The organism is Chrysosporum bergii ANA360D (assembly GCF_029891735.1).
GTDB lineage: Bacteria > Cyanobacteriota > Cyanobacteriia > Cyanobacteriales > Nostocaceae > Umezakia > Umezakia bergii.
Map to the genome: position 1 here is coordinate 1 of NZ_JANQDH010000048.1, position 44,074 is coordinate 44,074.

Sequence of the window (44,074 nt, forward strand, 5' to 3'; positions counted from 1 at the left end):
CAGAACAATTATTAGACGCGTTTCTAGATTTTTGGCGACAACATGGAGAACCGTTATTAAAAAGTACACCATACCCAGAAATAGCACCCCATTTAGTGTTAATGGCATTTTTACACCGGGTAGTCAATGGTGGTGGGACTCTAGACCGGGAATATGCGATCGGTTCGGGGAGAATGGATATATGTTTACGTTATGGTCAAGTAGTATTAGGAATGGAATTAAAGGTATGGAAGCAGGGGAAACCAGATCCTTTAAATGTGGGATTAAAACAATTAGATAAATATTTATCTGGTTTAAATTTAAATACAGGTTGGCTAGTGGTTTTTGACCGTCGTGCTGATATACCCCCCATGAGTGAGAGAACTACTACAGAAATTGCTGTTAGTCCGATGGGGAGAAATATTACTGTGATTCGGGGTTAGATTATTCATCAAGAGTAGCAACCAGGACATGATATCAATCCCTCTTACGACCATGACAGAAAAAACAGACACAGATAAAAACCTTCATCCGTGTCTATACATACCTAAAATTAGCAAAGTTAGACATCACTCCCATTCTATCGTTCCAGGGGGCTTAGAAGTAATATCGTAAACCACACGATTCACACCCTTTACTTCATTAACAATGCGGTTAGAAATTTCCTCTAGAACATTGTAAGGTATCCGCGCCCAATCAGCAGTCATGCCATCTTCACTAGTAACAATTCGTAGTACAATCGGGTAAGCATAGGTACGTTTATCACCCATTACCCCCACACTCCGAATTGGAAGCAACACGGCGAAGGCTTGCCAAACCTCGTGGTACAAACCATTTTTATTAATTTCTTGACGGACAATTAAATCAGCATCACGCAGAATATTTAACCGTTCAGGTGTTACTTCGCCTAAAATGCGAATTGCTAAACCAGGTCCGGGGAAGGGTTGGCGTTGGACAATTTCTTCTGGTAAACCAATGGAACGCCCTACTTTACGTACTTCATCTTTAAATAATTTCCGCAGGGGTTCTACTAATTTAAAGCGCAGGTCTTTCGGTAAACCACCAACATTGTGATGACTCTTAATTTTTACCGCTACCCGTTCCCCTGTTTGCGGGTCAACATTGGTATCAGCAGACTCGATTACATCCGGGTATAAAGTTCCTTGGGCTAAATAATCAAAATGTCCCAGGCGTTTAGATGTTTCCTCAAATACGCGGATAAATTCATGTCCAATGCGACGGCGCTTTTCTTCAGGATCTGTGACTCCGGCAATTGTACTTAAAAAGCGATCGCGGGCGTTAACGTATTCAACCGGAATGTGAAACTGTTCTTTAAATAGTTTGAGTAACCGTTCTGGTTCTAACTTCCGCATAAAGCCTTGATCAATAAACACACAGGTTAACTGTTCGCCAATAGCTTTATACAGCAAAAAAGCCAGAGTAGAAGAGTCTACGCCGCCAGATAAGGCCAGCAGTACCCGTTTTTCACCAACTTTGGCGCGAATTTCCCGAATTGCTTCTTCTACAAAAGCTTCTGTGGTCCAGGTGGGTTCGCAATGGCAGATATGATAAACAAAATTACGGATTAATGCTAAACCACCTAGAGAATGTACAACTTCTGGATGGAACTGTACACCATAAAGTTTTCTGCCGTGATGAGCAATGGCAGCACAGGGTGTATTATTGGTATGGGCTAATACTTCAAACCCCGATGGCATTTTAATTACTGAGTCACCGTGACTCATCCACATAGTGGTACCATCTTCCACATTGGTTAATAAGTCTGTTGGATCATCTATATATAATGATGCCTTGCCATACTCACCACGATCAGCCTGGGCTACTTCCCCATCCAGTTGATTAACCATCAACTGCATACCATAGCAAACACCCAAGATGGGAATGCCTAAATTCCAGATTTCCGGATCACAGTGGGGAGCATGATCAGCATAAACTGAATTTGGACCACCAGAAAGAATAATGCCCTTGGGATTTAGTTTTCGTAACCGTTCAGATGTGGTACGATGTGATAGGACTTCCGAGTATACTTGAGTTTCCCGGATACGACGGGCAATTAGTTCCGAATATTGGGAACCGAAGTCCAAAATTATGATGATTTGACGGTTGAGTTTTCCCAAATTTTCCATTTGAGAGACCTGTTCGGTTGGTAGAGTCACCACTGTATTCATGATGGGGGTGGGAGTTGTGAATGTAAGGTAGATCAAGAAAAGCCGTCGTAGAACGACGGGGTTTTCAACCCATGTTTAGACAAGCATTATAAGGGAAAGTGGGTGCTAGAAAAAATAGTTATCTGGGTTATTTATGATTATTCATCATAAATTAACATAATTTTTGCTTGAAGACACAACCAATTTTACTCTTGACAATAATTTGTCGATCGCGGTCAAAGAGAATAGAACCGCAAACCGTAGTGTTTGTCCCCCGCGCAGTATGGCTGTGAATATATTGTTGTGAACGGCTATCAATGGCTGCGGCGATCGCACTGTAAACCTGATTAACCCAATCTGTACCGGTGGTGGAGTCTAAAAACTTTAAGTGTTTTAACGCTGCTTCAGCTGTGGGACTATGAAACACAATCTCTATATCTTCTGATTTTAAACCAGCTAAGGCACAATGAGCGGCTAAAATCTCCCGGCGACCATCAGCCAAGTGATGATGGGTGTGAAAAATTCCCCCGGCTAACTTGATCAATTTACCATGATAGCCAAACAATAAAATTTCCTTAACTCCCAACACATCAGCTTCTACTAATAACGGACCTAGCCAATTAGCGGTTTTTACCAGTTGTTCAGGATTAATACCCATTTGACGCGCCAAATCAAGACCATTTTCGCCAATACAAAATACTAAACTTTCAAACCGACCGGCTTTATCTTGTAATTCTCTGCGAAAAGAAGCTAATTGATCCGGTGTACTTAAAGGTTGAGAAATACCGCTAGTCCCCAACAGCGACAGACCCTCCACCACGCCAAAAGCGGAATTAGAGGTGCGAACAGCAAGCGATCGCCCTTCTGGTAATATAATCTTTACTGTAATTTTCTCGTCATCTGCCAACATTTCCTTGAGATTCTGTTGTAGCAGCTGGTGAGCATAAGCATAAATCGCCGGCTGATTACCAGCATTCACTTGTTTACCAACACCTTCCCCTCCTTGAATAACTACACTTTCCCCATCTCCCCTCCTCCATTCCACCACTACCCAAATGGGGGTATTTCTGGTTAAATCCAGATTATCACCTGGTTCGCTGCGGGTAATTGCCAAAGCCATCCCCTCCGATAGTCCCCCCACCTGTTCAATAGGTATTTCTGCTATTTGCGCCGGTGAAATCAAATTCACTGACACTGACTTGATGGGTTGACTATGGCGTAACCAGTGTAAAGCTGCTATAGCAGCAGCACAAGCAAAAACCGGTAGAGTATATCCAGAACGAGACATAATTACGAAAGTATAACCAATGACCAATAACCACTAAACACCAACTTCCGCCAGTAGGTCTTCCAAAGCTTCTCCTGAAATTTCTGGTTCGATATATTGGGGGTTTTCAGGATTATAAGGACTTTTAATGCGATCAACACTCAAAATCCTTGCCCCATTTGGAATAACTTCCACATCCGGGTCAAAAGCCGTGGGGCGCATCAAAGAACTAGAAAAACCCTTAAAAATTGCCACCTTATCTTGCTGATCGCCCAGTTCCACCGTCACCAGCAATACCTCTTGGGGACGTTTGCTGGTGTATTGTTCCAACCGCTTACCAATAGAATTATTCATCTTAACTACTGTTGTGTGGCTGAACGTCCCTGTTTGCCCAATCTAACCAGGACGAATTGAGTCAAATAAATTACATAAACCACTAAACCAACAATACCCAGAAAGCCCAGAAAAGCTGGCTTACTGTTATAGTGGAAATACTGTTTAAACAGTAACGGTGCTTCAAACCAAACCTGACAATAGGGAGTTTTAATCGCTGTTTCCGACACAGCACACCCCACAAAAGGAACAAGAGCAATTGCACCCACAACAGAATAAACAGTCACAGCCCAGCGCCAAGAGATAAAAACAAACTTTAAAGGACTACTAGGCTGATACTCAATTTCATCATTGAGATCCACCCAAAACCACAAAGAAATGGGAATCAAAATTCTGGCTATTAACCCGGAAATAAAGCTAACTGGGTACTGAGCAATCATCAAATAAACGGTGATAGCTAGAAGACTAGAAACTCGCCAATAAATAGTTAACAAGCGTTGCATCCCTTCAGCCTTTTGCACAAATGCCCAAATTAGCAGAACTAAAGGAATAAACACTAAAAATAATGTAGCCAGTCGATAGTCAATCCAGACAAACTGGCGAAACCAAACCTCATTCATAATTTTTACTTAGAGTTATCATAAGTTTAATCATAATAATCATAATTAAAATTATTCATTGTGCCTCAATATCTTGCCCTAGCCGATAGCACCACGGGGAATACCCAAAAAATCCTATTTTTGTAGTTTTTCAAGAGTATCATAGACCCTCAACCACAACCCCCTAGACCGAACCTGATTATTTATACGATGATTAAAAGGGGAATATTTGGATTAGATATGGAGTTAACGACTGGGTGCAAGATATCACTAAGTGAGTTTTTAGTTGCTTGCTTTTGGGGCAGAACAAATTTACCAACTCACTTTTCAGTCGTCGTAAAGCCTACACTCATCGGCTTCTGGGTTATCGTCGCAGTACTGTTCTAGGGAATTTTTGGGCTTTTTGTTACGTTGGTGGGAAGCTTCAGCCTGTAATTCTTCCACTGCATCCCAAGCAGCGGCACACTCAGCAGAGTTGCTACCTGATATATCACAGACAGCACGCGCTTGTTCTATTTCGGTTTCGATTGTTTGTTGGATGTCGCTCATAATTTAGTCTCTTTGTATGGTTGTAGTACCAGTATATAAAAACTTTGAGAATGGTATGTCTTTATTCTATAGTTTACCATTCTAACAACTTACCTGTTACTTTAGGTATTTTAGCTTAATGCTCCATCTTGAATAAAATACTTAGGAATATATTAATAATTATTGGTATTAACCGTATTTTATTAAGATTTATTATACATTTATTTAAATAAATTACATATTGACAAAAAATACAAGTTCTGTAATTGAACATTTGAGCGGATTATTTCTTAGTAGTAATACGCAAAATGTAAACAAAATGTAAATAATCAGGAAAAAATCTGGATTTTTTGATGTTTGCTGTGTATGATACAGTTTATGTTTTAATATTGTTTAAGTTCCTATATATACAGTTTAATTTCCAGTACCAGGTAAATACAGAAATCAAAGTCACATAAGCATCGACTAACTAACCAAAGGCGAAAGATATAGAAATTGAACGCCACAATCACCCAATCAAACCAGACTTATAGCATAGCCAATGAAAACAAACAAAAGACCAAAAGTCTCCTATGAACCGATCACAATCACAGAAATCCAGGAAAAGCGATCATTCGGCTTATTAAGATTTGTCGGTTATGCGCTGCTGGCATTTTCCGTGATTAACTACTTAGCAATTCTTATACCGCCCCAATTAACAAATCCTAGCTGGGAATTTCAAACCATTGGTACAATGGTGGATAATGTCTGGAGCATCTTGCTTGGTTTTACATTTATCTTCTTATTCAACCATAACAGCATTGTTGAAGGCAAAGAAATAGTTACACTAAAATTCTTCTCTTGGTTAGCCTTAACCATTGGGATAATTTTTCTGTTAATGTTACCGTTGGGTATCAACAACACTCTTACACTCTATAGAAACATAAACAACCAATTTACTAATCAACAAGCACAACAGCAAGAGCAGATCGAACAAATCACAGAACGATTGCAACAGGTGACATCTTCTCAACAACTATTGAGGATAGCTGCAAATTTAAATATTGCTATAGAACCAAACTCTAACCAAGCTCCCGATGAGTTGAAAAAACAAATGTCTGAGGCAATTGCAACTGCTGGTCAAAATGTTCTCAATAATGCTGATAGAGCTAAGGAACAACAGACTGCCAACTTAATTAAAACATCTGTCAGATTCAATTTAGGGGCACTGATATCAGGAGTCTGCTTCATTGTCATCTGGAGGTTAACCCTGTGGACACGCAACGCTAAAAAAAATGTTTCATGAGGTTGGAGACTAAAAAAACATCCCTGTTTGTAGTATATGTAGGAGGAGTAAAAATAAAATATAAGTAGAGTAACCAAAAAAATAGCCTAAAATTCATGGCAGACCAAATGCAGTGGGCAAATGCCCTGTCAACCCGTCCCTCTTTAGAAGCAGCGGTTACAGATGTAGTAGAACAAGCTGTATCCTCGTTAACAGCGTCTGCGGATCTAGGGCTGGTATTTATTTCTTCTGCTTTTGCGAGTGAGTATTCCCGACTTTTACCGCTGTTATCTGAAAAACTTTCAGTCCCAGTAATTATTGGCTGCAGTGGTGTGGGAGTAGTTGGTACCAAAGCAACAGGAGAACCTGAAGAATTAGAAGCAGAAGCTGCTATTAGCCTGACTTTAGCTCACCTACCAGGTGTGAATGTACAAGCCTTTCATTTGTTGGGAGACGAATTACCAGACTTGGATAGTTCACCAAACGCCTGGATAAATTTAATTGGTGTGCAGCCCTTTCCATCGCCCCAATTTATATTACTCCCTAGTGCCTTTTCTGGAAAAATTAATGATTTATTACAGGGGCTGGATTTTGCCTACCCTGGTTCTGTGATCGTCGGGGGACAGGCTAGCTCTGGGAGTTCAAATCGTCAGACATCCCTGTTTTGTCATGATCCCGCTAACGGACTTTATCAACAGATGTATCGTCAGGGAACGGTGGGGTTGGCATTGAGTGGCAACATTCTTTTAGACACAATTGTAGCTCAAGGATGCCGCCCCATCGGTCAGCCTATGCAGGTCACAAAAGCTGAGGGTAATATCATTGTGGAAATCAATGAAACAGCGCCCTTGGAGGTGTTACAAAATTTAATTTCTAGCCTGAATGAACAAGACCGAATGCTAGCACAGCACTCTTTGTTTGTAGGCGTAGTCATGGATCAATTTAAACTGACTGTACAACAGGGAGATTTTTTAATTCGCAGTATCTTGGGGGTAGATCCCTTGGGGGGAGCCATCGCCATTGGAGATACTGTCCGCCCTGGTCAACGCCTACAATTTCAATTGCGTGATGCACAAGCCTCTGCTGAAGACCTGGAATTACTGCTGCAACAATATCAAAAACAACAAAATTCCCCAGCCCCCTCTGGGGCTTTGATGTTTTCTTGTTTGGGTCGTGGTCAAGGTCTTTACGGTCGGTCTAACTTTGATTCAGAGTTGTTCCGGCGTTACATTCAGGATATACCCATAGGTGGCTTTTTCTGTAATGGAGAAATAGGTCCGGTGAGTGGTAACACCTTTGTACACGGCTACACCTCTGTTTTTGGGATTTGTCGCCCCCTGACTGTTGAATAATTTAATTCCAATCTCCTAACAGCAAACTACTGTGATTATCAATGAAGGTGGGAACACCATCGGCCATGACACCATAGGTCTGAATATGGCGACGGAGGGAAGGAGGAAATTGGGGATAGTCTAATAAAGCGTCCCCGTCGGCAATATTTGCCCAAAAGTCCCGCAAACCAGGAGCTAATTTTTCTGCCAGTGCTAATGGTAAATTTAACGGGTGCTGAGTCAACAGTTTAACTATAAATGGGAAGGAGCGATCGCCCATCCACTGACGTGATAAATGTTGCAAATTGGGAAAATCAGGCACTGTTTCTATACGATGGGATATAATTTCTAACCACTGTCTACCGTAATTGTCTTGTTTAAATTCAAGCACACGATAAGGGTGAGGATAACTCACTAACGAACCTGTGGTAATGTCATAAACCCCTTGTGAGTAAGCCACGTCCTGAATGTGCAAATGTCCTGTAAATACTAGCTTAACGCCATAACGCCGTAAAACTGCTAATAACTGGGGTGAATTTTCCAAGATATAGCGTTTGCCTATGGGATGGCGCAATTGATCGGGCAGATGTTCAATAACATTGTGATGTATCATCACCATGATCAATTCATCATCTGCTGCTGCTAGTACCTCTTCTAACCATGTAAATTGTTGCTCATCCAAACGCCCGATTTGCTCACCTTCCTCATTAAAAAAGTTAGAATTAAGACCAATCAGCCGCACTCCTGGCAGTAATTCATGTGTATAATAAAGTTGGTGGGGGTTGTCGTAGCCAAACTTACGGTAATATTGGGGAAAGTCGGCAAAACCAATGGATTGTTCATTGGACATCAGCACAGGAACATCATGATTACCAGGAACAACATAAGTAGGAAAAGGTAATTCAGCTAATCGTGCTTGCAACCAAAGATGATTTGCTGGTTCACTATGCTGAGTTAAGTCTCCAGGAAGTAAGAGGAAATCTAAGTTAAGTTGTGTTAAGTGTTCTATGACTATTTCAAAAGCCGGGATACTTACCTCCACTAGATGAAATCGGCTAGGATGATCCCAAATAGTATGGGGAAGGGCTATATGTAGGTCACTAGCTATAGCAAAGCGAAAATTGCAAACCATTGGTTTTGAGGATAATGTTAACAAGAAGTAAGTAAAATTGTTATTTGTTATTGGTCAGGATTTGCGGTTACTTAAGTTCCCTCTGACGGGTTGGAAAAACCTTTCTTTTAGATTTTAAATTCTAGCGGGTTTTTTTACAAAAGGAGAAGTATTAATTTTGGCAGTAGTCCGAGTGCGTCAACACGTAAACCCACTGGCACGAAAGTATCAAACGCCGGCGGATGCCCTAGTATGGGACAAAGTTTATACACAGCCCAACCAACCATTACATCTAGATATTGGCTGCGCTAGGGGTAGGTTTTTATTAAAAATGGCGCAGATAGAAGCCAACTGGAACTTTCTGGGTTTAGAAATTCGCGAACCCCTGGTAGTGGAGGCTAATCAATTAAGCTCTAAATTGGGTTTAACAAATCTTCATTATTTATTTGGCAATGTGAATAATTCCCTGCAATCTCTGTTATCATCTTTGCTTCCAGGAACTTTACAGCGTGTCACTATTCAATTTCCCGACCCTTGGTTTAAAGCCCGTCATGCTAAACGCCGCATAGTACAACCGCAATTAGTCACAGAATTAGCTGATTATCTAGCCCCTGGGGGAATTGTGTTTTTACAATCAGATATTGAGTTTGTGGCTACCGAAATGCGCGATCGCTTTGCCGAAAATCCCTTATATGAAAGGGTTGGTACACAACTGTGGTTAACACAAAACCCCTTACCAGTACCCACAGAAAGGGAAATAGCCACCCACAACAAAGGTGAACCAGTGTATCGGGCTGTATTTGTGAAAAAAACCACAGCACCCTAATTTAACCGGAAGGAATGCTGTGTACAGCAAAATAATGCACTTTGTTATTACTCTCTGGGGTGTAAATCAAATTAGAGTCAACTTAGAGTCAACCTTTGACACATTCCAGGACACTCAGGTTAGCACCAGTAGGAATAATATTAGTAAGTTGTAACCCAGCAGCAGCAAAAAGTTGTTGAAACTCTGTTGCAGTGCGTTCACGCCCCCCAGAAGTCATGATTAACATTTCCAGGTCAAGGAACTTACCCGGAGAAGGTTCGTTAATATTGCCAATCACATTTTCTACAACTAGAACTTTGCCGTTATCTGGCATAACATTACGGCAGTTTTGGAGAATTTTGATACAGCTTTCATCGTCCCAGTCATGAATGATATGTTTCATGATGTAAGCATCACCACCACTCGGTACGTTGGCAAAGAAGTTACCAGCCATTACTTGCCAATGTCCATCTAATTCCCTTGCTTCTAGATATTTTTTGGCTTCCTCAGCTACTTGCTCTTGTTCGTAAACTACACCTTTAACAGTTGGATATTTTTGGAGAATGGCAGCAATCAGAGTACCATTTCCACCACCAACATCAATTAAGGTGTGGATTGATGAAAAGTCGTAACTAGATATGAGACTATTGATATATGAGCTAGTAAAGCTTGTCATGCAGGCATTAAATATAGCTCCTGCTTCTGGTTGTTGAGCCAAATAGGAAAATATGGGCATTCCAAAAACATGATCAAAAGCCTGTTTGCCAGTTTTGACACTGTAGAGAATGTTTCCCCAGGGTTGCCAATGCCAGCTTTCACAACCGTACATGATGGCCATCGCCCGTAGGGAACCAGGAACATCACTGCGGAGATATTCTGCCATGGGTGTTAGCTGAAAACAACGGTTTTCTATTTCCGTAAAAATATCAATACTACACAAAGCCCGCATGACTCTGTATAGTGAATCGGGATCAGCCTCTGTAGATTGCGCTAATTCTTGACAACTTTTAGCGCCATCTTTGAGTAAATCAGCAATCCCTAGTTTAGCGGCTACGTAGATGATTGATTGGGTTATTAACGAGCCAAAAACCATTTGCTGCATCTTTTCCCCGGCCAGCATTTGATTTTCTGTATCGTAACTGTCATGTTGAGATACCATGATGAGTGAATCATAAACTACACATTAATAATATAGGTTTTTGTATCTTTTTATTCATGTTGGAAACTGAAAAGCTGAATATGCTAAGATTTGCTAGGGAAAAATTTTTGAACATCAAACAGGGCAACTCTTCATCACCATGCCAACATCTGCAACTAACGCCCAGGATACAGCAGCTATCGAAGCCGCAACGGACGGGGTGGCGGTGTGCGATCGCTCTCACTGGGGACGCATCCGTGTTTCTGATCATGACCGTCTCCGGTTTTTACACAATCAAAGCACTAACAACCTGCAAATTCTCCAACCAGGACAGGGCTGTGATACTGTGATGGTGTCATCCACAGCCCGCACTATTGATCTAGTCAGTGCCTATGTTTTAGAAGATGCAGTGTTGTTGCTGACCTCCCCTAGCCGTCGTCAGTTATTGATGGAATGGCTGGATCGCTACATCTTTTTTGCTGATCAAGTGCAATTGAAAGATGTCACAGCAGAAACATCAACCATTAGCCTTATGGGTCCCCAAAGTGAAAATATTATAGAAAACCTGGGCGCTAAAGCAATTATTGGTCAACCCCACAATCATCATCAACTGGTGGAAGGGGTAATGGTAGCTGTGGGTAGTGGTTTAGCAACACCAGGATATACTTTGATTTTCCCAGTCTCAGCCAAAGAGCAATTATGGCAGAAAATTTTAGCCCTAGGGGCAGTGGAAATGAGCGATCGCGCCTGGGAAGTCTTAAGAATACTACAAGGAAGACCAGTACCAGAGGCAGAACTAACAGAAGATTATAACCCCTTAGAAGTGGGTTTATGGCAAACTATTTCCCTTAATAAAGGCTGTTATATCGGTCAAGAAACCATCGCCAGGTTAAATACATATAAAGGGGTCAAGCAGTACCTCTGGGGTATTCGCCTTGATGGGCCGGCACAAGTTGGCACTGCCATTACCCTAGGGGATGAAAAAATTGGTAAACTTACTAGTTATACAGAAACTGCCCATGGTTATTTTGGACTCGGTTACATTCGCAGTAAAGTAGGTGGTGTGGGCTTAAAAGTTAAAATAGGAGACACCCCAGGCGAGGTAGTACCAATACCCTTTGTTTCTCACGAATACCCACAATAACCAGGCTTCATCTTCTCACCTGCCAAAGTAAAATTATGAAAACAGTTACCGAATTGTCAGATCGATTGGAACATTACTACCAGCAAATCAAGAAAATTATCTTAGCCCGTCAAAATCCCATTACTGGTTTACTTCCTGCGAGTACGGCAATAACCGCCCACGGTGACTATACAGATGCTTGGGTACGAGACAATGTTTACAGCATTTTGGCAGTTTGGGGTTTAGCACTAGCATACCGCAAAATTGACGAAGACAAGGGACGCACTTATGAACTAGAGCATAGTGTGATTAAACTAATGCGGGGGCTACTCTTTGCCATGTTGCGTCAATCCCATAAGGTGGAGAAATTTAAACACACCCAGTCACTCTTAGATGGGCTACACGCTAAATACAACACTACTACTGCTGACATTGTAGTGGGAGATGACGAGTGGGGACATTTACAAATTGATGCCACATCTATATTTTTACTGATGCTGGCAGAAATGACTGCTTCAGGGTTGCAAATTATTTACACCATTGATGAAGTAAATTTTATCCAAAACTTAGTTTATTACATTGGACGCGCCTACCGCACTGCTGATTACGGCATTTGGGAACGAGGTAATAAAATTAATCATGGTAATGCTGAATTAAATGCTAGTTCTATAGGTATGGCTAAAGCCGCTTTAGAAGCTATTAATGGACTAGATTTATTTGGTGTGCGTGGTAGTCAAGGATCAGTAATTCACGTTCTACCGGATGAAATCGCCCGGTCCCGCATTACCTTAGAATCTCTGTTACCCAGAGAATCAGCGTCTAAAGAAATTGATGCTGCATTGTTAAGTATAATTAGTTATCCCGCCTTTGGGATTGAAGATGAACAGTTACGCGATCGCACGTTTAATCATATTATTGATAAGCTCCAAGGCAAATACGGCTGCAAACGCTTTTTACGGGATGGACATCAAACTGTTTTAGAAGATAGCCAACGGCTCCACTACGAACCTTGGGAACTAAAGCAATTTGAGTATATTGAATGTGAGTGGCCTTTATTCTTTACTTATTTATTTCTAGATGGGTTGTTTCGTGGTGATAGCCAACAAGTTGAAAATTACCAAGAACGTTTGCAGTCATTATTGATTGAAGGTGACGGGGTAGGTTTATTACCAGAACTTTATTATGTCCCGGCGGAAAAAGTAGAAGCGGAAAAACTAACCCCCCAAAGCCAAGCCCGACTACCCAATGAAAATATACCCCTAGTTTGGGCGCAAAGTTTATATTTGCTTGGACAGCTATTACATGAAGGCTTAATAGCCCTGGGGGACATTGACCCCTTGGGTAGACACTTATGTATAGGTAAAAAGCGGGAGGCTTTAGTACAAATTGCCTTATTAGCCGAGGATGAGGACCTGCAGGCCAAACTGGAAGTTTACGGAATTGAAAGTCAAACACCCAAGCAAGTGCAACCAATTCAAGTTAGAAAAGCTGAGGAACTTTCGGCTATTTATACTCAAATTGGACGTAATGACAAACTCGGTTTAACTGGTCGTCCCGTGCGGCGCTTACGCAGTTTGACTACATCTAGATTTTTTCGCATTCACAATCAGACCATTGTATTTTTGCCTTCGTTTTTAGATTCACAACAGTTTTATTTAACCCTTGATTACCATTTTCTGGTAGATCAAATTAGAAGTGAACTGGCTTACATTCGGGATTACTGGATTGATTTAGGTCGTCCTACCCTGACGTTAATGTTGACCCACACCATGTTAGAAATTGGTTCTCAGGCTTTATTAGAACTAATGCAGGAACTAAAAAATGGTGTGTGTAATGGTGTCCAGGTGAAATTAGGCAGACTCAACCAGGTTATGCTGACAGGGAGGATGCAAAGAATTGATTTTCTACCAGAGGAAAATTTTTCCCATTTACCAATCAACAATGCCAAATCTCTTGGCTATTACTTGGCTTATAATCCTCAAGGAAACTGGCGTTTAGGACATACGCAAGAATTCCAGATGGAATGCGAAACTAACTTGGGACTGCTGCTTTCTTCTTTGCGTTCTTCAGATAATCTATATGCACAAATAGAACTGTTACAAACTTTAATTCGCTTGCAAGGACTAGATTTTGATACGGGTTTTGGTAGACCGACCCACCCAGTAACAGTAGCTGATTTAGTGGATGAAGTCTACACCAAAGCAGGAGATTTAGGTATTTGGGCGGTGGTGCGTCGGGCTGCGGGATTAAGACAAATGGTTGATATTGGTTTATCAGATGCGGTAACAAGTATTTTGGTAAGAGGTAAGCAAATTGCTGTGGGTAGAGCTTATAGTCAATCATCCCTGATTTCTGTGCCTATGCCCCACAGTGAAATTATTGAGAGAATTAATAACTTTTGTCGTGAAGATATCCGCGATCGCGTCCTCACCCAAGAAATTATCATCTATCTTGGTGTATTAATGAGGTCGGAACCAGAATTGTTTCAAGGTCTACTCACCCTGAGAGTTGGCTATCTGATCTTGTTAATTACCAGTGAATTAGCACAAGGGTTAGGCGTGACTCAAGATGAAGCCTATGAGCATTTAATGGAACTATCACCCTTTGAGGTGAAAATGCGTCTGCATCAAGTACTAACAAGTTATACGGGTATCAGTAAATTGTTACGCCAACAAGAATTACTGCACGTCAAGCAAAAAGAAACTGATATTGCTTGGGTAGTGCTACCCACCAACGAAAAAGAAGAAAGTACAGTCCCCCCCGGTGGTTGGCGGAGATTTCGCCAAGGAGAAGGAGCGCTCAACCGAGTACCAAAAGATTTCTTTCAACAAGTTTGGCTATTAATGAAGCATTGTAAAGGAATTGTGATTGGCGATAAACTAGAGCGGCGCAATCGTTTAGATAGTGAATTAATTTTGTCGGAAATGACACCAGGGGAAAAGAACTTTGCCCTAATAATTGAGCATTTACTCAATAAAATTGAAGCGCCGGAATACCGCAAAGTGAATATTGAAGCTTTGATGGAGTTAGCGACAATTGTCGCTAACAATCCCAGCTTACAAATAGAAGAGTATATAGTTTTAGATGTACTCATTGGCCATGCTGTGCGGTTGGCTTGGTTGGAACAACACCCGGAAAGAGGCGATCGCTATGATGAGGATAAAGCCTCGGCTTGGGCATCATTCTATAACACATCTCCTCAAGATTGTGTAAATTATATCTTGAAAGCTTTTAGATTCTTGACAGAATTTGCCGAAGATATTTAGTCAATGGAAACAGCATCAACATCTACAGTTTCATTGCTAGGTTGGTCAGAACCCTGACGAGCTTTCCAACCGGCCATGACTAAGCCAGATACCTCAGAGAATACAATCGACAATAGTAAAACATCATCAATTTGTCCGAGAATGGGTAAAAAATCAGGAGCAATATCTATGGGGCTGAGAATATATACGAGTGTTCCTAAAATCACCCACCAACGCCACATAGGATTACGAAGCAAATTACGATACCAGGTATATAGGAATTGAACTGGAAATTTCATATCTTGACCCTCCTGTTATGATTAATTTTGACAAATTACGCGCCCAATGTCCGGTAGGAATAACCGCCCCAGATTTGTCTAGATCAGAGACCCAGCACAGTAGAAGATGTTGTTTAATGTGCTTTTAGTCTAAAGTCCAGTTATGTAGGAATATGGTGGTTAGGCATTAATCTTTAGAATTAAAATGCTGTGGGATGATTGCTGTAACAGTGGAGAAAGGAAACCTAGCCAGTGGATATTTTAGATTTGTTTAAGAAGGGTGGCCCAGCCATGTGGCCCTTGCTTGTTTTGTCAGTGCTGTCTATCAGCGTGATTTTTGAGCGTTTGTGGTTCTGGTTGCGAATCATTACCCAGGAAAAGGAAATAGTGAATCGTGTTTTGAATGCTGCTCAAGACAGTTGGGAAATAGCGGCGAGTATTGCTAAAAATGCCCGCCATCAGCCTATTGGGAGGTTTCTTTATGCCCCGTTAAGTTTCCAGAAAAGTGATCCGGAAACTTTTCGACTAGCATTGGAATCCACCGCAGAGGATGAAATAGCTGGAATGCGTCGGGGTGAAAAACTTTTAGAAGCTATCATCGCCCTGTCGCCTCTGTTGGGATTACTGGGTACAGTTTTGGGGTTGATTCAATCTTTACGCTCCATTCGCATTGGCGATTTAGGAACCGAATCTACGGCTGGTGTGACTACTGGTATTGGCGAATCTTTAATCAGTACCGCCGCGGGGTTGATTGTTGCCATTGTCAGTTTGGTATTTTATCGCTTATTTCAAAGTTTTGTGGTTGATCAAATTAAGATTTTTCGCAAGGCGGGAAATGAGATGGAATTGTTATATCGTCAATCTCCACCTGACTATAACAAAATTACCTCAGTCATCCTGGAGGAATCAGCAGCAGAAGATCCTAATCCTGATCGGAAGAGAGAGAGAAGGCCTTTTCCTAAGCCTCCTGAATCTTTGAATACACCTGAGTCATTAGATCCTGAGAATTAGCTGAGAATTCACGCCATGAAAGTTAATCTGCATACTCCAGTTGAAGAAACACAAATTCAAATCCTGCCCTTAATTGATGTTGTATTTTGTATCTTGACCTTTTTTCTGTTGGCTGCTTTGCAATTTACTCGACAACAGGCAATTAATATTGATTTGCCCAAAGCCAGTACAAGTACAGTTACTGGTATCACTTCAGAAAGTGCTACCCAAATTGTCACTATTGATGCTGTGGGTAATCTGTATGTGGAAAAACAACCTGTACAACGACAACAACTACCGGAAAAATTAAGGCAGTACCTCCAAGCAAACCCTAATGGCACTTTGGTGCTGAACGCATCACGAACGGCAACTTATAATGATGTAATTTCCATTTTAGACGTGATGCGGCAAGTAGGTGGCGATCGCGTGTCTTTGGGAATTATACCAGGACCTTCTCAACTACCCACGGACCCATTAAATCCCCCTAATTTTCCTATGAGTCCGGGGGGAGTACCTACACCAGTTCCCGGTGGGAATCCTGATATAATGTCTCCAGTGTTACCTAATCAACTACCTACCCAAGTGCCTATACCACCTGAAACAACTCCTGCTCCTTAAAAGGTAATACCGATCAACAAGGGGAGATAAAAATTCCCCTTGTTCGGTCAAAATCACCATTTTTGCAGGTTTATCTATTAATTGGCTGATGGGGGGGCTGTTGGGGTACTTGTTTGTTGTTGACGCTGTTCGCGTTTTTTGCGATCAGCGGAAACCATGTCTGCCATAACTACCAGGGCTTGAGCCATTTTTTCCAAGTTGGAAGTATATAGTTCTAAGTCCTTGATGAGTTTTTCCTCCGACAGATGTAAACCAGTAGCAATAGTTGTTAATGCCTCAGTGCGTTGCTTTTCATCCTTGACTAACTCGGGATCAGATTGTTCTAGCAGGGTAAATAAACCAATTCCAAATAAGCGGCTGTATTTAAACCCAGAATTATTAGCAATGGCTTGCAATTGCCCTTGTAAGTCAGGATCACGATCTAAATGAGTGGTTTGGCTTAACCACGCGATTAAATCAGTTACTGGTATGTCTTTAGCTAAAGCTTGCAGCCGTTCGGCATCCTGTCGGTAGCTTTGCGGTTCTTGCTCCATAGCCTGACATAAAGACTGGAAAATTGATGCTCGATCTTGTTCTGGTAGGTAGCCTTGCATAAAGCGGTCAAAAGTTGTGACGACGCCCAGGGCATAAATTGCATTGTAGGTAAAATTGCTATTCACTGATAGTAGATGCATTTCTACCATTAGTTCTTCTATGACCCGACGGTAAATTGTGTTAATTGGCCGGGTGTGAAGGGAGTAGAAAGCTTGCTTTGTATCTGAAACAGTACGGATGTTATTCACGAATAAAATGTTAAGAATGTTAAGGGCGACGTTATTACATTTTGTCTCCTAAAGGCTACTTTGCCAAGTTCAGGTTCCCGATCAGTTTTTTTTATGGGTTGTTCATCTAGTTCAATTACCCTGGGTGAGTATTTAGCTGGTTGACATACTCACCGACTTTGAAGGTCGGTGATTCTTGACAGTTCACAGTATAACACACTAAAAAGCCGTCCTAGAAGGACGGGGCTTGTATCCCATTCTTTTGTTCAATGATTGTACTGGAGAACTTAACTATCAGGTATCCGTAGCTAAGTCTGGTAATTTAATGGCTTTTTTTGACTCTGATAGCCGAAAAGCCACTTGGTGAGCAATTCTGAGAATTTATTGCTACACAAGGCGAGAACAATATTAATGATTAATCTTTTTTAGCCAGCCATACTGCGAGGTACACCTTCTAAAGCTTCCTCTTCGGTTTCAAAGATTTCAAAAACAGTGTCCATCATTGTCACTTCAAACACTAGTTTTGCCTCTGGTTGTAGATTGCAAATGCGGAAACTACCCTGGGCTGCATCAGCATCGCGCATCCCTGCAACCAAAGAAGTGAGACCAGAACTATCAATAAAACTTACCTGAGCTAGATTCACAACAAGGTGTTTACCCATTTTGGAAATACATTCTTGTAACTTCAGCCGAAACTGCCAAGCTGTTGTGATATCCAAACGTCCTTGTGGTGTTAAGACAATAACGGTATTACCGTCTTGGGTTGTATGGGTTGTCTGTTCTATTTCAGTCACTAATCCTCCCTGTAACACTGGTCTAAATTTAGTATTGGGTTTGGTGAGCCAAAAAAACTAGTTTTTAGTAGTTTAGTTCATTGTTAGTTCATCAGTTGACTCACCAGAACCAAAATTATCAAGTACTGTTACTTGAGTTTAACAGGATATAGGTAACGCAAACCACAAAGACGAGCAGCAATGTAGTGTTAACTTCTCAGTGACTCTTGCGATCGCGTTGAGGATATTCTCAGCTTTGGTTTTACGTCCCGGTAATGCCTTATTGCTGAGACTTGGTAGTTTAACTCACCACAACATTGTTCAAGCAAGATTTAATTAGATTTAATTAGTGCCTGATCTATCAAGCACTATTGTACTTTATTTTAAAGTCTCTAATTTCCAGTTTACCCAATCTTGGGGTTTGAGGAAGGTTTCATACAACTCAGCTTCTGGGGTATTGGGTTCTGGCTGATAACCGTATTCCCAACGCACCAGGGGAGGTAAAGACATGAGAATTGATTCTGTGCGTCCGTTGGTTTGTAGCCCAAAGATTGTACCTCGGTCATAAACCAGATTAAATTCTACATACCTACCACGACGATACAGTTGAAAATTACGTTCGCGATCGCCATATTTTTTTCCTTGTCGCCTTTCCACAATAGGCACATAGGCGGGCAAAAATGCTTTACCACAATCTTGCACCAAAGTAAATAAATCTTCCCAACTGCGGCCAACTGGTGCATCCTGTTGGTTACTATAAGTAGCCGCTTGTCCATTGGGGTCAGAACCGCAATATAATAAGCCTTGTCCGTCTTGATAATCGAAAAATATCCCCCCAACACCTCGACTTTCCTGACGATGCTTGAGGTAAAAATATTCATCACACCAGCGCTTAAACACCGGGTAATACTCTAGGTGATGTTGGTCGCAAGCTTCCTTGAGTGTTTTGTGAAAATGCACTGCATCTTCAGCAAAGGGGTAATAAGGTGTCAAGTCAGCACCACCGCCAAACCACCATACTGGACCCGCTTCAAAATAGCGGTAATTGAGATGAACGGTGGGGACGTAAGGATTTTTGGGGTGTAAAACTAAGGAAGTACCTGTAGCATAAAACCCATGTCCAGCTGCTTCCGGTCGTTGGGCTAAAATCGAGGGTGGTAGATGAGAACCCCAAACTTCAGAAAAATTTACCCCAGCTTGTTCAAATATTGCCCCATCACGCAGCACTCGCGATCGCCCACCTCCCCCCTCTGGACGTTCCCAACTATCTTCATGAAACCTACCTACACCATCTAACTTTGTCAGTTGCTCGGTAATTTCATCTTGTAGTTGTTTCATAAACCGACTCACCCTCGGCTGAGAGTCAGTTCCAGGTAAAAATTGAGATGTTTTTGCTATTTTAGTTGGCGTTTGCGAGTTAATCAACATAAATTCCCGAACTTAAATTAAAATTTACAAAAACCCACGGTTGGGTAACAAAAGCCAATAATCACCCTAAATTTGCCTAATCTGCTTTTTTAAACTTACCAGCATTGACAGGATTGATGGGCATGACTAGAGTTATTTTCCCTCAAATGCGTATAGGCTTGTATATTGACTGGGTTTTGTTTGTAATTCTTGATGTAAACATTTTCGGTTAACATCAGACCTTAATTACCTATTTTATAAGCGCTTTGTACCTTCCGGTTGCACTTCTGTTGCTTCTCACGTGCCAAAGAAAGTTAATATTATATGTAGATGATAATAAAATTTTCTTAAATTTTGTTACGAGAGTAACAGTAAAAACAGTATGTACGATGTTCTCGATTCCCGCTCTGTCCTGGAGGTTTTGCGACCAGTACAAGACCCGGAACTCCGCAAAAGTTTAGTGGAACTAAACATGATTCGCAACGTGAAAATAGAAGCAGGCAAAGTTAGCTTCACTTTGGTGTTGACCACACCCGCCTGTCCTCTACGAGAATTTATTGTGGAAGATTGCGAAAAAGCTGTTAAAAAACTACCCGGCGTTACGGAAGTCAGGGTAGATGTAACAGCAGAAACACCCCAACAAAAAAGCTTGCCGGATCGAACAGGAATCACAGGGGTAAAAAATATTCTGGCTGTTTCCAGTGGCAAAGGCGGTGTTGGTAAAAGCACAGTGGCAGTAAACATAGCCGTGGCTTTAGCGCAAACAGGGGCTAAAGTGGGATTACTCGATGCTGATATTTACGGACCTAACGACCCAACAATGCTGGGCCTGGCTGATGCTGAAATTATGGTGCGTTCCACAGATAAAGGTGAAATTCTGGAACCTGCTTTTAATCACGGTGTCAAGTTAGTATCCATGGGCTTTTTGATTGACAGAGATCAGCCGGTGATTTGGCGCGGTCCAATGCTGAATGGAGTAATTCGCCAGTTTCTTTATCAAGTGGAATGGGGAGAACTGGATTATTTAATTGTAGATATGCCGCCGGGAACCGGGGATGCTCAATTAACGTTAACTCAAGCAGTACCGATGTCAGGAGCAGTAATTGTCACTACACCGCAAAATGTCGCCCTGTTAGATTCACGTAAAGGATTACGGATGTTCCAACAAATGAATGTACCAGTTTTGGGGATAGTAGAAAATATGAGCTACTTTGTTCCGCCGGATATGCCAGATAAGCAGTATGACATTTTTGGTTCTGGTGGCGGTTCCAAGACAGCATCTGAGTTGGGAGTACCGTTATTGGGGTGCATCCCACTGGAAATTTCCACCAGGGTAGGCGGTGATAGCGGTATACCCGTAGTGGTTGCTGACCCTGATTCAGCCTCAGCAAAAGCATTAACAATGATTGCGCTGAATATCGCCGGTAAAATATCAGTTGCCGCACTGACATAATTAATTTCTAATAATTTCTAATTTTTCTCTGATTCCTGGGTTATGGCCTGGGAATACAGATCAAAGTATTCAGTAAATTTACCGCCTCACATCAGACAATGTTGTTAAAACGTCCGCGCAGCAGAAATCCTTGGCACCGTTGGATTAAGCCTTGGCAACAAATAGATTGGCTACTCTTGTGTTTGACTATTGGTGTCAGTATGTTTGGTGGACTGATGATCATGAGTACGGAACTAACTCAACCGGTGACTGATTATTGGTCGCACTGGCTGGTGGCTGCCATCGGTGCTGTGATAGCTTTGTTCTTAGCTCGTACTCGTTATGAAAATTTGATCCAGTGGCATTGGGTGACATACACTTTAACAAACCTCAGCCTAATTGCCGTGATGATTATTGGCACTAGTGCTAAAGGGGCGCAACGATGGATTACTATTGGTGGCTTCAATGTGCAGCCTTCGGAATTTGCCAAAATTGGACTAATTATCACTGTAGCTGCTGTCTTACACCAGCGCACAGCCTCAACTGTAGAAAGTGTATTCCGTGCTTTGGCTATTACTGCCATTCCTTGGGCATTAATATTTTTACAGCCAGATTTAGCAACATCCTTGGTGTTTGGTGCTGTGGTCTTGGGAATGCTGTACTGGGCAAATGCTAACCCTGGTTGGCTAATCCTGATGATTTCCCCCGTGATTTCTGCGATTCTTTTTAGCATAAATTGGCCTTTATCCCAGCCCATAAGTTTATTTAATGTCATATCTGTGGGACTTTTAGGGTTAGTTTGGGCGATCGCTATGGGCATTTTGGGTTGGCAAACTCTCCCTTGGCGTAAATTTGCCTTCAATGGCATTGGTGCATTAGCTCTCAACCTCTTGGGTGGTGAATTAGGGGTTTTTGTCTGGAATCATGTATTGAGGGACTATCAAAAAGACCGCCTGACAGTATTTCTTAAACCTGGATATGATATTTTAGGAGTTGGCTATCACCAACACCAATCTCGCATTGCCATAGGTGCTGGTGAAATTTGGGGATGGGGTTTGTTCCAGGGACCCATGACCCAACTTAACTTTGTCCCTGAACAGCATACAGACTTTATTTTTTCCGCAGTAGGGGAAGAATTTGGTTTTGTTGGTTGTTTAGTGGTTTTATTTATCTTCTGCTTGATTTGCTTTCGCTTATTGCGTATAGCTCAAACTGCCAAAGATAACTTTGGCTCATTGTTGGCTGTTGGTGTTTTGTCAATGATTGTGTTTCAGCTAATTGTTAATGTAGGTATGACCGTTGGTTTAGCCCCTGTAGCTGGAATTCCCCTACCTTGGATGAGTTACGGTCGTTCCGCCATGCTGACCAACTTTATTGGTTTAGGTTTGGTAGAGTCTGTTGCAAATTTTCGTCACCGACCAAAGTATTATTGATGTCGGTGGGATTACAAGTATAAATGATATAAATGATATAAATCTTGTGGTGCGGGCATCTTGCCCGCTATAGTTATCAATTCATAGCAGTTTTGATGTAATTAAACCATCAGCCGATATCCCTATAATTAACGCAGGTTTTTCTGTATCTGCCGTGAAAACACCATAAACAGCGCTAACAAGATACTATTACTTGCCAGCGCCACAAAAATAGTTATACATATTTATAGCTAACTAACTAGTTAGAAAATTAACTCACCCTCTCACTCTGCAATTAAGACCGTTGAAACTTGGGACGACGATTAAACAAATAAAGTCCCAACACAGAAAAACCAATCAATGCGCCAGGCTCAGGAGTACTTACTGGTGGTTTCTTGTCAGCCAAAATTACTGGTGGTTTGATGCGACCAACCAAGTACGCACCAGTGGCTGCTCTTTCTTCAGTAATCAAACTAGAAATTGGATTAAAAGCGTCAGGAGTACTACTAAAGCCGAGTAGTTGCAGAGTCAATTCTTTTCCACCCACTGAGAATGTGGTGTCTTGAGATTTAGAAGCAAAGGTGATTCTGTCATCACAAGGTGTATTACTAACCTGGAATGCGGGACATTCATCTAAGAAAAACGTGTTGATTGTTTCTTCGAGTCCAAATGTATATTTGAACAGGCTTTTTGTGCTTCCTTCTATGTCGAGAGTGATGTCTAAATCAACAGCATCTATACCAGTGCCTGAATATGTAGGAAAGTTAAAGTGAGTGAACTTACCTAGCAATACATTGGTTTCTTTTTCAAAACTTACAGATGTATTTGTAGCACCATCAAAGCGGAATCCGCTTTGCTGAGACTCAGCAGCCCAACCCCAGCGAATCTCGTTTGTATCAACACCGTTGGTATACACTTGATTAACATTGGGATTTGTCCAGCGACCTGTAACTGAGTTTAAAGTCAGACTTGCAGCAACAGCGGGGATGGCATTTCCCAAAACTAGGGATAAGGTGGTTGCTGATGCCACTAATGAACCAGAGAGAGTAGATTTGCCCGAGATATTCATTTTTTTCGAGTTTTGATGAGTAGAAGATAAATTGTCTTTTTTAAGATATCACTTTTTTTAGTTGAAATTCTTAAATTTTTGATAAAATTACCCTGGTAATATACGCATTTACACTGACAAGTGCCGTTCATGGACTATGGTTGTTAGGGATTAAGCCCAATCATGGCAACTTTTGATGATGTGGCGCGGCTATTTTGGTTTATCATCAATATATTGGTCAGTAAAACTTATCGTCTAATTCAACAGCAGTAAATTAAACAGTATCCATGCCCGCTTTTCTTAACAACCGCCATTCAGAAAACTGGAGCTATCAATGCGTCAGAGTAGTGAATAGAGATGAGATACCTGACTTACTGGGTGATCAACCTTGTATGTTTTATGTGCGTCGTCAAGGTGTGGGAAGAAATCCAGATGAGGAAATTTGGCAGTTAACAATCGCAACTGATCAAGAGCAATTACCTTTACCTGCAAAACTGCAAAGCCAAGGCAAAACCTATAGTTTACGAGCCGCCATCAGGGAAGATGGAATTGGCGGTTTAAAAATTTTATCGACTTGTAAACTCCACCTTTCACGGGGACACGCGGATGGTTATGCTGTACCCTTTTGCTTGCGTCTGCTACCTCATGAACAACATCGTTTAGGTATTCCGAAAGCAGCATTAGCACGTATGGCTAATGTGCCTGTTTGTGGTGATTATGTACCTACAGCAGACCAGCTGCAAGCTTGGAAGGCTTTTTTACAAGTTGAGGAAAATATTGCTAAATCCCGTCAGTTTTGTGTGGCTTTTGTAGATAATTATTATGGCAGTAATACCAGATACATTACTTTTGAAGTAGATGTTAACTCAGCTACTCTCGATGGTGCTGAAGAAAATTATTTACATCTAGCCAATTTCTGGGAACGGGTCAAAGGTTGCCAAAACCAAGGGGTGAAACTTTCCTCAACTGTACCCAGAGGACAACCAACTCATAAAATTCCTCAATTGGGTTCAATTGCAAAAGTTGATCCTCAAAATTGTTTGATTAAAGTTAAACTGGAATGTGAATTAGCTGAATATACTGCTACAGAACTTGATCAGCCACCAGGAAAGGGATTTTTATTTTTTGATGCGGCTGGTGACATTCAACAAGTGCGGCGTAAAAAAGAAGCTTTAGAACAATTAAAGCAGGGACAAACTCAAAATCCTTATTTGGGTAAGTTTTTATTCGATGCTTCTCAGGCCAGGGCCAGTAACAAAACTGTACGACTGCAAGGGGATGATTTGTTATTATCTTCTGCTAATACTGGACAAAAGGCAGCAGTAGAAAAAGTATTAGCAGCTGAAGATTTGGTTTTGATTCAAGGTCCCCCTGGTACTGGTAAAACCACCGTAATTGCAGAAATTTGCTATCAAATAGCCCGACGGGGGGGACGTACTCTCATCGCTTCTCAAGCTAATTTGGCTGTGGACAATGCGCTGAGTCGATTAGTTCATAACCCAGTGATTAGGGCTGTGCGTAAGGGACGGGCGGAAAAAGTGGGGGAAGAAGGACAGCCGTTTTTAGAAGATCAAGTGATTGGTACATGGCTAGAAAATACTGCTGCTGACTGTGAAAGTAGTCTTGAGAAACGTCTGCAAAATGTGGAATTTTTGAGGGAATTATTGGGGGCTTTACCACGATTTACAGATTATTTAAGCCGGGAAGAAGCTCTAAATGAGCAACAAATTCAACTAAATGAAGAAAGGGAAAGTTTAGCGGCTACCTGTGAAATTCAAGCAGCTATTCACCAGCAAGCTTTAAATAAAATTAATCAGGTTAAATATATTAAATTAGGGTTAGATTATATCCTTAATAATGCACTAAATATAAATTGGCAAGCGCCAGAGTTGAAAAACTGTTTACCATATCTACAGCCATATATAGAAGATATAGAAGGAGATTTTTTGAACAATGTTCGTCAAGCTATCAAATGTACTGATAAACTTGGTTTAGTTTGTCCTGCTAATGATGCGTTTGCTTTGGCGGTTTGGCTGTGGGAAAATGTAGCTAATAAAATTACTGATTTTAAAGTAGCATTCGCTTATGCCCAAGATGCAGTTTCTGTGATGTCGGAAGTGGCAAAAGAGGTGTTAGCTAGGGGAGAAAATTATACGAATGTCCATCATCCACCAATAGATGAGGAAGAATTGATCAGCCAACGGGAAAATTTAGAGCAAACAGTTAAAGGTTGGCAAAACCGCTTACGGGAAATTGAGTATGTGATTGCAGCTATGATACAATGGAAATCTACAGCACCTGTGGTTTTATATCAAGTAGTTAGGGAATGTCAGCAATCAGGACAAGTATTAACAGAGGAGGCGCTGCAATTACCACTGGGTTTGTTGATGTTTGCTGGTCAATTAAACTTAACTATATTACCCAGTAGATATCAGATTAATTTGCCGGATTGGCAGGTTTTATATAAGGCGTTGAACTATGAAGTAGAGGGTGGTTTTGTTGATAGAAAGGGTAGACAGTATAATTTTAGTTATTTTTTAGAGCAAAATTTTAGTCAAGTTCCTTTCGTGCTATCAGGGAGCGATCGCTCCCAGTGGCGTAAAATCTATGAGGATTTTCAGAATTATCAACTGCTGAATTTCAATCAGCGAAAATTCTTAGTGGAAAATACGCAGTTGTTTTTACTGAGAATGGAACAAGTTTATGGTGGGTCCTGGGAATTAAATCACCTGGATTCTACCCTCAAATACATTAGCGAAGACTTATTTACCACTATACTTACTCATGCGCGTCAATGTATCGCACAAGTCAAGACTCAAACTGAAAAAAATCTTCAGTATTTCCAACATCAACTAAGTGAACTGGAAAAACATATATCTACCCACCGGCAAATATCCGGTACTTCATCTCAAATTGCAGCAGCTAACTCCCAACTTGAACAGGTTATCAATAGTTTGCAATTACTCCGCCAACAGCCAAATGTCCCTGACAGATTACGGGCTTTAGCGACGGAATATCTGACCAACCAATCAAAAATTTGGGAAGAACAAGAAAAATTTGCGACTCAGGTAAATACTGGGTTGAGTTATGTTAGCCAATTAGAAACTTTAATTCCCTTAATTACACCTTTCCCAGTTTTAGAAAATATCAAACAATTTTTAGATGAGGAGCTAGAAACTATAGAACAAGAAAGTACACTGGCTGCAAAACAATTACAAAAGATTCAAACTCAACTCAAAAAAATAAATCATCAACCCCACATAGAACCAAGTAAAGAGTTAATTTTATCAAGGAATTGGTGGGAAAGATTCTGGCTAACCATATCCGAAAAATGTCAACCAGAAGATATTAATATAGACTTATTTAATTTAGAATTTTTACACAAAATCAAAACCAGGTTTCATGCTTGGCAAAATCAACTAGTTGAAGCAGAAACTTATGTCAGGCGCTACCATGATTTTACCCAAGATTGGATTGATCGGGTTAAAAATCCCTCAGAGCGCGATCGCAATGATTTAAAACGAATTTATTTAGATAATGCTAACGTTATTGGTATCACTTGCGTACAAGCTGCAAATTACAATTTTTCCCAGGAGTTTACAGCTTTTGATGTTGTCATCATTGATGAAGTCAGTAAATGTACTCCGCCGGAATTACTCATACCGGCTTTAAAAGCTAAAAAGTTAGTCATGGTGGGTGATCATCGGCAATTACCCCCTATGCTTAATAGTAACACAATTGTAGAAGTTGCCCAATCACTTGGTAGTCAAAGATCAGAACTGGAATTTTTAGAAGAGTCATTATTTAAAATTCAGTTTGAATCTGCCGATGCAAGCATCAAACAAATGCTGAATATACAATATAGAATGCACCCCTTTATTATGGGAGCAATCAACCAATTTTATCAAGGTAAACTAGAATGTGGACTTTTACAACCAGACAGCCAACGCGCCCATAATTTGACCGGGGAAATTATCCAAACACATCACCATTTGGTTTGGGTAAAAATGCCGAGAGACAAGGAATTTGAAGAACAACGGGAAAATACTTCTTTTTCTAATCCGCATGAAATTGATATAATAGCAAGCCTATGTCAGCAATTTGAGGACACCTGGGCGGCTAAAATAGCCAAGGGGGAAGCAAAAAAACAAATTGCAGTAATTACATTTTATAACGCACAATTGAGAAAAATTGACGAACGTTTACAACCGCAACTTTTTCCTTCCTTGGATATTCGCACTGGTACAGTTGACAGATTCCAGGGTATGGAACGCCCTGTGGTAATTGTTAGTATGGTTCGTAATAATGATCAAGGTGATGTTGGGTTTGCCAAAAAACCAGAACGGGTAAATGTGGCTTTTTCCCGCGCCCAAGAATTACTGGTAATTGTGGGTTGTCATGATTTATTTACCCGCCAAGGGGGTAAAGTGGGAAATATGTATTTAGAAATTTCCCAAACTGTTAATATTCAAGGAGGTTTTGTTGATTTTTCTCGCTTTTTTAGCTAAACCTATTGATGAAAAACTCAAAAATTTAGCGGAGGAAATTACAGCGAAAAATACTCATTTATCGGTTTTAGCGGCTTGGGAATTTCGCTATAGTTTACATCAAACTAATGTCAAATTATTTATTCAGGAACCCCGCGAATTTAATGTACTCGAAGAATTTATTATCCGTGCTGGAATTGAATTTTCACCCCCACCAACAGAAGATGAATTAGCATCTATATTAGGGCTTGACCCTATATTTATCCGCAGTACCACCGCCAATTTACAAGCATTACAAACCTTATCAACCACTTCCCCGGTGACGGTCACGGAAGCAGGGCGAGATTTTTACGCCAAGGGTTGTGTACCTCAACCTCCATACCCCAGACAAGTATACGCTGTTGCTGATGCTTTAGACGCAAAGCTGGTTTTTTCTCTTGAACCATTAAATAATGATGTGTCGTTGAATCTACCGGATTTAGCCGAATTTATCAAAGTTGGTCGTAAAATTAATGATATATCTGATTTAAGCATTGATAAGTTACAACAATATATTCAGGTGTCAGGTTTAGATTTTCATAGACCGGAATTAGGAAAAGTTGTTACTGATTGTCAAGTTTTAGGAACACCCCAAACAGTTTGGAAAAATATATTTTTGTTAGTCATCTTTGATGATGAACAAGAGCAATTGAGTATCCAAATCAGAAGCGGTAAGGAAATTCTAGCATCAGCATCAAAACGGATGGAGGTGCTGCAAAGTAAAGGTAAAATACCTTGGCAAGCTTTATGTAAATTATCAAACCCAGCCATAAATTTGGAGCGGGAAACTACTTTTCACCATAAACATACTGAAATAGAATCTAGGCTCGCGAAACTGACTAACTCTGCTGTAAAGTTACGGGATGGAGAAATTATTCCCACTGTTGGGGAGGTTTTAAAATCTGCCCAACGCCAAATTATTATCTATTCTCCTTGGTTGACTGAAGCTGTTGTCAATCAAGAATTTTTGAACTTGTTAAAAAAACTAGCTCAAGCTGGAGTATGGATTTTAATTGGACATGGAATTGCTCAACCACCGGCAGATGTAGAAAAAAAACTGCGTGCTATTAAAACCCCTGATGATTTACCATCTGTACAAGTTTTTTGTTTGGGAGATTCCCATGTCAAAGAAATTATGGTTGATCATCAAATTTATCTGTTTGGATTTTATGACTGGGTTTCTTGTGGAGGGGAATATTTACCGTCGGGTGAGTCAGTTTATCAGGTGACTATTCCCGATCAAGTCGAGGAAGCGCATCAATTTATGGCTCTTCGTTGCCACAATTATGCACAAAAACGCTGGAATATGGCTTTAGAAAACAGAAATTTTCAAGTTGCTGTAGATTGTTTGTGTTTATGGGCGGGGCTGGGTATGCAAGATATTACACTCAGGGAGATACAGGAAAACAACTGGCTAGAACTTCTCCCAGTGTGGCTGAATGTTTTACTTCCAGATGTGAAATCAAATAATTTACCTGATGATTCTGTAATTTTGTTAGATGCACTTGCTTTGCTGAATCAGTTTTCCGGGGAGGAAACTTTTATCAAATCATTGCAGCAGGAATGGCGTAAGGTGATCAGCGCCATGGCATCTCATCAACCGGAAACTGCTCTAAGCCTACTTAGTGAGCAAGTGTGGGCGCAATTTATCCGTCTCAATATTGCTCAGGAGAATGATTCACCCCATGAATTTATTAAGTCCCAGACTTCTCCACCCAGGAAAAGGTAAGGGAAAAATCAGGGTAGAAAATCTCAGGGTTACGGTTCCCTGTTAATGATGTACATGATTAACAAGCAGGATGCTTGTGTTACAAGACGATCATTTACATTTCAATAATTGCGAATTTTAAGTTAACTTAAATGTAGATGCAGAAATTCGTTTAATTCGATACAGTTTTACCAGAGGAGAGGCGAGGGGAACAAAGTGGTTCTATTAAAAGGCTTTGAGATTGAGATGTACACAGGTACGCCTCAAGGTGAAATAGTCGGTCTCTCCGACAAAATTGTGGCTGGTTTGCATGGGTTTGTCCGGGAACCTGACAGTCGCAATGTGGAATATACAACCCAACCATTGAATAATTATGAAAATTTATTGTGCGCTTTGCTGCTTCCCCGGCGCAAGTTACGCCGCTATTTGGAAAGTTTGGGCAATTACACTTTAATTCCTGGTAGTACTTTGTCTTTGGGTGGAAGCGATCGCTTTTTTCGTTCTGACCCGAATAATCCTTATCATGAGTACATAGAAAATACCTATGGTACAAAAGTGGTTACAGCCAGTGTTCATATTAATATTGGTATTAGTGACCCAGAGGTATTAATGCGGGCTTGTCGCCTGATTCGTGTAGAAGCGCCTTTATTCCTGGCCTTGAGCGCCTCATCCCCCTTCCTGGATAGCCAGGCTACTGGTTATCATTCCACCCGCTGGGCTGTGTTTCCCCAAACCCCCGATGGTGTGCCGCTATTTACCAGCCACGCCCATCATATTCAATGGGTAGAAGCACAAATGGCTGCTGGAACTATGCAAAATGTGCGGCATTTGTGGACTTCAGTCCGACCAAATGGCGATGGCCGTCCTTATGACCTTAATCGCTTAGAATTACGAATTTGTGACTTGGTTACTGATCCCATTGCTTTATTAGCAATTACCGCTTTACTGGAAGCCCGTTTGTTGCAGTTGATGGCTAACCCCAACCTTGACCCGTTAATTCAAAGTAGCTTTTCTCCTGAAGAATTGATTGCAGTCACCGCTAGTAATGAAGCAGCCGTAGCCACTGCTAGTCTTGATGCTCAGTTGCAGCACTGGGAAGATGGCAGATTCATCTCTGCCAGAGATTGGATTACTGAACTATATCAAGAAGTTTGGGCGATAGCTAAACAACATGGTTTTAACTGTTTCCTTTCCCCTTTACAGAAAATTATCCTGGCAGGTAACGAAGCCCAACAGTGGTTACAATTGTACTCAGTCGGTTTTGACTCTCAGCGTGTCCTCACTCAAGCAATTGTTGCCACTGAGGAACGAGAAGTTGAACTAGAAAACAAATTGTGTTCGCCTCTAGTAGCTTAAATCTTCTGTCTTGGTTTCAAAGGTAGATTTGGCGAGAGAAACCCGAAACCACAAAATTATTTATTTTCTCTCCCCAAACTTTCTTGTTGCTTATAGTCTGAGTGTTAGTTGAGATTGATTAGTATAAGTATTAGTATCCCAGACAATGCCCCAGGTCGTTTTAGTTCATCCACAAATCCCCCCAAACACAGGCAATATTGCCCGTACTTGTGCAGCTACGGGTACAGAATTACATCTAGTGGCTCCTTTAGGGTTTGAAATAAGCGATCGCTACCTCAAAAGAGCAGGGTTAGATTATTGGCCTTATGTCAAACTCTACTATCACGAATCCTTAGAAGCCTTTAAAGCCACACATCGGGAACGTGGCGGTAGATGCTTGGGCTTCACAGTCAGGGGGAATTTTAATTACATTGATTTTCAATTTAAAGCCAATGATTGGTTGCTTTTTGGTAGCGAAACTAGTGGCTTACCATCTACAATTTTGTCAGATTGTGACGCTAAACTTTACATTCCCATGGCTGAGTCTGGTGTTCGCAGCTTAAATCTTTCGGTCAGTGTAGCCGTAAGCTTGTTTGAAGCCCGTCGTCAGTTGGGTTATTTACAGTAAAAATACTTAATAATTTTCCCCACCAGTAGGAATATGGGAATGCTGTTTGATTTTTGAAAAAAAGTCCGTAAACATTGCCCTGAAAAATAATTTTTTCGGCAAAACATAAGTAATAATACTAAAATAATTTGTAATAAATAAGCATTTTCCCGCAAGTTTAGTGATAAATACTCGCCAAAATCGGGAGAGAAAAATATTTTATTGAATAAGTGATTTCCGTGAGGACAAAAGTAATGAGAAATTTGTACTGTTGATTCTTAGCGATCAATCAACTTAAACTCTCATGTTGATAAGGCGGATCGAATAGAAAAACCTTGAATATATCTACAACACAGGGCAGAGCCGATGGGCAGAAATCAGAACCATTATCTTGCAACGCCCACAAAGGGCTTTCTGAATATATAATTATTGTTCAGTCCTAGTAAGCGTAGTCAAAAAGGTGAAGATAACTGTCAAAAGCAAAAGTTCTATGGTGTGTAGGAGTCAAGCGGACAAGTCAGCACAGCAATTTTTAAGGTTTGCTAATGAGTCTGAACTTGTCTAAATCAGAGAAGCAAGTTAATCTTGCTTAAATATCTCTGATGAAGGTGATCTTGGTCTATCATTCAATGTGATTTAAATCATGGAGTAGTATCCGACTGAAAAATCGAGATCAGTTAAGTGAAGCGTGATCATAGGAGGTCATCTTTGAAACGAGCATTGAAAAAAAGAGAAAAAGCTGTGCTGAAAAATACCTTGAATAATGATGATGCCCCGGTGGAACACTTAGAACAACCAAACGTAGTTAATCCTAGGGTTAACCGTCGGGTGGGGACACAAGCTGCAATGATTGGTTTAGCGATATCAATGGGAACAACCAGCCTTTTGATAACTCGACAAAGCGATCAGGCTCAAGGAGCAGCTCCTCTGGGTAGCCAAAAGGCAACTTCAACAATTCCTGCTGGTTCTAACACGACAGTGAAATTTGCTCCCACAAAGTTGACAGAAAATCCTGTCATCCTGCAACCAACAGCAATTTCACAATTACCTGAGCTTGAAACTAAATGGCAGGTTCCTGTTAGTGGGGTACAATCCGACACCAAGGGATCTGAGAAAACTTCCTTCAATTCACAACTACCAGTATCACAGGAATTGTCAGGAGGAATTACAGCCCATGAGACAGTACCAGAACTGTCTAGTACGGTTACTACCCCAACCGAGGAAGCAACTGTAAATTTAACAGGCGAACAGCAACCAAAGGTACTGGAAAACCCAGAAGCCAATGGTGAAATGAATGCTCAACTAAAAGCGCAGCAAACATTTGCCATAAGTCGCTTACAGGAAAAATCGAACCGTTTAAGAAACAGTCTGGCGGAGTTGCGGTCTGAGGAGACCCAAATATCATCAAAAACTGACATAGCTTCCACACAGCCGAAAACAACAGAAAAAGGAGCAGAAATCGGCTCTAAAACGGCTAATGACAAGGATGAAAATTTAGTATCGAGGTTCAAACAACAAAGTGACTCCAACCGGGAAGCTATAACCATACCTGTACCAGCAGCACGGGAAGTTGTAGGGTTATCCGGTAACGGCAGTTATCAAGTAAAACCAGGGGACACACTGGCGGCGATCGCTCTGAGACATAATATTTCCATTTCGGAAATAGTCCAAGCAAATAATCTGAGCAATCCGGATCAACTCAAAGTTAATCAACAACTGATTATTCCTATTACTCAGGGTAACGGTTCTAGAGCTATTTCGATACCAGTAGTAGTTGCTGCCAATAGGGCTTATTCTAGTAGTACCCCTCAGCTAAACAACTACACCACCAACAATGCTGGCATTCAAGTGAGTCTACCTGCTGCTTCATCACAGTTACCAGTGACTGCTAATAACCAGATACAGGTAAAAACTGCAACAACCATAGAAACAGAATCTATTAATGCCAATACTCAAGGTCTAGGTGGTGATACAGCAGTACCAACAATATTTGCCGAAATGCAGCAGGCTCAAAAATCTGCTGAACAAACGGTAGGTACAAAAAATAATCAAGGTCTCCGTTCCTTACGGGCTGATATCCAGAGATTAAGGGAGAAATTCAATAACCAGGAATCAGCCAACGAACCTGAACCAACTGCTGCGCCCATTACGGTTGCTCAAACAAATAGCCTACAAGCAGAAATCAAAAAATTACAAGAAAAATACCGCAACCAGGAATCTGGAAATGCAGTTGTACCAGTAGCTACTAAACCAGAACCAGAAGCAACCGTCCCCAGTCCCATTGCTCAAATCAATAGCCCAGAGGCAGAAATCCAGAGACTACGGGAGCAGTATCGCCAACAAAAATATGGCGACGCAATCAAGCCAGCAACTAATGACACTGAGAAAGCTCCCATAGCCATTCCTGTGGTTAAACCAAATCTAGCCTCAGCTTCTCAACCTACCGGGGTACGAAACAATCGCTCAATTCCTATTGATGTTCCTAGGCTGAATCTACCCAACTATGGCAGTCAATCTGCTAATTCCCAAACCCGTACTTTTAGTACCAACGAGCCAATCAATCCAGAGTTTTTCTCTAACCGCAATCGCTCTGGGCAGGAAATAGCAGCATCTTCTAGTGATGCTGGTATCTCTGATACTCTAGGAAACTTACGGGGAACTAGGGTAACTCCACAATTACGGCAACAGTTACCGCCTTTGGCCGCAGTCCAGCAATACTTGCCCCAACCCATTGATGCCACTACACCACCCCCTGCAACCGCTTCAACAAGCTACATATGGCCGGCAAAAGGTGTACTCACCTCCGGCTATGGTAGACGCTGGGGAAGAATGCACAGGGGTATTGACATTGCTAACGCCACTGGTACGCCAATTTATGCTGCTGCTGACGGTGTGGTGGAAAAATCCGGCTGGAACAGAGGTGGTTACGGTATCCTAGTGGATATTCGCCACGATGATGGCAGTCTGAGCCGCTATGCTCACAATAGCCGCACTTTAGTGCGAGCAGGTGAACGTGTCACCCAAGGGCAACAAATCGCTCACATGGGTAGCACTGGTTTTAGCACCGGACCCCACACCCACTTTGAAATCCACCCACCAGGCAAAGGAGCAAAAGACCCCATAGCTTTTTTACCTAGGGAACGTAACTAAAAAATCACCTAACAGTGTTTTATTTAAGGGAGGTAAACTCCCTTTTTTAATGAATTAAGGTATGAATTTGTATCACGCAGAAACCCAGGGAGTGAGAGTTTGAGTGAAGGGAGGATATTTTGCGATCGCTGATGAACTTTAGCCAGTTTTCCGTATTTTTGCGGGGATTATGTGGCTGGGAAGCGATGAAGGCTCTAACAGATAGGGAATTAGTGAGGTTTATGTTTTTCCATGAGTGTACAGGCTTGTCTATTAAACTATCAACTTAGGACAACCTCGCAGCAAATTTGAGCAATTTAGTGAGATAATAAAGTCGTGAGGACAAGAACGGATGTAGTTTAATCACGAGGGGGAAAACAATATGAAACTCAAGCTATTTGCAGTTCTGGCCTTAGCAACTCCCCTAATTTTTACTAGCATAGTTAAGGCTAGTAATTCCCAAGACTTACAAAAGCTCAATTTGACCAGAGAATGTGTCCGGTGTGACTTATCAGGAGTTAATCTCAAAGGTGCCCATTTAATTGGTGCTGACCTACGAGGAGCAAATCTCTCGGGAGCTAACCTGGAAGGAGTAAATCTGGAAGGAGCAGACTTAACTAATGCTAATTTGAAAGGTGCGAACTTAACAGCAGCCTTGCTCACCAACGTTAATTTTAAACGAGCTAATCTCAACGGGGCTAATCTAACTCGCGCTCAAATTTACGACTCTAATGTATACGGTGCATCAATGGAGCAGATGATCATCACTGATGCGGAAATCTATCACACTGCAATCGGTATTGGTGGAGATGCAGCGGATATCTTCCCCGATTGGGACTAGTATATTTTCATCAGTAACACTAATCTAGTTAACTGGGGATGAAGTAAGAATATCTTGTAACATCCCCAGTAATATTTAAAATTTACAGGCATACATATCATACCCAGAAAATATGTTATTTAAAATACAGTTATAATCCAAGAGTAATCGGCATGGGGCATCGGCAGGACTTTAAAGAGTTAAAGAGACCGGGAGCGACTGTCAGACTAGTTCAGTAGCAAGTTGCAGTGAACGGTCAAGAATCACCAACCCAGAATATCGGTGAGTATTTCAAGAATTAATATTAATATGATGAATGAGTGACAAACACTCTGTGAGATAGCTTTAATAAACGTTTAAACTTGTATAAGTTATGAGGTTGTCTGGCTTTGACCTGATTTCTGCTTGAATAATTACCATTGACCATAAAACGAGACGCAAGCCCCTGGCTATAGCAATACCTTTCGTACTGTTAATTGTTTTGAGCGTCTAGGGTGTTTTTGCCAGCACCATTGAAGGTCAGTTTGTGGACTCTTCAAGAATCCCCAGGCTTTAGCCTGGGGGAGTGTCAATGTCTACCTTGTAGTTGATGCAGTGGAGGTAATCAGGCGATTATGGTTGTAGGACAAAACCTTTTGTGCATCAAACCCAGTCCTACTCATGCTGTGGTGCATTCATTGCCCCGTGAACAGCCTTTTGGTTGTCATTGTCCGGCTTAGATCAAATCAACCGTTAAATTTAGAGGAGTAAAAATGCAAGAACCGGAATTCCCAGAAACCAAATCTCAAAACCCAGCAGTGCCAGATATCAACAACCAAATGGGAACCATTACCAAACTCCAACGCCCTGTACAGTCTCAAGAACAGTGGCAAAAGTACGGTGAACAAATTTCTGTTTTTTTGGCAACACTGCCTGAGTACCTGGGTAACTTCTTTAATCAATATAAGCAGCCCCTGGTTAGCGTTGGTTTAATTGTGGCAGCAGTTGTTTCGGTTAAGGTACTCTTGGCAGTATTAGACTCTTTGAACGACATTCCTTTAGTAGCACCAAGTTTTGAATTAATTGGTATTGGCTACTCTGTTTGGTTTGTTTACCGCTACTTGCTCAAAGCTTCTACTAGGCAAGAGCTAACTAGTGAAATCACTACTCTCAAATCCCAAGTTGTCGGCAAAAATCTTCCAGAAGCTTAGGTAAATCTGGCAACAGGCACAATTTAGGAGTTAATGATTAGCGGGCAAGATGCCCGCTGCCAGAAAGTTTTGGGAGTTTTGTCAAGTGCAGGCACAATATGGCAATGAAAGCTAGATTCTCCCGTTCTTAACAGTTACAGCACTCGCAGTAAACTGGGAATACTATCTATGGCCTCTAAGGTTTGAATTTCTGCCAGAGCTTGCCGAAAATCTCCTTCTCGAACATCGTGGGACACCACCACAATTTCTGCTAGTCCCTTCTGAAAGCCTGTTTGCACCACAGACTCTAAACTAACGCCGTATTTACCAAAGCAAGTACCCAAATTACCAATAACTCCCGGTTGGTCTTTAGTGAGGAACCGGGCATAAAATCGCGTCACTAGTTCGGTAATGGGGGCAACTGGGGAGTAATGTTGATGTCTACAAGTTAAGAGGGGATTGGGTTTAGCTGTACTGGTTTGGAGAAGGGCAACTAAATTTAGGATATCTGAAGTGACGGCACTAGCTGTTGCACCCGCACCGGCTCCGGGTCCAAAAAACATCACCTGCCCAATGGGTTCCCCCTCTATAAGAATGGCATTATAAACATCGTTGATGCTGGCTAAGGGATGTGCTTTGGGTACTAGGGTGGGATGCACTCTCACGGAAAGAGAGGATGAGTCTGTGTATTGTTTGGCGATCGCTAATAACTTAATCACAAATCCCAACTTTTCGGCATAGGTAATGTCTGTCTTGCTAACTTGGCGAATGCCTTCACAATACACATCTTCTAGATTAATGCGTCCACCAAAGCCCAATGATGCCAGGATGGCAATTTTATCTGCCGCGTCTAGTCCGTCTACATCAGCTGTGGGGTCAGCTTCAGCATAACCTAATGTTTGAGCGTCTGCCAAAACATCACTAAAGTTACTACCTTCCCTTTGCATCCTGGTTAGAATGTAATTAGTTGTACCATTAACTATACCAGTCACAGTATGAATACGGTTAACACTTAAAGACTGCTTCAGGGGTTGAATCACCGGGATACCGCCCCCCACAGCAGCTTCTAACATGACATACAGCCCTGCTTGGTTGGCAGTGGTAAAAATTTCTGCCCCAAAACGGGCGATGGCGGCTTTATTGGCAGTGACAACGTGTTTACCGTTTTTTAAAGCTGTTATGATCAGCGATCGCGCTGGTTCCAATCCCCCCATCAATTCAACTACTATATCCACTGCCGGGTCATTGACAATGGCGGCTAAATCTGTAGTTAATACCTCAGCTGGCAATTCTACACCACGGTTTTTGTCAAGGGTTCTTACTCCCACTCGATATATTTCTATTTGCTGTAATAACGGGTTACGTCCCGCAACATCTTGTAATAATTGCACTGTACCTGTACCGACAGTGCCTAAACCTAATATTCCTAGTTTCACTCCCACAAATTTTGTACCCTCATTTGGCGAGTTTTGTTCTCAGCTGTCTACACTTACCATCACCAGACAGTGATGTAAAAACAATTATAGGGCGAGTTAATCACCCACCCTACTTGATTAGGCTTTGTTAATGGCTTGAGTTTGCATACTCAAGCCGTAAAGTAACTTAGTAAGTTTCCACGTGCCAACGATGAGCTTTTTTCAGTTCCTTTTGGTAATCACTCCACACTACTCCTTCCTTAGCAGCAGCGGCAGTTAAAGCTTCATCAATACCACCTTCCATACCACGCAAACCGCAAATGTAGGTGTGAGTTTTTTCTTCTTTAATCAAACGCCACAATTCATCAGCGTGTTCTGCCACGCGGTCTTGGATGTACATTCTGCCACCTTGGGGATTTTTTTGTTCCCGGCTGATAGCATAGGTAAGGCGGAAGTTATCAGGGTACTTTTGCTGTATTTCTTCCAGTTCTTCCTTATATAAGATGTTGGGAGTTGTGGGAACACCAAATATCAGCCAAGAGAATCCTTTAAACTGATAATCTGGGTTAACTGCCTTTTCTGAGTCCTTAAACATCCGCCACAGGTAAGCCCGCATGGGAGCAATACCGGTTCCAGTTGCCATCATAATAATATTGGCTTCTGGATCTTCAGGTAGCAACATTTCCTTACCCACTGGGCCGGTGATTTTCACATCTGCCCCTGGTTCCAGTTGAGTTAAATAAGTAGAACAAACACCGTAAACTGTTTCTCCTGTTTCTGGGTGCTTGTACTCCAACTGGCGGACACATAGAGATATTGTTTGATCATCCACATCATCGCCATGACGAGTAGAAGCAATTGAATACAGTCTCAGTTTTTCGGGCTTGCCGTTTTTATCTAAACCCGGGGGAATAATGCCAATACTTTGACCTTCTATATATTTTAGCTCACTGCCAGACAGGTCGAATTTGATGTGCTGAACAATACCAATACCGTCTTGATCCACTAACGCATCATTAGATATACACTTACCAATGAATGGAGCATTAGGACGGTAAATATTTACAGGAACGTCAGCGCCTTTTTTGGCTTTCGCTTGAGTCATGGTGTTGCCTTTTTTGTCCTTCTTTTTGGGCTGTTCTTCAGCTGGTGGTTTAGCAAAGCCTTTAACTTCACTATTAGCACTGACAGGTGTAGCTTTACCATTGCCCTCACTGTTAGCAGCTGTTTCAGGTGTAACTGAAGACTCTTTATTGTTGTCAGCACTCTCATGGGAGGCTGTAGGATTAATTTGTTCTAGAGTACTTACAGATTGGATACTAACAATTTTGCCGCCCAGGCGAGTGATCCGTCGCATTTCTTGATTCATGCGGTTGTAAGGTACTCTGATGAACACACTGCCACTTTTACGAATTGGGTAGTTTGTTTGATCAGTTTCTTCGTTCTGGCGCAGACCCACCACTTCATAAACGAAGACGCGGCTACCGAATTCTGTGTTGGCAGCACCCCCAAAAGCACCTTGATTGTACATTCGTTCTAACACTCCGATTTTTACTTAACCGTTTCTCAAAAAAATTCTTTCCTTTCACCAGTTTTAGTGTACCTAATTTTCTGATACAAAGACTGGTAATCCAGGAAAGTGGCATTATAAGCTCATGCCGTGCTAGGTTCACTCACCAAGGACATACAAGGATAGCAAAAAACACACCTGTTCACCTTCTAAGGTAAAGGATAAGTTTTTGGCAGAATGTTAATGATGAGTCAATTTAATCTTTTTTTCGTGAATCACCACTCCCATTAGGGAGATGGCTTCAACCACCCAAAGGGGAAGATACCATGACTTGTAGCTTGGCAGTTTTCTTTAACTAGGACTAGTAAATACAAACTGAACCCACATCCTACCTGTCCGCAAAATTAATCATAAAGTGGTAAATTCTTTCTGAGATCAAATCTTGTTATAGAATACCACCTTCTGTTAAAATCGAGAACACCACGCTAGATTAAATACTTGCCAGCTAGCAATGTCTGCCCGTCTGGATATTCCCTAGCCCTGCTGAGAAGCAACAAAACAGGATCAACCCCTAGTTTAAAAATCTTCTGTGTGAAAAAATATTGACTGAAACATTTAGTATTTAGAGGAAATTTATGACAACTAAGCCGGAAAGGGTGGTATTGATTGGAGTAGCCGGAGACTCCGGATGCGGTAAATCTACCTTTTTGCGTCGTTTAACAGATTTATTTGGGGAAGAGTTCATGACAGTCATCTGCTTAGATGACTATCACTGCTTGGACCGCAAGCAGCGCAAAGAAACAGGCATAACCGCTCTTGATCCTAGAGCTAACAATTTTGACTTGATGTATGAGCAAATCAAAGCACTTAAAGAAGGTCAAGCCATTGATAAGCCGATTTATAACCACGAAACCGGGACTATTGATCCACCGGAACGGGTAGAGCCTAATCATATCATAGTTGTGGAAGGTCTGCATCCTTTATACGATGAACGGGTGCGATCGCTGCTTGATTTTAGTGTTTATTTTGACATCAGTGATGAAGTCAAGATTGCCTGGAAAATTCAGCGAGACATGGCCGAAAGGGGACACCGCTATGAAGATGTTTTAGCTCAAATCAATTCCCGTAAACCGGATTTTGAGAAATTCATCGAGCCACAAAGGGAATTTGCCGACGTGGTTCTTCAGGTACTCCCCACCAACCTGATTAAAAACGATACCGAGCGTAAGGTGTTACGGGTACGTATGTTGCAACGGGAAGACAGAGAAGGCTTTGAGCCAACCTACCTATTTGATCAAGGCTCAACCATCCACTGGACTCCTTGCGGACGTAAACTAACTTGTTCTTATCCTGGTATGCAGTTATACTATGGTTCTGATGTGTACTATGGTCGCTATGTATCTGTGCTAGAAATAGACGGTCAATTCGACAACCTTGAAGAGGTGATTTATATCGAAACTCATCTAAGCAATACATCCACCAAGTATCAAGGGGAAATGACTCACTTGCTACTCCAACACCGAGAGTATCCAGGTTCCAACAACGGAACTGGATTGTTCCAAGTGTTGACCGGTTTAAAAATGCGTGCTGCTTACGAGGGTTTGACAACAAAAGAAGCAAAACTAGCAGTTCAAGTTTAACTCAGCATTGCTAATTTGACACTCCCCCCGGCTTTAGCCGGGGGATTCCGGTGTGACTGAGGTTCCTTGCTTTTACTAGACCTAGGTCTAATAGGAGTAGAGGTAAAATTTCTACTGGCGTTATTTAGCGTCAGGGAGACGGTAGTGTTTGCACGATTCAAATCAAAATTAATTTTATTTCCCTAATTTACAAAAATAAATCAAATACTAACTGTTGCGTGTCCTAATCTTGTTATGATTTCATACATTAGTTGCTGAACTAAATAGTCAAAATTTAGCCAGCAGTAATCGTTGAAAAGGAGGAACTCTTTTTGTCTAAACGCTATTTATTCACCTCCGAATCAGTTACCGAAGGTCATCCAGATAAGATTTGCGATCAAATTTCTGATACAATCCTTGATACCTTACTCACGGAAGACCCCAGCAGTCGTGTGGCGGCTGAAGTGGTGGTTAATACTGGTTTGGTACTAATTACTGGGGAAATTACTAGTAAAGCCAATGTCAATTACGTCAACCTAGCCCGGAAAAAAATAGCCGAAATAGGCTACACAGACGCTGTAAATGGTTTCTCTGCGGGTAGCGCCAGCGTGCTTGTGGCTTTAGATGAACAGTCGCCGGACATAGCCCAAGGTGTGAATACTGCCCAAGAGACACGCCAGCAGAATAGTGATGAACAATTCGATGCAGTGGGTGCTGGCGATCAAGGTATCATGTTTGGCTTCGCCTGCAACGAAACACCGGAACTGATGCCCTTACCTATCAGTCTTGCTCATCGCCTCGCCCGCCGCTTGGCAGCAGTCCGCAAAACAGGCGAATTGCCATATCTGCGCCCCGATGGTAAAACACAAGTAACTGTAGCCTACGAGGACGGGTATCCGGTAAGTATTGATACTATTCTCATCTCCACCCAGCACACAGAAACCATCGGGGAAATCAGAGATGAAGTAGCAATACAAGCCAAAATCAAACAAGACCTGTGGTCAGCAGTAGTGGAACCTATTTTTGCTGACATAGCCATTAAGCCTACCGAAGAAACACGTTTCTTAGTTAACCCCACTGGCAAATTTGTCATTGGCGGACCTCAAGGCGACTCTGGTCTCACAGGTCGGAAAATAATTGTTGATACCTACGGTGGTTATTCCCGCCATGGCGGTGGCGCTTTCTCGGGTAAAGACCCCACTAAGGTAGACCGTTCTGCTGCTTATGCAGCTCGCTATGTGGCTAAAAACATTGTTGCTGCTGGGTTGGCTCAAAAATGTGAGGTTCAACTCAGTTATGCCATTGGTGTAGCCCGGCCGGTGAGCATTTTTCTGGAAACCTTTGGTACAGGGAAGGTGGATGATCAAACCCTACTGGAGTTAGTCAAAGACCAATTTGAACTACGTCCCGCAGGAATTATCCATGTTTTCAATTTACGTAACTTACCCAGTGAACGAGGCGGACGTTTTTATCAGGACATCGCGGCTTACGGTCACGTTGGGCGGAGTGATTTAGATTTGCCCTGGGAGCGCACTGATAAGGCTGAATTGTTGAAACAATTAGTAACACAGTCACTTTCAGCAGCGATGGCTTAAAGTGTCACCTGTAGGGAAAAGTTAACTAAATATAGGCAGGAAGTTTCTCTAACCTCCTGCCTGGTATTTGGCAATATTGAAAGCCTGTTGGGCATTTCTCTGTTAGTGGTTGCTAGAATTTGTAACCTCTAGCCAGCCAATAGTGCCAGTCCGCGATCGCTTCTTTTGTTTCTTCGTCAGTATCACTTGCTACTATATCTGAAAGTTTAGCAGTGAACACGTCTTCATCTTTACCATTGGGTTCTACCACTTCCACATACATATCTTTTAGGCACTCATCATCTGGTGCCATTCCCAGCACCTCAACTGTTTTTTCCTCCACTGTGGCTGTTTTACGTGATTTCTTCTTTAAAGTAGCTATAAAGGGGACATTTAGGTTGTCGTCCAGGTAGTCATACCAACCCATTGCCCTCTCTTCTTTATCTTCAGCATCGACAATTATTTCTGTTTTAATGCGATGCTCTCTATTTTCGTCGCGTTCAACACTAGGCATAAGATCACAGCTTATGTATGATGCACCTTAATTAGTTTGACATAACCCCTGGTTGAAACACAGGAGATTTTAAACTGATGTTGCTACGCGGACTGAAGACACGCTAGGCAACGCTTAACGATATGATTTATTAAATAATATCGCTTTGGGAGTCTCAAAGCTCCCTGACTCACCTTGACTAAGATTATACTTAGCTGTGTGACTAATTGAGTTGGCATCTTATGGGTTTTTCACCAGTTTGTAGATGCTCTTTTTGATTTTAACTGAACAAAAATACTTTGTAAATACTCATGACCCTTTGTTAAGGACACCACAGGATAAATCCTGTTGATCCGCGTTTCATCCCCTAGGCTTTAGCGTAGGGTTTCTCAAGCTCCCACTATGTTTTGATGTCCTTAATGTGCTATTTGCCCTTGTACCCAGTGACGGAAGGCGCGAAGCATGGGTATTTCGCCTATGTTGACGCTTTCTTCCAGAAAACGGGGAATTTCCCTAGTTAAAGGTAAATTCGCAAAGGTGGGGGACGCATCACCAGGGA

At 41.7% G+C, this 44,074-nt stretch carries 33 protein-coding genes and 1 pseudogene; 19 read left to right on the forward strand and 15 right to left on the reverse strand.

Features of this window, described 5'->3' with window-relative positions; all coding sequences use genetic code 11:
• Positions 1 to 422, forward strand: a pseudogene (locus tag NWP17_RS07365) (ATP-binding protein); the annotation flags it as partial.
• 126 nt (positions 423 to 548) lie between these two features.
• On the opposite strand, the gene guaA reads toward NWP17_RS07365, so the two are convergent.
• The 5 genes from guaA to NWP17_RS07390 all read right to left on the reverse strand — a co-directional run bounded on the left by guaA (position 549) and on the right by NWP17_RS07390 (position 4,895).
• Positions 549 to 2,168, reverse strand: a complete 1,620-nt coding sequence (gene guaA / locus NWP17_RS07370) for a glutamine-hydrolyzing GMP synthase (protein WP_280654265.1) — start codon at positions 2,166 to 2,168, stop codon at positions 549 to 551.
• Positions 2,169 to 2,319: 151 nt separating this feature from the next.
• Entirely contained in the window at positions 2,320 to 3,435 is a 1,116-nt protein-coding gene (gene cbiD / locus NWP17_RS07375; protein WP_280654266.1) for a cobalt-precorrin-5B (C(1))-methyltransferase CbiD, read from the reverse strand.
• A gap of 33 nt (positions 3,436 to 3,468) precedes the next feature.
• On the reverse strand, positions 3,469 to 3,768 hold the full coding sequence (locus tag NWP17_RS07380; protein ID WP_280654267.1) for a DUF7734 family protein: 300 nt from the start codon (positions 3,766 to 3,768) through the stop codon (positions 3,469 to 3,471).
• Between the two features lie 5 nt (positions 3,769 to 3,773).
• The gene (locus tag NWP17_RS07385; protein ID WP_280654296.1) at positions 3,774 to 4,370 is read right to left on the reverse strand and encodes a DUF3177 family protein; all 597 of its coding nucleotides are present in this window, start codon (positions 4,368 to 4,370) and stop codon (positions 3,774 to 3,776) included.
• A gap of 303 nt (positions 4,371 to 4,673) precedes the next feature.
• Complete coding sequence (locus tag NWP17_RS07390) at positions 4,674 to 4,895, reverse strand: Calvin cycle protein CP12 (RefSeq protein ID WP_280654268.1); 222 nt, start codon at positions 4,893 to 4,895, stop codon at positions 4,674 to 4,676.
• A 520-nt stretch (positions 4,896 to 5,415) separates the two neighbouring features.
• Here NWP17_RS07390 and hpsJ-A point away from each other — a divergent pair.
• Together hpsJ-A and NWP17_RS07400 are read left to right on the forward strand one after the other, a co-directional pair.
• Positions 5,416 to 6,159: an HpsJ-like protein, cyanoexosortase A-associated gene (hpsJ-A, locus tag NWP17_RS07395; RefSeq protein WP_280654269.1), complete on the forward strand. Its 744-nt coding sequence runs from the start codon at positions 5,416 to 5,418 to the stop codon at positions 6,157 to 6,159.
• A 95-nt stretch (positions 6,160 to 6,254) separates the two neighbouring features.
• Positions 6,255 to 7,490 carry an FIST signal transduction protein gene (locus NWP17_RS07400; protein ID WP_280654270.1) on the forward strand — a complete coding sequence of 412 codons (1,236 nt, stop codon included), beginning with the start codon at positions 6,255 to 6,257 and terminating at the stop codon, positions 7,488 to 7,490.
• 1 nt (position 7,491) lies between these two features.
• Here the strand turns inward: NWP17_RS07400 and NWP17_RS07405 are convergent, their stop codons facing one another.
• Positions 7,492 to 8,601 (reverse strand): metallophosphoesterase family protein, encoded by a 1,110-nt coding sequence (locus tag NWP17_RS07405; RefSeq protein WP_280654271.1) that lies wholly within the window; start codon positions 8,599 to 8,601, stop codon positions 7,492 to 7,494.
• A 157-nt stretch (positions 8,602 to 8,758) separates the two neighbouring features.
• Between NWP17_RS07405 and trmB the strand changes: the two genes are divergently transcribed.
• Positions 8,759 to 9,406, forward strand: coding sequence for a tRNA (guanosine(46)-N7)-methyltransferase TrmB (gene trmB / locus NWP17_RS07410; RefSeq protein ID WP_280654272.1), 648 nt, complete (start codon positions 8,759 to 8,761; stop codon positions 9,404 to 9,406).
• Between the two features lie 88 nt (positions 9,407 to 9,494).
• Here the strand turns inward: trmB and NWP17_RS07415 are convergent, their stop codons facing one another.
• Positions 9,495 to 10,544, reverse strand: a complete 1,050-nt coding sequence (locus NWP17_RS07415) for a methyltransferase (protein ID WP_280654273.1) — start codon at positions 10,542 to 10,544, stop codon at positions 9,495 to 9,497.
• Between the two features lie 139 nt (positions 10,545 to 10,683).
• Here NWP17_RS07415 and ygfZ point away from each other — a divergent pair, with 139 nt between their 5' ends.
• Together ygfZ and NWP17_RS07425 are read left to right on the forward strand one after the other, a co-directional pair.
• Positions 10,684 to 11,667 carry a CAF17-like 4Fe-4S cluster assembly/insertion protein YgfZ gene (gene ygfZ, locus NWP17_RS07420; RefSeq protein WP_280654274.1) on the forward strand — a complete coding sequence of 328 codons (984 nt, stop codon included), beginning with the start codon at positions 10,684 to 10,686 and terminating at the stop codon, positions 11,665 to 11,667.
• Between the two features lie 35 nt (positions 11,668 to 11,702).
• Positions 11,703 to 14,912: a glycoside hydrolase family 15 protein gene (locus tag NWP17_RS07425; protein WP_280654275.1), complete on the forward strand. Its 3,210-nt coding sequence runs from the start codon at positions 11,703 to 11,705 to the stop codon at positions 14,910 to 14,912.
• On the opposite strand, the gene NWP17_RS07430 is transcribed toward NWP17_RS07425, so the two are convergent.
• Positions 14,909 to 15,190: a YkvA family protein gene (locus NWP17_RS07430; RefSeq protein ID WP_280654276.1), complete on the reverse strand. Its 282-nt coding sequence runs from the start codon at positions 15,188 to 15,190 to the stop codon at positions 14,909 to 14,911. The two genes, NWP17_RS07425 and NWP17_RS07430, sit on opposite strands and share 4 nt — an antisense overlap.
• Positions 15,191 to 15,421: 231 nt before the next feature.
• Here NWP17_RS07430 and NWP17_RS07435 point away from each other — a divergent pair, with 231 nt between their 5' ends.
• Positions 15,422 to 16,180 (forward strand): MotA/TolQ/ExbB proton channel family protein, encoded by a 759-nt coding sequence (locus tag NWP17_RS07435; protein WP_280654277.1) that lies wholly within the window; start codon positions 15,422 to 15,424, stop codon positions 16,178 to 16,180.
• A 15-nt stretch (positions 16,181 to 16,195) separates the two neighbouring features.
• On the forward strand, positions 16,196 to 16,777 hold the full coding sequence (locus NWP17_RS07440) for an ExbD/TolR family protein (protein WP_280654278.1): 582 nt from the start codon (positions 16,196 to 16,198) through the stop codon (positions 16,775 to 16,777).
• Positions 16,778 to 16,854: 77 nt separating this feature from the next.
• Here NWP17_RS07440 and psb29 read toward each other — a convergent pair whose 3' ends face one another.
• The 3 genes from psb29 to hemF form a co-directional block, all read right to left on the reverse strand.
• The gene (gene psb29, locus NWP17_RS07445) at positions 16,855 to 17,559 is read right to left on the reverse strand and encodes a photosystem II biogenesis protein Psp29 (RefSeq protein WP_280654279.1); all 705 of its coding nucleotides are present in this window, start codon (positions 17,557 to 17,559) and stop codon (positions 16,855 to 16,857) included.
• A 404-nt stretch (positions 17,560 to 17,963) separates the two neighbouring features.
• Positions 17,964 to 18,332 (reverse strand): STAS domain-containing protein, encoded by a 369-nt coding sequence (locus tag NWP17_RS07450; RefSeq protein WP_280654280.1) that lies wholly within the window; start codon positions 18,330 to 18,332, stop codon positions 17,964 to 17,966.
• A 357-nt stretch (positions 18,333 to 18,689) separates the two neighbouring features.
• Positions 18,690 to 19,739, reverse strand: a complete 1,050-nt coding sequence (gene hemF / locus NWP17_RS07455) for an oxygen-dependent coproporphyrinogen oxidase (protein ID WP_280654281.1) — start codon at positions 19,737 to 19,739, stop codon at positions 18,690 to 18,692.
• Between the two features lie 361 nt (positions 19,740 to 20,100).
• On the opposite strand from hemF, the gene NWP17_RS07460 reads away from it, so the two are divergent.
• Both NWP17_RS07460 and rodA read left to right on the forward strand, forming a co-directional pair.
• The gene (locus NWP17_RS07460) at positions 20,101 to 21,171 is read left to right on the forward strand and encodes an Mrp/NBP35 family ATP-binding protein (protein ID WP_280654282.1); all 1,071 of its coding nucleotides are present in this window, start codon (positions 20,101 to 20,103) and stop codon (positions 21,169 to 21,171) included.
• Positions 21,172 to 21,269: 98 nt separating this feature from the next.
• On the forward strand, positions 21,270 to 22,583 hold the full coding sequence (gene rodA, locus NWP17_RS07465) for a rod shape-determining protein RodA (RefSeq protein ID WP_280654283.1): 1,314 nt from the start codon (positions 21,270 to 21,272) through the stop codon (positions 22,581 to 22,583).
• Between the two features lie 274 nt (positions 22,584 to 22,857).
• Here the strand turns inward: rodA and NWP17_RS07470 are convergent, their stop codons facing one another.
• Positions 22,858 to 23,631, reverse strand: coding sequence for a THxN family PEP-CTERM protein (locus NWP17_RS07470; RefSeq protein ID WP_280654284.1), 774 nt, complete (start codon positions 23,629 to 23,631; stop codon positions 22,858 to 22,860).
• 266 nt (positions 23,632 to 23,897) lie between these two features.
• Here NWP17_RS07470 and NWP17_RS07475 point away from each other — a divergent pair, with 266 nt between their 5' ends.
• The 7 genes from NWP17_RS07475 to NWP17_RS07505 all read left to right on the forward strand — a co-directional run bounded on the left by NWP17_RS07475 (position 23,898) and on the right by NWP17_RS07505 (position 36,925).
• Positions 23,898 to 28,118, forward strand: a complete 4,221-nt coding sequence (locus tag NWP17_RS07475; RefSeq protein ID WP_280654285.1) for an AAA domain-containing protein — start codon at positions 23,898 to 23,900, stop codon at positions 28,116 to 28,118.
• Positions 28,090 to 29,865 carry a phospholipase D-like domain-containing protein gene (locus tag NWP17_RS07480; protein ID WP_280654286.1) on the forward strand — a complete coding sequence of 592 codons (1,776 nt, stop codon included), beginning with the start codon at positions 28,090 to 28,092 and terminating at the stop codon, positions 29,863 to 29,865. Before NWP17_RS07475 ends, NWP17_RS07480 begins: the two co-directional genes overlap by 29 nt.
• Before the next feature lie 195 nt (positions 29,866 to 30,060).
• The gene (gene gshA / locus NWP17_RS07485; protein ID WP_280654287.1) at positions 30,061 to 31,200 is read left to right on the forward strand and encodes a glutamate--cysteine ligase; all 1,140 of its coding nucleotides are present in this window, start codon (positions 30,061 to 30,063) and stop codon (positions 31,198 to 31,200) included.
• A 145-nt stretch (positions 31,201 to 31,345) separates the two neighbouring features.
• On the forward strand, positions 31,346 to 31,807 hold the full coding sequence (trmL, locus tag NWP17_RS07490; protein WP_280654288.1) for a tRNA (uridine(34)/cytosine(34)/5-carboxymethylaminomethyluridine(34)-2'-O)-methyltransferase TrmL: 462 nt from the start codon (positions 31,346 to 31,348) through the stop codon (positions 31,805 to 31,807).
• Between the two features lie 687 nt (positions 31,808 to 32,494).
• Positions 32,495 to 34,936 carry a peptidoglycan DD-metalloendopeptidase family protein gene (locus NWP17_RS07495; RefSeq protein WP_280654289.1) on the forward strand — a complete coding sequence of 814 codons (2,442 nt, stop codon included), beginning with the start codon at positions 32,495 to 32,497 and terminating at the stop codon, positions 34,934 to 34,936.
• Between the two features lie 361 nt (positions 34,937 to 35,297).
• Complete coding sequence (locus tag NWP17_RS07500; protein ID WP_280654290.1) at positions 35,298 to 35,756, forward strand: pentapeptide repeat-containing protein; 459 nt, start codon at positions 35,298 to 35,300, stop codon at positions 35,754 to 35,756.
• 731 nt (positions 35,757 to 36,487) lie between these two features.
• Positions 36,488 to 36,925: a CAAD domain-containing protein gene (locus tag NWP17_RS07505; RefSeq protein ID WP_280654291.1), complete on the forward strand. Its 438-nt coding sequence runs from the start codon at positions 36,488 to 36,490 to the stop codon at positions 36,923 to 36,925.
• A 134-nt stretch (positions 36,926 to 37,059) separates the two neighbouring features.
• Here NWP17_RS07505 and NWP17_RS07510 read toward each other — a convergent pair whose 3' ends face one another.
• Both NWP17_RS07510 and petH read right to left on the reverse strand, forming a co-directional pair.
• Positions 37,060 to 38,346 carry a homoserine dehydrogenase gene (locus NWP17_RS07510; protein WP_280654292.1) on the reverse strand — a complete coding sequence of 429 codons (1,287 nt, stop codon included), beginning with the start codon at positions 38,344 to 38,346 and terminating at the stop codon, positions 37,060 to 37,062.
• A gap of 160 nt (positions 38,347 to 38,506) precedes the next feature.
• Positions 38,507 to 39,850, reverse strand: coding sequence for a bifunctional rod-capping linker CpcD/ferredoxin--NADP reductase PetH (petH, locus tag NWP17_RS07515; RefSeq protein ID WP_280654297.1), 1,344 nt, complete (start codon positions 39,848 to 39,850; stop codon positions 38,507 to 38,509).
• A gap of 614 nt (positions 39,851 to 40,464) precedes the next feature.
• Between petH and NWP17_RS07520 the strand changes: the two genes are divergently transcribed.
• Positions 40,465 to 41,469 carry a phosphoribulokinase gene (locus NWP17_RS07520; RefSeq protein WP_280654293.1) on the forward strand — a complete coding sequence of 335 codons (1,005 nt, stop codon included), beginning with the start codon at positions 40,465 to 40,467 and terminating at the stop codon, positions 41,467 to 41,469.
• A 311-nt stretch (positions 41,470 to 41,780) separates the two neighbouring features.
• Complete coding sequence (gene metK / locus NWP17_RS07525) at positions 41,781 to 43,043, forward strand: methionine adenosyltransferase (protein WP_280654294.1); 1,263 nt, start codon at positions 41,781 to 41,783, stop codon at positions 43,041 to 43,043.
• Between the two features lie 112 nt (positions 43,044 to 43,155).
• Here the strand turns inward: metK and NWP17_RS07530 are convergent, their stop codons facing one another.
• Entirely contained in the window at positions 43,156 to 43,536 is a 381-nt protein-coding gene (locus NWP17_RS07530; RefSeq protein WP_280654295.1) for a calcium-binding protein, read from the reverse strand.
• Positions 43,537 to 44,074: the final 538 nt, after the last annotated feature.

What these genes read in the sequence shown, in the direction of transcription:
- guaA (WP_280654265.1), bottom strand. Translation starts at nt 2,168, where the DNA reads ATGAATACAGTGGTGACTCTACCAACCGAACAGGTCTCTCAAATGGAA.
- cbiD (WP_280654266.1), bottom strand. Translation starts at nt 3,435, where the DNA reads ATGTCTCGTTCTGGATATACTCTACCGGTTTTTGCTTGTGCTGCTGCT.
- NWP17_RS07380 (WP_280654267.1), bottom strand. Translation starts at nt 3,768, where the DNA reads ATGAATAATTCTATTGGTAAGCGGTTGGAACAATACACCAGCAAACGT.
- NWP17_RS07390 (WP_280654268.1), bottom strand. Translation starts at nt 4,895, where the DNA reads ATGAGCGACATCCAACAAACAATCGAAACCGAAATAGAACAAGCGCGT.
- hpsJ-A (WP_280654269.1), top strand. Translation starts at nt 5,416, where the DNA reads ATGAAAACAAACAAAAGACCAAAAGTCTCCTATGAACCGATCACAATC.
- NWP17_RS07400 (WP_280654270.1), top strand. Translation starts at nt 6,255, where the DNA reads ATGGCAGACCAAATGCAGTGGGCAAATGCCCTGTCAACCCGTCCCTCT.
- NWP17_RS07405 (WP_280654271.1), bottom strand. Translation starts at nt 8,601, where the DNA reads ATGGTTTGCAATTTTCGCTTTGCTATAGCTAGTGACCTACATATAGCC.
- NWP17_RS07415 (WP_280654273.1), bottom strand. Translation starts at nt 10,544, where the DNA reads ATGGTATCTCAACATGACAGTTACGATACAGAAAATCAAATGCTGGCC.
- ygfZ (WP_280654274.1), top strand. Translation starts at nt 10,684, where the DNA reads ATGCCAACATCTGCAACTAACGCCCAGGATACAGCAGCTATCGAAGCC.
- NWP17_RS07425 (WP_280654275.1), top strand. Translation starts at nt 11,703, where the DNA reads ATGAAAACAGTTACCGAATTGTCAGATCGATTGGAACATTACTACCAG.
- NWP17_RS07430 (WP_280654276.1), bottom strand. Translation starts at nt 15,190, where the DNA reads ATGAAATTTCCAGTTCAATTCCTATATACCTGGTATCGTAATTTGCTT.
- NWP17_RS07440 (WP_280654278.1), top strand. Translation starts at nt 16,196, where the DNA reads ATGAAAGTTAATCTGCATACTCCAGTTGAAGAAACACAAATTCAAATC.
- hemF (WP_280654281.1), bottom strand. Translation starts at nt 19,739, where the DNA reads ATGTTGATTAACTCGCAAACGCCAACTAAAATAGCAAAAACATCTCAA.
- NWP17_RS07460 (WP_280654282.1), top strand. Translation starts at nt 20,101, where the DNA reads ATGTACGATGTTCTCGATTCCCGCTCTGTCCTGGAGGTTTTGCGACCA.
- rodA (WP_280654283.1), top strand. Translation starts at nt 21,270, where the DNA reads ATGTTGTTAAAACGTCCGCGCAGCAGAAATCCTTGGCACCGTTGGATT.
- NWP17_RS07470 (WP_280654284.1), bottom strand. Translation starts at nt 23,631, where the DNA reads ATGAATATCTCGGGCAAATCTACTCTCTCTGGTTCATTAGTGGCATCA.
- NWP17_RS07475 (WP_280654285.1), top strand. Translation starts at nt 23,898, where the DNA reads ATGCCCGCTTTTCTTAACAACCGCCATTCAGAAAACTGGAGCTATCAA.
- trmL (WP_280654288.1), top strand. Translation starts at nt 31,346, where the DNA reads ATGCCCCAGGTCGTTTTAGTTCATCCACAAATCCCCCCAAACACAGGC.
- NWP17_RS07500 (WP_280654290.1), top strand. Translation starts at nt 35,298, where the DNA reads ATGAAACTCAAGCTATTTGCAGTTCTGGCCTTAGCAACTCCCCTAATT.
- NWP17_RS07505 (WP_280654291.1), top strand. Translation starts at nt 36,488, where the DNA reads ATGCAAGAACCGGAATTCCCAGAAACCAAATCTCAAAACCCAGCAGTG.
- petH (WP_280654297.1), bottom strand. Translation starts at nt 39,850, where the DNA reads ATGTACAATCAAGGTGCTTTTGGGGGTGCTGCCAACACAGAATTCGGT.
- NWP17_RS07520 (WP_280654293.1), top strand. Translation starts at nt 40,465, where the DNA reads ATGACAACTAAGCCGGAAAGGGTGGTATTGATTGGAGTAGCCGGAGAC.
- NWP17_RS07530 (WP_280654295.1), bottom strand. Translation starts at nt 43,536, where the DNA reads ATGCCTAGTGTTGAACGCGACGAAAATAGAGAGCATCGCATTAAAACA.